The organism is Vibrio mexicanus (assembly GCF_001012815.1).
Taxonomy (GTDB): Bacteria; Pseudomonadota; Gammaproteobacteria; order Enterobacterales; family Vibrionaceae; genus Vibrio; species Vibrio mexicanus.
In genome coordinates this window covers 1-44,877 of the sequence record NZ_JYJP01000101.1, presented here as the reverse complement: position 1 = coordinate 44,877, position 44,877 = coordinate 1, and the positions used below count along the sequence as shown (strand labels likewise).

Genomic DNA, 44,877 nt, shown 5'->3' with positions numbered 1-44,877 from the left:
ATGACCATCATGATGACCACAAAGGCCACGACCACGACCACGACCATCATGACCACGATGGGCACGGTGAGTTTACAATCGAGTACCACTTCCACTGTGAGCAGCTTGATAAGCTAAACACTATTGACACTCAGTGGTTCACGCACTTCCCAAGCACTGAGACAGTGGATGTAAACCTACTAACTGACAAAGCACAAAGCGCAACGAAACTGAACAAAAACAGCACACGTATTTCGCTGTAATCGTCATTTCGTAGATTTAGGGTAAGTCGAATTGGCTTACCCTCCTTGTTTCTAGGAGCCCAAATAATGAGTAGCGTGAACACCACAGACCGCACTCCCGTAGTCAAAATTACGGACCTTTCTTTTCGCTGGCCAAACGCGAAAGAAGACATCTTACAGATCCCAAGCTTAGTGATTGAGCAAGGTGAACATATCTTTATAAAAGGGCCAAGTGGATGTGGTAAGTCAACTCTACTCGGGCTACTAACGGGCATTAATCAGGCTCAGTCAGGCAGCGTCGAGATCTTGGGTTGCGATATTAACGGGCTAAAGCCGAGTGAACGTGACAAGTTTAGGGCTGATAACATTGGCTATATTTTCCAGCAGTTCAACCTATTGCCTTACTTAAGCGTGGTTGAAAACGTGCTATTACCTTGTCAGTTTTCTGCGCTAAGAAAACAGCAACTGACGAGTTCACCCCAAGAGACAGCCGTTCAGCTCCTCGAACGCCTCCATCTGCCTTTGGAGTACTTATCTAAATCCGTGTCTGAACTGAGTATTGGTCAGCAGCAACGGGTTGCCGCAGCTCGCGCATTGATGGGCGCACCAAAGCTCATTATTGCCGATGAACCGACTTCCGCTTTAGATCATGATAACCGCACAGCTTTCATCGAACTTCTCATGGAGCAAGCCAATCAGCTCAACTCAACATTGGTATTTGTGAGTCACGATCCGACACTTGAAGCGCAGTTTGACCGCAGCATCAACCTCAAAGAGATTAACCTAGCAGGAGTTCCATCATGAAAGCTATCGTGACTCTGGCGTGGAAAAGCCTGTTAAACCGCAAAGCCACTGCACTGCTTACTGTGTTAACCGTAGCCATTTCGGTTATTTTGCTGATGGGTGTGGAGCGTATTCGTACTCAAGCTAAAGACAGCTTTGCCAATACTATTTCTGGCACGGACCTCATCGTCGGCGGCCGATCAGGGCAAGTTAACCTTCTGCTCTACTCTGTGTTCCGAATTGGTAATGCGACCAATAATATCGACTGGAAAAGCTATCAAGAATTCAGCCAACACTCTTCTGTTGACTGGGCTATTCCTATTTCACTCGGTGACTCTCATCGAGGCTTTCGCGTGATGGGTACCAACAGCAGCTACTTCGAACATTTTAAGTACGGTCAGCGACAGCCGCTGACATTCTCACAAGGAGAAGAGTTTGATGGATTATTCGAGGCAGTAATAGGTTCTGATGTCGCGAGATCATTAGGGTATGACATTGGCACTGAAATCATCATTGCTCACGGCATCAGTGATGTGGCATTCAGCCGACACGATAACCTGCCTTTCAAAATTGTTGGCATTCTCGCTCCAACAGGAACGCCTGTTGATAAGACCGTCCATGTTTCCTTAGAAGCCATTGAAGCGATTCACGTTGGATGGGAGTCTGGCGCTCAATTGGGTCCAACCCCAACACCAGAACAGTTACACGCGATGGACTTCCAACCCAAGCAAATCACCGCCATGATGATTGGCTTAAAATCGAAGATTCAAACCTTCGCCCTGCAAAGGCAGATTAACACCTATCCTAAGGAGCCGCTCAGCGCCATCATGCCCGGCGTTGCCCTTCATGAACTATGGGGAATGATGTCAGTAGCTGAACAAGCACTGATGGCGGTATCGGTTTTTGTTGTTGTCGCAGGGCTGTTGGGTATGTTGAGCAGTTTATTGACTAGCCTACAAGAACGCAGACGTGAAATGGCTATACTTAGAGCCATGGGAGCAAGACCAAAACATGTCTTTGCTCTGCTAATCAGCGAAGCCAGTGTGCTTACTTTTATCGGTATTGTCACAGGGGTTGCGGGATTGTACGGACTGCTAGCGATTGGCCAGCCAATCATTTCCCAGCAATACGGTATCAATATCGCGCTTTCTGCAATATCTGCTCACGAATGGATGCTATTAGGCTTTGTCCAACTCGCAGGAATTCTGATAGGCTTTATCCCGGCATTAAGGGCTTATCGTCAATCGCTTAGCGATGGGATGACGATACGAATCTGAGGAAACTATGAAAAAGTTATTGATCACTTTGACGCTAGGTTTACTAGCGTCACTACCGAGCATCGCGGATGATGTGTTAAAACTCGATTGGATTGATTTGGTACCAGAAAATGAACGCAATCTATTCGACGCGGTAGGGATGCCGGAGATAGACCACTCAGGCGGCCAAATGACGCAGTCAATGGTCGGTTCTGTAAGAACGGAGCTAAACGGCAGCCAAGTTAAGATACCTGGTTTTGTTATCCCGCTAGAAGGGGATGCTAACCAAGTGACTGAGTTCTTACTCGTGCCTTACTTTGGCGCGTGTATTCACGTTCCGCCGCCGCCACCGAACCAAATTATTTATGTAAAATTCCCTGATGGTGCGCCAATACAAGAGCTGTGGGATGTGGTTTATGTGATAGGTGAGCTGAAAACGGAAACCTTGAATCACGATCTTGCTCAAACAGGTTACTTGCTCCAAGGTACTAAGATCGAAGCTTACGACGACCTATAATTTAACAACCTTGTTACCTGTCAATCTTCTTGATCAGCTAATGTAGCTGGATAAATATGCTAGTAATGCGACGTAAACCAGCAGCAGAAGAGTGATTGACAGGTGCTTACTCCACTTATTATTTTTTATCTGCTTCATTTCACACCTCCACTTGTGGCAACAATTTTAACAACTTATTATCATTTGTGGTAGCGTAAATTTTGTAACTATCTCACACACTTTCTGTGGCGACCTGATTGATATCACGGTACATTTTAACTATCGGAGCTTGGTATGGTAGTTAAGGTATGGCAGAAGCAGGTAAGCCTGTTGTAATTGATCAAGAAACATCTTCTACAAAAACGGCACATGAAAAGAAATCCAGTTACATAAAAGACAGCGCTAGCCGTATCAAGACGATTGCGCAAACCTACGGACTTGACGCCTTGCTCCAGTCAGACGCCCCAGAAAAATCTGCGATAGAACGAGCATTGCTTAGGGAGAGGCGGCATAAAGAGCAACGACAGAAGAACCTCGAGCAAATTCTTAAACTCGCTCACCTATCTTGCAAAGATGAAACCGCCGGCGACCCAGACCAAGATTGGCTGTACCGTTTCTTTGAAATGGCGCAAGACATTCACAACTCTTCGATGCAAAGACTATGGGCTCAAGTGCTGAAGCGCGAAGTCACTAACCCGGGTTCAACATCGATGAAGGCGCTGAAAGTGCTGCAAGATATGACCCCAAAAGAGGCGCAAATTCTTCAAAGAGCCTCGGCGTTAGCGTGCAGTTATGGTGGTGATAGTTCTAAAAAATTACTGGTTGGCCTGAGAGCAAACAACGGAATCTTCAGTTTTGGCAAACGGCACACCACATCCAACCTTAATATCGGCAACTTTAAACTGCCCTATTCAAGCTTACTGGTACTGATTGAACTCGGCTTGTTGCATGCCACTGAGCTGGAATCTGGCGAAATAGAAGTTGAATCCCCACTGCCCCTCTCATACCAAGGACAAAACCTCTCGCTGCAAGTCATGAGCAAAGGGGTCACCTTAATGTACTACCGATTCAGTCCAACAGGGAATGAACTGTGCAAGCTGCTGGGCAACAAACCGAACATGCAGTACTACGATCAACTTGTGGCTCTTCTTAGTCAGAAGTTTACTGTCCACACAGATGCAACAGGCAGTATTCATCATACCGTCTAGTTCACTTAACCTTTCTCAATCAAGACAAAACTACAGCGGGTTAGGCTCTCTTCCTAACCCCGCAATAGGTATCCCTCGATCTACCCCAATCACGATTCACAGCGAAATATTGAGAACTCTATTGCATAAATAACACTCAATTACGCTACAGTTCTCACTTACTTCCTAACATTCACTTTCATTACATAAACTTTTGTTACATTGAACGGGAATATTACTCTTCACAACTGGAGCGAACAATGAAAGTTGCGGTATCCCCACTCTCTTTGGCCGTGCTAGGCGGAATGCTAGCGATGGCTGGGCCGGCAATGGCTGACACGATTAAACTGCGTATTATCGAGACGACAGACATCCATACCAACATTATGGACTATGACTACTATAAAGATGTCCCAACGAAACAGATTGGTTTGGCTCGAACCGCAACGCTAGTAAAACAAGCTCAAAATGAAGTCGTGAACAGTGTCCTCGTTGATAACGGAGACTTATTCAAGGCAGCCCGATGGGTGATTACATGGCGGCTAAAGGAGTCGCTCCCGGTGACATCCACCCGGTATACAAAGCAATGAACCAGCTGAATTACGATGTGGGTAACATTGGTAACCATGAATTTAACTATGGCTTAGAGTTTCTCGATAATTCAATTGCAGGCGCTAACTTCCCTTATATCAGCGCCAACGTTTTCGACAAAGAGACGGGTGATTACTACTTCAAGCCTTACTTAATCAAAACGCACACCTTCACCGATATTCATGGTAATGAGCAACAGGTTAAAGTCGGTTATATTGGTTTCGTTCCTCCACAAATCATGGTTTGGGATAAGAAAAACCTTGAAGGAAAAGTGACGGTACAAGACATCAAAGAGAGCGCAGAACAGCTCGTTCCAAAAATGAAAAAAGAGGGGGCGGATGTCATTGTTGCGATTCCTCACTCCGGCATCTCTACCGATCCTTATCGCACTGGCGCAGAGAACTCCACGTATTACTTGTCTGAAGTCGAAGGCATTGATGCGATTGCATTTGGCCACTCACATTCCGTGTTCCCTGGGCGTGGCTTTGACAACATTCAAGGTGTCGATAACCAAAAAGGTACCATCAATGGTGTGACAGCGGTAATGCCGGGTCGTTGGGGTAGCCATGTCGGCATCATGGACTTGATGTTGAAACAAGAGGGTGACAAATGGGTCGTTACGAGTGGCCAAGCAGAAGCTCGTCCAATCTATGACAAAACAAAAAAGACCTCATTAGCCGAAGCAGATCAAGGCATTGTCGATGCAGTGAAAGACGAACACAAAGGCACTCGAGAGTTCGTCAACCAACCGATCGGAAAAGCCAACGATGTGATGTATAGCTTCCTTGCTTTGGTTCAAGATGATCCAACCGTACAAATAGTTAACCTTGCCCAAAAGGATTATGTGGAGACCTTAATTCAAGGCGATCCCGATCTCGATGGCTTACCTGTCCTTTCAGCGGCAGCCCCATTTAAAGCAGGCGGACGCAAAAATGATCCTGCAAACTTCACCGAGGTAGAGTCAGGGCAGCTCACTTTCCGTAATGCCGCCGATTTATACCTCTACCCAAATACACTGGTGGCGTTAAAAGTAACAGGTGTCGAGGTTAAAGAGTGGCTTGAATGCAGCTCTGGTCAGTTCAATCAAATCGATCCAAACCTAGAATCACCTCAAAGTCTCATTAACTGGGATGACTTCAGAACCTACAACTTTGATGTTATTGATGGCGTTGAGTATCAAATCGATGTTACTCAACCAGCCAAGTACGATGGTGACTGTAAACTGGTTAATGAAGGTGCAGAACGTATCATTGGATTGACGTATCAAGCAAACCAATCGATCCAAGCCAAGAGTTTTTGATTGCGACAAACAACTATCGTGCGTTTAGCAACAAATTCCCAGGTACAGGGGCTGAGTACATTGCTTTTGAATCACCAGATGAGAACCGCACCGTTCTGTCTAACTATATTTCTCAAGTAAGCAGTGCAAAAGGGGAAGTGACACCAAGTGCTGATAACAACTGGAAATTTGCACCAATCAGCAGTGATAAAAAGTTAGATATCCGTTTCGAAACTTCGCCAACTGAGAAAGCCGCTGAGTTTATTAAGGCCAAAGGTCAGTATCCAATGAAGCGCGTCGATACAGACAGCGTTGGCTTTGGTATCTATCAGATCGACTTACAAAAGTAACAAACTCAAATGCTAAGTTAGGCCGAGCAGCAATGCTCGGCCTTTTTCGTCCGTATCTGATATAGTCAAGAAAACGATAATATCGAAGGCTTTATATGCAAATCACCTGGCAACTCCTCTCGTTTGAGCAATTAACCACTCAACACCTTTATGATGTCATGAAACTTCGAGTCGACGTTTTCGTTGTAGAGCAAAATTGTCCCTACCCAGAGCTCGATGATAAAGATCATCAATCGGGAGTCCATCACCTACTGGGCTTCCAAGATGGCAAACTGGTCGCTTATTCGCGTCTGTTACCCGCTGGCCTTAGCTATCCAAGCCCTAGCATTGGCAGAATCGTTACTCATAAAGACCATCGCAGTGGCGGCTTAGGGCATAAACTGTTGGACAAGTCTCTTCAGTATTGCCGTTCGTTTTGGCCGCGAGAAAACATAGAAATAGGTGCCCAAGAACACCTTGAAGTCTTCTACAATAACCATGGGTTCAAGCGTACGTCAGAGAGCTACCTTGAAGATGGTATCCCACACATCGATATGGTTTTTGACGGCACACTTTTAAACGGCACGAATGAGTAACCAAGGTGCAATAACAACCGCTATTTGCCTACTGGTATTCGGCAATTTAGCGGCGTCACTGTCCGATGTTGCCGTTAAATTATTAAACGGCGATGTGTCAGTATTCCAGTATGTTTTCTTGCGCCAGCTGCTTTCCGCCTGTGTACTTCTGCCACTGTGGTTACGTTTAAACAGAGCGCAGCGAGTGCTCACCAACCCTAAGACAACGTTACTCAGAGCACACCTTATTCTTGTTGGAAGTGGTTGCATGATGATAGCGGTAACCCATATTCCGCTCGCGACTGCGAATGCTATTTTTTATGCCGCGCCGCTGCTCATGCTTCCACTCTCAGTCCTCGTTTTAAAAGAGTCCCCAACCAGAAACAAGGTGCTATTGAGCTTTATCGGCTTCTTAGGTGTTCTTCTGGTCTTAAGACCGTCTCATTTCCATTGGGCTGCCCTATTTGCTTTAGGTACCGCAATGACACTGGCCATATTCAACATAATGGCAAGAAAGATCCCCAACGAGCAGCCAGTATTAACAACGCTGTTTTGGACAACACTCTTATCGCTCCCTGTGTCGGCTTTCGCTGCATTAGCCACATGGGAGACATTGAGCCTTAATCACCTTGCATTAATCCTAATGAGTGCAGTGCTTATACTGACCTACAATGGTCTCGCAGTAAGAGCTTATAAAATGGCTCAAGCTAATGACATAGCGATTGCTGAGTATTCTGGGTTGGTTTTTGTCGCCATCATTGGCTGGCTATTCTTTTCAGAAATACCAGATGCGATAACCGTATTGGGAATTATGATGATTGTTGGCCCATTGCTGCCGTATTATCAGTTGAAACAGCAATGGGTAAGAAAGAAGAATAAAAAGAAAGGACTACTTACTTCGACCAAAACCGCCGTCAGACAATCGGAAGAACATCACTGAACCGGCGCTCTTTTCAAGTTGGAGAATGTCTAAATCGCCGTTTGCCGCTAGCTTAAAGCGCACTAACTGCCCCTGCTTTATTCGGCTCAGTGGCTTATCATTTCCTTCAACTTTAACCAGTGCATTCAAATCAGACATTGGTAGGCCAATGTTGCGGAAAACCGCAGCGAGTGTGTCGCCCTGCTTAACCGTATACTCTTTCCAAGCTTCGGATTTAACTGCCGCTGCTTGAGCTGCTGGTTGCTCACTCAAACTTTGGGTATTTATGGTGATTTCAACACGCTGCCCGGAAGTTGGCTGAGTTTCCAATACTTCCGTTTTCTTCGGTGCTGGCAAGACGAGTAGAACAACTAGCGCCGGGACTAAAACCATCAGAGCCCGCTGGTGCAGTTTAGGTAAGCGAGACCAGAGCGATTTAACTTTAGCTGATAGATTTCTGACTACACTCGCATCTTTGAATTTGCTCCAATCCAATTTAACCCACTTTTGCTTAAACAAAGCGATGTAATCTGTTTGTTGTGGGCGCTTTTTCTTCCTGCGGTTCATTAATATCTGTCTCCTACAAGCAGTACAACTAGTATAAAAATGAACGAAGAGGGAGTATAGAGATTTTCGCCAAACTCCGTCATTGTTAGGTAAAAATCCGTAACTTTCGCCAAGGAGTAAGATAAGGGTCACATCGTGTTGCTTTTCACTTCGCTGAAACAGACAGCCATTTAATCAACCGCTCAGAACTGTTATGCTTTGGCCTTTCTATACTCGAAAAGAGAACTATTCATGTCTGAAGTACAATTTGAAACTGTAGAGCAAAAAGCAAGCTACGGCATTGGTCTACAAATGGGTCAGCAACTAGCAGGTTCTGGTCTTGAAGGTCTAAACGTTGACGCTATTGCTGCGGGTATCGCGACAGCTCTAACTGGCGACATGCCAGCAATCGAAGTTGATGAAATCAACAAAGCTCTACAAGAGCTACACACTCGTGCTGAATCAGTACGTCAAGAAGCAGCGAAAGCAGCAGCTGCAGACGGTGAAGCATTCCTTAAAGACAATGCTCTACGTCCAGAAGTAACAGTACTTGAGTCTGGCCTACAGTACGAAATCCTTACTGAAGGTACTGGTGAAATCCCAACTTCTGACAAGCAAGTTCGTGTACATTACCACGGCGAACTAACTGACGGCACTGTATTTGACAGCTCAGTATCTCGCGGTCAGCCTGCTGAGTTCCCAGTAACTGGCGTTATTAAAGGCTGGGTTGAAGCACTTCAACTAATGCCTGTTGGCTCTAAGTGGAAACTATACATTCCTCAAGATCTAGCATACGGTGAGCGTGGCGCAGGTGCTGCAATCCCTCCATTTGCTGCTCTTGTATTTGAAGTAGAGCTTCTAGACATTCTTTAATTTCTTCTGAAATTAAAGAAGAAAACGGCGACATGATATGTCGCCGTTTTTTTATTCTAAGAATCTACAGAGATTCAAATACAAAAAAGCCGAGCTAATGCTCGGCTTTTAAGTTCATACGAACTGATTACTCAGCAGCTGCTTCTTCAGCAACTTCTGGGCGATCTACAAGCTCAATGTAAGCCATTGGAGCTTTATCACCAGCACGGAAGCCGGCTTTTAGGATACGAGTGTAACCGCCTTGACGGGCAGCAAAACGTGGACCTAGTTCGTTAAATAGTTTTGCAACTACTTCGTTGTCACGAGTACGTGCAAATGCTAGACGACGGTTAGCAACACTGTCAGTCTTAGCTAGTGTAATCAACGGCTCAACGACGCGACGTAGCTCTTTTGCCTTAGGCAAAGTAGTCTTGATAACTTCATGACGTACTAGAGAGCTAGCCATGTTGCTGAACATCGCTTTGCGATGACTGCTGTTGCGGTTGAGTTGACGACCACTCTTACGATGGCGCATGACCTAATCCTTCTAACTAGTATCGATTAATCTTCAGCGATAGACGCTGGTGGCCAGTTTTCTAGGCGCATGCCAGAGAAAGACCACGTGATGCAAGTACGTCTTTAATCTCAGTAAGAGATTTTTTACCAAGGTTTGGCGTTTTAAGTAGCTCAACCTCAGTACGCTGTACAAGATCACCGATGTAGTGAATCGCTTCTGCTTTCAGACAGTTAGCAGAGCGAACTGTTAGTTCAAGATCGTCTACAGGACGCAGTAGGATCGGATCGAATTCTGGCTTCTCTTCCTTCTCCTCAGGTACACGTACATCACGAAGATCTACGAACGCATCCAGTTGCTCAGCAAGAATTGTTGCTGCACGACGGATTGCTTCCTCAGGTTCAAGAGTACCGTTCGTTTCCATATCGATAACAAGCTTGTCTAAGTCAGTACGCTGTTCTACACGAGCTGCTTCTACAGAGTAGGCAATTTTGTCTACTGGGCTGTATGTAGCATCTACTAGTAGACGACCGATTGGACGCTCATCTTCTTCAGTATGGATACGAGCTGAAGCTGGAACATAACCACGACCACGTTCTACTTTGATGCGCATTGCGATCTCAGCGTTGTCATCCGTTAGGTGACAAATAACGTGTTCTGGGTTAGCGATCTCTACATCACCATCATGGGTGATGTCACCTGCAACAACAGGGCCTGAGCCTGATTTGTTCAACGTAATAAACACTTCATCTTTGCCTTCGGCAACGCGAACAGCAAGACCTTTAAGGTTAAGTAGGATTTCAAGAATATCTTCTTGAACGCCTTCTTTCGTGCTGTATTCGTGTAATACGCCTTCAATCTCTACTTCAGTTACGGCACAACCCGGCATTGAAGATAGTAGAATACGGCGAAGTGCATTACCAAGAGTATGGCCAAAGCCACGCTCTAACGGCTCAAGAGTTACTTTTGCGTGTGTCGTATTGATTTGTTCGATATCAACAAGACGTGGCTTAAGAAATTCTGTTACAGAACCCTGCATTGTGTCCTCTCTTTAGTTTAAACCTTACTTAGAGTAAAGCTCGACGATCAATTGTTCGTTGATGTCAGCAGACAGGTCAGAACGCTCAGGCATACGCTTGAATGTACCTTCCATTTTGCCACCATCTACTTCAATCCAAGTTGGTTTTTCGCGTTGTTCAGCAACTTCTAGAGCTGCCTTGATGCGAGATTGCTTTTTAGCTTTCTCACGGATTGCAACAACGTCGTTAGCCGCAACTTTGAAAGAAGGAACGTTTACAACTTTACCGTTAACTACGATAGCTTTATGGCTAACTAGCTGACGTGCTTCTGCGCGAGTTGCGCCAAAGCCCATGCGGTAAACTACGTTATCAAGACGACCTTCAAGAAGCTGAAGCAGGTTCTCACCTGTGTTGCCTTTAAGACGTGCAGCTTCTTTGTAGTAGTTACGGAATTGTTTTTCTAGAACGCCGTAGATACGACGAACTTTTTGCTTCTCACGAAGCTGAACGCCATACTCAGATAGACGACCGCGACGAGCGCCGTGTACACCTGGTGCGTTATCAATTTTACACTTGGTATCGATCGCGCGTACACCAGACTTAAGGAATAAGTCAGTACCTTCGCGACGGCTAAGCTTCAGCTTAGGACCCAAATATCTTGCCATGATCTTTCTCCAGTAATCTAAAAAACGTTATACGCGACGTTTCTTAGGTGGACGACAACCGTTATGAGGGATTGGTGTAGCATCAACGATGTTTGTGATGCGGAAACCAGCAGCGTTCAGTGCGCGAACAGTAGATTCACGACCTGGACCTGGACCCTTAACCATAACTTCCAAGTTCTTTAGACCGTATTCTTTAGCCATTTCAGCACAACGCTCAGCAGCAACCTGTGCAGCGAACGGAGTAGACTTACGAGAACCACGGAAACCTGAACCACCTGCAGTAGCCCAAGCTAGAGCATTACCTTGACGGTCAGTGATGGTTACGATTGTGTTATTGAAAGAAGCATGGATGTGCGCAACGCCATCTGCAACTTGCTTGCGTACGCGCTTACGAGCGCGAGTTGGTTGTTTAGCCATTGTACTCTACCTTCCCGATTATTTCTTGATCGGCTTACGCGGACCCTTACGGGTGCGAGCATTGGTTTTAGTACGCTGTCCACGTAGTGGTAGACTGCGACGATGACGAAGACCACGGTAACAACCAAGGTCCATAAGACGCTTGATGTTCATTGATACTTCACGACGTAGATCACCTTCTACAGTGTATTTAGCTACACCATCACGCAGTTGATCGATCTGCTCTTCAGTTAGTTCACTGATCTTAACATCTTCAGCAATACCCACTTCAGCTAGGATAGCTTGAGAGCGAGTTTTACCGATGCCGTAGATTGCCGTTAGGGCGATTACAGCATGTTTTTGATCAGGAATGTTAATGCCTGCAATACGGGCCATTATTCACTCCTAGTGTTTCATAAAAGAATTATCCGCAGCAAAGCCCGTCGAGGATACGCTGCGGCATACTACTTCTTTTGCACGCAAAAGGTAGGCCGAGGAATATACGCGACACTACCTTATATTTCAAGTAAAAATTTCTGCTAATTAGCCTTGGCGTTGTTTATGCTTTGGCTCACTGCAAATCACGCGAACGACACCGTTACGCTTGATAACTTTACAGTTACGGCAGATTTTTTTAACGGAAGCACGAACTTTCATTGCTAAACTCCGTAAATGAAATCTTCAGACTACCGCCGGATTAACGGCCGTACCCTTTCAGATTTGCTTTTTTCAACACAGAATCATACTGTTGGGACATCAGATGAGTCTGTACCTGTGCCATAAAGTCCATGATTACAACTACTACGATAAGTAGTGATGTACCGCCGAAGTAGAAACGTACGTTCCACGCGACCATCATGAACTCGGGAATCAGACAGATAAAGGTAATGTATAACGCACCAGCTAAGGTTAAACGTGTCATTACTTTATCGATATATTTCGCTGTCTGCTCACCTGGGCGGATACCGGGTACGAATGCACCAGACTTCTTCAGGTTATCTGCTGTTTCGCGAGGGTTAAACACCAACGCAGTATAGAAGAAACAGAAGAAGATAATCGCTGCTGCATAAAGCATAACGTACAATGGCTGACCTGGGCTAAGAGCCAAAGACACATCAGTTAGCCAACCGAATGTGCTGCTCTCACCGTTCTGACCGAACCACTGAGCTAATGTTCCTGGGAACAAAATAATGCTTGATGCAAAGATTGCTGGAATAACACCTGCCATATTAATTTTAAGTGGCAAGTGAGTGCTTTGCGCAGCAAATACTTTTCGACCTTGTTGACGCTTCGCGTAGTTGACAACGATACGACGTTGACCACGCTCCATGAAAACAACAAAGTAGATAACTGCAAAAGCTAATACACCAATCAACAGCAGAAGAAGTACGTGCAATTCACCTTGACGCGCTTGCTCGATTGTTTGACCGATTGCCGATGGCAATCCAGCAACAATACCTGCAAAAATAAGTAATGAAATACCATTACCAATTCCACGCTCTGTAATTTGTTCACCTAACCACATTAGGAACATGGTGCCGGTTACTAAACTTACGGTAGCAAGTAGCGTAAACATGGTTTGGTTGATAACAACCAGATTGTCGACCATGTTTGGTAGGCCAGTTGCGATACCAATTGCTTGGAATGTTGCAAGTACAAGCGTGCCGTAGCGTGTATATTGGCTGATCTTACGACGGCCTGCTTCACCCTCTTTCTTGAGTTCAGCTAACGCTGGATGAACTACAGTTAGCAGTTGGACAACAATCGAAGCCGAAATATACGGCATGATGCCCAACGCTAATATAGATGCACGCTCAAGTGCACCACCGGAGAACATGTTAAACATTTCAACGATGGTGCCTTTTTGCTGTTCGAACAAATCGGCAAGTACAGCCGCGTCAATACCAGGCAGCGGTACGAAAGAACCCGCACGGAATACGAGAAGAGCCCCTAATACGAATAGAAGACGCGACTTCAACTCCGCCAATCCATTTTTCGCACTACTAAAATCTTGTCCTGGTTTTTTAGCCATCTGTACCTTTCCTACGAAGATTATTCTTCGATTTTACCGCCTGCAGCTTCGATTGCAGCTTTAGCGCCTTTAGTCACGCGTAGACCTTTAACAGTCACAGCTTTGCTTAGTTCACCAGAAAGAACAACTTTAACGAATTCGATGTTCTTAGTGATAACGTTAGCAGCTTTTAGGCTGTTTAGATCAACTACGTCACCTGTTACTTTCGCTAGCTCAGCTAGACGAACTTCAGCAGACACTAGGCTCTTACGAGAAGTGAAACCGAACTTAGGTAGACGTTGTTTCAGAGGCATTTGACCGCCTTCGAAACCTGGACGAACAGAGCCGCCAGAACGTGATTTTTGACCTTTGTGACCACGGCCACCAGTTTTACCTAGGCCTGAACCGATACCACGACCAAGACGTTTTTTAGGACGCTTAGAGCCAGCAGCCGGTGATAGAGTATTCAAACGCATTATGATTACTCCTCAACTTTAACCATGTAGTAAACCTTGTTGATCATGCCGCGTACTGCAGGCGTGTCTTCAAGTTCTACTGTGTGGTTGATTTTACGAAGGCCAAGACCTTTAAGACACAGTTTGTGCTTAGGTAGGCGACCAATTGAGCTTTTAGTTTGAGTTACTTTAATAGTTGCCATTGTGTTCTTACTCCGAAATAGATTCAACAGTTAGACCACGTTTAGCAGCAACCATTTCTGGTGACTTCATGCTACCTAGTGCATCGATCGTTGCACGAACGATGTTGATAGGGTTCGTAGAACCGTATGCTTTAGATAGTACGTTGTGTACACCAGCAACTTCTAGTACTGCACGCATCGCACCACCTGCGATAACACCAGTACCTTCAGCAGCAGGCTGCATGTAAACTTTAGAGCCCGAGTGGCGACCTTTCACCGGGTGGTGAAGAGTGCCTTCGTTTAGAGCGATCGTAGTCATGTTACGACGCGCTTTTTCCATTGCTTTTTGAATCGCAGCAGGTACTTCACGAGCTTTGCCGTAACCGAAACCTACGCGACCGTTACCGTCACCAACTACAGTTAGTGCAGTAAAGCTCATGATTCGACCACCTTTAACCGTCTTAGAAACACGGTTAACTGCGATTAGCTTTTCTTGCAAATCATTAGCTTGTTGTTGTTCTTTAGCCATCTTCCAACCCTACCTTAGAATTTCAGACCAGCTTCGCGAGCAGATTCTGCTAGCGCCGCTACTCGGCCATGGTATTGGAAACCAGAACGATCGAATGCAACAGCAGATACGCCTTTTTCAAGAGCGCGCTCAGCAACAGCTTTACCTACTGCTTTAGCTGCATCGATGTTACCAGTACTCTTAACTTGCTCACGGATCACTTTTTCTACCGTAGAAGCGGCTGCGATAACTTCAGAGCCGTTTGCTGCGATAATCTGAGCGTAAACGTGACGAGGAGTACGGTGTACTACTAGGCGAGTTGCACCCAGTTCTGCAATCTTACGACGTGCACGTGTAGCACGACGGATGCGAGATGCTTTCTTATCCATAGTGTTACCTTACTTCTTCTTAGCTTCTTTAGTACGCACGAGTTCATCGGCGTAACGAACACCTTTACCTTTGTAAGGCTCAGGCTCACGGTAAGAACGAATGTCAGCCGCAACTTGACCAACTAGCTGCTTATCACAACCAGTTACAACGATCTCAGTTTGGCTTGGGCATTCTGCTTTAACACCTTCAGGTAGAGCGTGCTCTACTGGGTGTGAGAAGCCAAGTGTTAGAGCTACAGAGTTGCCTTTCATAGCAGCACGGTAACCAACACCCTTAAGGGTTAGCTTCTTAGTGAAGCCTTCAGTAACACCAACAACCATGTTGTTAACTAGAGCGCGAGCTGTACCAGCTTGTGCCCATGCGTTAGCAACACCTTCTTTCGGACCGAAAGTTAGGTTGTTTTCTTCCTGTGCAACAACTACTGCGTCGTTAAGTACGCGAGTTAGAGCACCCTTAGGACCTTTTACAGCGACTTCTTGGCCGTTTAATTTCACCTCTACGCCAGCTGGAATAGCGACAGGTGCCTTAGCAACACGAGACATATTCTACTCCTATTACGCTACGTAAGCGATGATTTCACCACCAAGACCTGCTTTACGTGCAGCACGGTCAGACATTAGACCCTTGGAAGTGGACACTACAGCAATACCAAGACCGCCCATCACAGATGGTAGCGAGTCTTTGTTCTTGTAGACGCGCAGACCAGGACGTGAAACACGTTTGATTTGCTCAATTACAGGTTTAGCTTGGAAGTACTTAAGTGTAACTTCTAGCTCAGGTTTCGCTTCGCCTTCAACAGCGAAGTCAACGATGTAACCTTCAGCTTTTAGCAGTGCAGCAATTGCAACTTTAAGCTTTGAAGAAGGCATTTTAACAGCAACTTTGTTTGCTGCCTGACCGTTACGAATACGGGTCAGCATATCCGAAATCGGATCTTGCATGCTCATAAGATTTACTCCAAATGATTAAGTGGCAATTACCAGCTAGCCTTACGAAGTCCAGGAATCTCGCCTTTCATGCAAGCTTCGCGAACTTTGATACGGCTTAGACCGAACTTACGTAGGTAACCGTGTGGACGACCAGTTTGGTTACAACGGTTGCGCTGACGTGATGCACTTGAATCACGTGGAAGAGATTGCAGCTTAAGAACTGCATTCCAACGATCTTCTTCAGATGCGTTTACATCGCTGATGATAACTTTTAGCGCAGCACGCTTCTCAGCGAACTTAGCTACTAGTTTTGCACGCTTAGCTTCACGTGCTTTCATTGATTGTTTAGCCATAACAGTAACCCTTCACCTTACTTACGGAATGGGAAGTTAAAGGCAGCCAGCAGAGCACGGCCTTCCGCATCAGTACTAGCTGACGTCGTGATAGTAATATCAAGACCGCGTACACGATCGACTTTATCGTAGTCGATTTCCGGAAAGATGATTTGCTCGCGAACGCCCATGCTGTAGTTACCGCGACCGTCAAAAGACTTAGCGCTAACACCACGGAAATCACGTACACGTGGAAGAGCGATGTTGATTAGACGCTCAAGAAAATCCCACATACGTTCGCCACGTAAGGTTACTTTACAACCAATTGGGTAGCCTTCACGAATTTTGAAACCTGCAACAGATTTACGCGCTTTAGTGATAAGTGGCTTCTGACCAGAGATCGTTGCCATATCAGCTGCTGCGTTTTCTAGCAGTTTCTTATCGTTGATTGCTTCACCAACGCCCATGTTTAGGGTGATTTTTTCAATCCTAGGGACTTGCATGACGCTTGAGTAGCTGAACTCTTTGGTAAGCTCAGCGACTACAGACGACTTGTAGTAATCATGCAGTTTCGCCATAGTAGAACTCCAAATTACATTCTAAATTAGTTAGAAACGGTTTCGCCGTTAGACTTGAAGAAACGAACTTTCTTGCCATCTTCGAAACGGAAACCGATACGGTCTGCTTTACCAGTAGCCGCGTTGTAGATTGCAACGTTAGAAGCATCAATAGCTGCTTCTTGTTCAACGATGCCACCTTGTTGACCTAGAGCCGGTACAGGCTTTTGGTGCTTCTTAACAAGGTTGATACCTTCAACGATAACTTTACCAGTTGCTAGAACCTTAGTTACTTTACCTTTCTTGCCTTTATCTTTACCAGCAAGAACGATTACTTCGTCATCACGACGGATTTTAGCTGCCATCTTAGTGCTCCTTATAGTACTTCTGGAGCCAGTGATACAATCTTCATGAATTTCGCATTACGAAGTTCACGAGTCACTGGGCCAAAGATACGAGTGCCGACTGGTTGCTCAGTAGTGTCGTTCAACAATACACAAGCATTACGGTCGAAGCGAATGACAGAACCGTCTGGACGACGTACGCCTTTACGGGTGCGAACTACTACCGCCTTCAGTACATCACCTTTTTTAACTTTACCGCGTGGAATTGCTTCTTTAACAGTAACTTTGATGATGTCGCCGATGTGTGCGTAACGACGGTGTGAGCCACCCAGAACCTTAATACACATTACCTTGCGCGCGCCAGAGTTATCTGCAGCGTCAAGTGTACTTTGCATTTGGATCATTGTTAGTGCTCCGCTAAATATTAAAACTAGACCCTCTCGGGTCGGGCTGCCTCTTTAAAAGGGACGCGAATTGTACCACCCTTTTTTGTGATTGGGTAGACAAAAAACAAGCGGCCCCAAAAAAAATTTGGAGCCGCTTGATTATCTAGGAAAAAGTCGAAATTAACCTTTCGCTTTTTCTAGAACTTTTACCAAAGTCCAAGACTTAGTCTTAGACAGTGGACGACACTCTGCGATTTCAACTTTGTCGCCTAGGCCACATTCGTTGTTCTCGTCATGTGCGTGTACTTTAGTCGTGCGCTTTACGAATTTACCGTAAATTGGGTGTTTAACCATGCGCTCGATAGAAACAACGATAGACTTGTCCATCTTGTCGCTAATAACACGACCTTGTTGAGTACGTTTTTGTTCGCTCATTATGCGCCTGCCTTCTCAGTCAAAACAGTTTTCACACGTGCGATATCACGGCGTACAGCTTTCAGAGTATGAGTTTGCTGTAGCTGACCAGTTGCAGCTTGCATGCGCAAGTTGAACTGTTCGCGTAGCAAATTCAATAGCTCAGCGTTAAGCTCTTCAACGCTTTTTTCGCGTAGATCTTGTGCTTTCATCACATCACCTGCTTAGTTACAAATGTAGTCTTGAATGGCAGTTTACGTGCCGCTAGGCGGAACGCTTCACGAGCCAATTCTTCAGGTACACCGTCCATTTCGTACATAACCTTACCAGGTTGGATTTGGGCTACCCAGTACTCAACGTTACCTTTACCCTTACCTTGACGAACTTCTAGTGGTTTTTCTGTGATTGGTTTGTCTGGGAACACACGGATCCAGATTTTACCTTGACGCTTAACGTGACGTGTCATAGCACGACGAGCTGCTTCGATCTGACGAGCAGTTAGGCGACCACGGCCAACTGCTTTAAGACCGAAAGTACCGAAACTTACGTCAGTACCTTTCGCTAGACCACGGTTACGACCAGTTTGAACCTTACGGAATTTAGTACGTTTAGGTTGTAGCATCTGTCGACTCCTTACTTACGGCCTTTACGCTGCTTCTTAGGCTTGTCGCCTTTTGGCTCTACAGCGTTAGCTGCTGGCATACCGCCTAGGATCTCACCTTTGAAGATCCAAGTCTTAATGCCGATCACACCGTATTGAGTGTGAGCCGAAGAAGTTGCGTAATCAATGTCAGCACGTAGAGTGTGTAGAGGTACACGACCTTCACGGTACCACTCAGAACGTGCAATTTCAGCGCCGCCTAGACGACCGCTTACTTCTACTTTGATGCCTTTAGCACCTAGACGCATTGCGTTTTGTACCGCGCGCTTCATAGCACGACGGAACATAACACGACGCTCTAGTTGAGACGCGATGCTGTCACCAACTAGCTGAGCATCAAGCTCAGGCTTGCGTACTTCAGCGATGTTGATTTGAGCTGGAACACCTGCAATTTTAGCTACAGCTGCGCGTAGTTTCTCAACATCTTCACCTTTCTTGCCGATTACAACGCCTGGACGAGCAGTGTGAATAGTCACACGGATGCTCTTAGCAGGACGCTCGATAACGATGCGTGAAAGAGATGCTTTTTGTAGTTCCTTAGTTAGGAACTGACGTACCTTGAAGTCGCCGTCTAGGTTGTCAGCGAAATCTTTGGTGTTAGCAAACCATGTAGCATTCCAAGCTTAACGATGCCAAGACGAATACCATTAGGATGTACTTTTTGACCCATTGCTTACTCTCCTAGTCTTAAGCGTCTGCTACAACAACAGTGATGTGGCATGAACGCTTCAAGATACGATCCGCACGACCTTTAGCACGAGGCATAATACGCTTCATGATAGGGCCTTCATCTACGAAGATTTTAGCGACTGATAGATCGTCGATATCTGCACCTTCGTTATGCTCAGCGTTCGCGATTGCTGATTCAAGAACTTTCTTAACTAGTTCAGCAGCTTTTTTGTTGCTGAAAGTTAGGATTTCTAGAGCTTGATCAACGTTCTTGCCACGGATTTGATCCGCTACAAGGCGAGCTTTCTGTGGAGAAATGCGAGCAAAGTTATGTTTAGCTAAAGCTTCCATTATCTACTCCCTATTTCTTCTTAGCTTTCTTATCCGCAGCGTGGCCGCGGTAAGTACGAGTTGGTGCGAATTCGCCCAGTTTGTGACCGATCATTTCTTCAGTTACAAATACTGGTACGTGCTGACGACCATTATGGACAGCGATGGTCAAACCGATCATCGTAGGGATGATCATTGAACGACGGGACCAAGTCTTAATAGGCTTTTTGTCTCCGCTTTCCACCGCTTTCTCTACCTTCTTCAGCAAGTGTAGGTCAATAAATGGACCTTTCTTGAGAGAACGTGGCATGGCGATTCCTCTTTATATAGATTACTTGTTACGACGACGTACGATGTACTTGTCTGTGCGCTTGTTCTTACGAGTCTTAAAGCCTTTAGTAGGCTGACCCCAAGGAGATACTGGGTGACGACCACCAGAAGTACGGCCTTCACCACCACCGTGTGGGTGGTCAACTGGGTTCATTACTACACCACGTACGGTTGGACGTACGCCGCGCCAGCGTGAAGCACCAGCTTTACCTAGTTCACGTAGCATGTGCTCAGCGTTGCCTACTTCACCGATTGTTGCACGGCCTTCAGACAATACTTTGCGCATCTCGCCAGAACGTAGACGGATAGTTACGTATGCACCGTCGCGAGCAACGATTTGAGCATAAGCACCAGCCGAACGAGCTAGCTGTGCACCTTTACCAGGCTTAAGTTCAACACAGTGTACAGTAGAACCTACTGGGATGTTGCGCATCGGCAGAGTGTTACCTGCTTTGATTGGCGCATCTACACCAGATTGAATCTGGTCACCTGCTTGAACACCTTTAGGTGCGATGATGTAACGACGTTCGCCGTCTGCGTACAGAACTAGTGCGATATTTGCGCTACGGTTTGGATCGTATTCTAGACGCTCAACTTTCGCTGGGATACCGTCTTTAGTACGTTTGAAGTCAATTACACGGTAGTGGTGCTTGTGACCACCGCCGATGTGACGTACTGTGATACGACCGTTGTTGTTACGACCACCGTTCTTAGAGTTTTTCTCTAGAAGTGGTGCGTATGGCTTGCCCTTGTGTAGGTCAGCGTTAACAACTTTAACGACGTGACGACGACCAGGGGAAGTCGGCTTACATTTAACAATAGCCATTTTTAACTACTCCTGTTATTCCGCGCCGCCAACAAAGTCAAGATCTTGACCTTCTTTCAAAGTAACGTACGCTTTCTTAACGTCGCTGCGGCGACCTTGGCGTAGACCTTGACGTTTGGTCTTACCCTTAGTGATAAGAGTATTTACAGACTTAACTTCAACTTCAAATAGCTTTTCTACAGCTGCTTTGATCTCTTTTTTAGTTGCATCTTTAGCTACTTTGAAAACGATAGTGTTCGCTTTCTCAGCTGCCATAGTTGCTTTTTCAGAGATGTGCGGAGCACGTAGAACTTTTAGGATACGCTCTTCAGTGATCATGCTAGCATCTCCTCAACTTGCTTAACTGCTTCTGCAGTAATTACAACTTTGTCGAACGCGATTAGTGAAACTGGGTCGATACCAGCTACGTCACGAGCGTCAACTTTGTATAGGTTACGAGCTGCTAGGAATAGATTCTCATCTACTTCGCTAGTCACGATTAGCGCGTCTGTAAGCTCAAGCTCTTTAAGCTTAGCTACAAGTTCTTTTGTTTTTGGTGCTTCTACTGAGAAGTTATCAACAACGATTAGACGCTCTTGACGAACAAGCTCAGAAAGAATGCTCTTCATAGCACCGCGGTACATTTTCTTGTTTACTTTTTGGCTGTGATCTTGTGGTTTCGCAGCAAAAGTAACACCACCTGTACGCCAGATTGGGCTACGAATTGTACCAGCACGAGCACGGCCAGTACCTTTTTGACGCCATGGCTTAGCACCACCGCCAGAAACTTCTGAACGTGTCTTTTGAGCACGAGTACCTTGACGAGCACCTGCTGCATAAGCAACAACTACTTGGTGTACAAGAGCTTCGTTAAACTCACGTCCGAAAGTAGCTTCGGAAACAGTTAGTGCATCAGCACCTTTAACCATTAGTTCCATTACTTACTCCTGAGACGTTATGCTTTAACAGCTGGTTTAACGATCACGTTACCGCCAGTTGCGCCTGGGACTGCACCTTTAATAAGAAGCAGATTGCGCTCAGCGTCAACACGTACGATCTCTAGGTTTTGAGTCGTTACACGCTCAGCACCCATGTGACCTGCCATTTTCTTGCCTTTAAACACGCGACCTGGAGTTTGACATTGGCCAATTGAACCCGGTGCACGGTGAGACAAAGAGTTACCGTGAGTCATATCTTGAGTAGAGAAGTTCCAACGCTTAACAGCGCCTTGGAAGCCTTTACCTTTAGATGTACCAGTAACGTCTACTTTTTTAGTTTCGTTGAATAGTTCAACAGTTAGCTCAGCGCCAACTTCGAACTCTTCGCCGTTTTCTAAACGGAATTCCCAAAGACCGCGACCAGCTTCTACACCTGCTTTCGCAAAGTGACCAGCTTCTGGTTTAGTTACACGGTTAGCTTTCTTAGCACCAGTAGTTACCTGGATTGCTGCGTAGCCGTCAGCTTCAAGTGTACGCACTTGAGAAACACGGTTCGCTTCAACCTCAACAACAGTTACTGGGATAGAAACGCCTTCTTCAGTAAATACGCGGGTCATACCCACTTTACGTCCGACTAGACCAATCATTATTCTAATCTCCCTTAACCTAGGCTGATTTGTACATCAACGCCAGCAGCAAGATCTAGACGCATTAGAGCGTCAACAGTTTTGTCTGTTGGCTCAACGATGTCGATCAAACGCTTGTGAGTACGAATTTCGTACTGGTCACGTGCATCTTTGTTGACGTGTGGAGAGATAAGAACAGTGAAACGCTCTTTACGAGTAGGTAGTGGGATAGGACCACGAACCTGTGCGCCAGTACGCTTAGCTGTTTCAACGATTTCCGCAGTTGAAGCGTCGATTAGTTTGTAATCGAAAGCTTTAAGGCGGATACGAATACGTTGGTTCTGCATGAGACAGAGCTCCAATTATTAAAAATTACACAAACAATATCGCCACTCAAACTCGCTAAAGCGAGAGAATGCCGATTGATTTATGTGAAACCGTAACATCCAAGATTAGGACGTATTGTCAGTTAATTTTCGATTAACTATCCCTACATGCCAAAGTCACCTTTGGGGATAGTTTTTCCGAAGAAAAGATAGCTAATTGTATTAACCGCGAACATAAGCTGAGTTTACATTACCTCACTTTCCCAAAGAAAAGCTCGCTCCTCGATGCTCATTGGTTCACAACTGGCTTAACCAGTGCGCTGCATTATACAGATCACAATTTTACTTGCAAGGGGTGTTTGAAAATTAAACGGAAAAGGAAAATTGAGATGCGAGATGCGAGATGCGAGATGCGAGATGCGAGATGCGAGATGCGAGAATAATAAGAGGCTGATGCAAACATCAACCCTCATCATATTCTAAAGAGGCGTAGTTAAGCGAGGCGCTGTCTCACTGCTTCAAACAGGCAAATACCTGAAGCAACGGATACGTTTAAGCTTGAAACCGAACCTGCCATTGGAATTTTAATTAAGTCATCGCAAGTCTCACGCGTTAGGCGACGCATGCCATCTCCCTCCGCACCCATCACGATAGCCAATGGGCCAGTTAACTTCGCTTGATAAATATCATGCTTGGCTTCACCTGCTGTACCTACAAACCAAACGCCTTGTTCCTGAAGGGCACGCATCGTACGCGCTAAGTTCGTCACTCTCACGAGCGGCACTGTCTCGGCAGCGCCACAAGCAACTTTGCTTACTGTAGCCGTCATAGGGGCAGACTTATCTTTGGGTACAATCACGGCTGCAACACCAGCGGCATCGGCATTACGTAAGCAAGCGCCCAAGTTATGCGGATCCGTTACACCATCAAGTACAAGCAATAGTGGTTGTTCGTGCTTTGCCAATATTGTATCTAGGTCGTTTTCATTCAGTGGCTTTGCCGGTTTAACGCGAGCAATCACCCCTTGATGATTGGCCCCTTTGGCCTTGTCATCTAATGCTTTACGTCCCATCTGCTGGATAGAAATACCAAACGCTTGCAGTTCATTTAGGATTGGCATTAGTCGGTCATCTTGACGGCCTTTTAGTACAAACGCTTCGACAAAACGCTCTGGTTCTTTTTGCTAGCACGGCTTTGATTGCGTGTATGCCGTAAATAAACTCGTTACTCATCAATAAACCTATTGGGTCAAATTCTTAGTTGTGGCTATAAAGCGGGCAAGTTGTTGCCCTACTCTCGCACTGCGTTAGTGGTTAGGGCTGAGTTTTACGCCTCGCTTTCTTGGGCTTAGCTCCCGGCTTTTTCTTTCTAGCCTTCGTCACTTTCGGCTTCTTAGCCGGACCTTTTGCACCTGAAATTTCAGGTCGCTTAGTTGGTTCGACTTCTGGGCTAGCTTTTCGCCCCTTGCCTTTTGTCGCAGCGCGTTTTTTATCTTTCGCTTTTCGCTTAGCTTCTGCCGCGCGTTTTTTGGCAGTTTTTCCTTGGCCGCGTAGCTTACGACTTGTTTCGACTAATTCAAAGTCAATTTGCTTATCATTTAAATTAACCGATAGTACCTTCACTTTTACAGCGTCGCCCAAACGGTAGATATTGCCAAAGCTTTCGCCAATTAGGCGCTGACCAATTGGGTCATACTGATAGTAATCATTAGCGAGATTTGAGATATGAACTAAACCATCAATATGTAAATCGGTTAAACGAACAAAGAAACCGAAACTTGTCACATTGGCAATCACACCTTCCAGTTCTTCACCCACATGATCTTGCATGTATTCACACTTCAACCAGTCGGCTACTTCACGGGTAGCATCATCGGCGCGGCGTTCGGTCATAGAACATTGTTCGCCGAACACATCCATATCATCGAACGAATAATGATAGCCGCCTGTTGGTGTCCAACGATCTTTATTGGTGCCAGCTTCTTTAGCTATCAAGTATTTGATCGCACGATGAAGCAGTAGGTCTGGGTAACGTCGAATCGGCGAGGTAAAGTGCGCATAACGTTTTAATGCAAGGCCAAAGTGGCCCGCGTTGTCAGCGTTATAAACCGCCTGTTTCAATGAGCGAAGCAGCATGGTCTGAATAAGTTCTTTATCCTGACGCTCTGAAATTTTATGAACGAGCTCAGCATAGTCTGTCGGCGATGGTTCAAGCCCGCCTTTTAGCTCGAGTCCTAGTTCACCGAGAAAATCGCGGAAACCTTGAAGCTTGAGTTCACCCGGTGATTCATGCACACGATACAACGACGGCTCTTTTGCTTTTTCTACCAAAGAGGCCGAAGCGATGTTCGCCAGAATCATACACTCTTCAATGATCTTATGAGCATCGTTGCGAATGACAGGCTCGATACGATCAATTTTACGTTCAGCATTAAAGATGAACTTAGTTTCAATGGTCTCAAACTCAATCGCGCCGCGGTTATCACGAGCTTGTTTGAGGACTTTGTACATCTTATGCAATTCTTCTAAGTGAGGTACGAGCGCGTCGTAACGTGAACGCAGTTCCTCATCACCATCGAGAATTGAACCCACTTTGCTATAGGTTAAGCGTGCATGGGAGTTCATTACCGCTTCATAATGCTTGTATCCAGAAAGCTTGCCGGTTGCAGAGATGGTCATCTCACACACCATACACAAGCGGTCGACTTGTGGATTCAATGAACACAAGCCGTTAGATAAAACTTCAGGTAGCATAGGTACAACTTGAGATGGGAAGTAAACCGAGTTACCCCGCTCTACCGCTTCTTTATCAAGTGCGGAATCTGGGCGCACGTAATAGCTAACATCGGCAATCGCTACCCATAGACGCCAGCCACCACTTTTCTTCGCTTCACAGTAAACCGCATCGTCAAAGTCACGAGCGTCTTCACCATCGATGGTCACCAATGGTAAATCACGCAAATCAACGCGCCCTACTTTCGCCTCTTCAGGTACTTCTTCGGTCAAGCCTTCAACTTGCTTTTCAACTGCTTTTGGCCACTCATGAGGAATTTGATGGGTACGAATAGCGATCTGCGTTTCCATGCCTGGCGCCATGTTCTCACCCAGTACCTCAACCACTTGACCCGCCATGCCTTTCGAACGAGCTCCACGATCGGTAATTTCAATCACCACCACGTTACCCATTCTCGCACCGGCACGATGCTCATTCGGGATCAAGATATCGTGACTGATTCGAGAATCGTCTGGCACCACATAGGAATACCCGTACTCCATGAAGAAGCGGCCAACAATTTGCGTATTTCGCTCTTCCAGTACGCGAACTAGGCGGCATTCACGTCGGCCACGTTTGCTGTTCTCAGTCGGTTGAACCAATACGTAGTCGCCATGGATTAGGTTACGCATTTGGTGATGAGGCAAAACTACATCGTTATCTTTACCCGTGCTGCCATCAGGACGAACCCAACCATGCCCATCTTTGTGGCCAATAACGGTACCTTTTATCAATTCGAGCTTTTCTGGCAACGCGTAGCATTGACGACGCGTAAACACGAGTTGCCCATCGCGCTCCATAGCACGAAGACGGCGGCGTAAACCTTCATATTGATCTTCCCCTTTCAGCTCAAGCGCATCAAACAAATCGTTACGATTCATCGGCACCGCCGCTTGTTCTAAAAAGTCGAGAATGAACTCACGGCTAGGCACCGGATTCTCATAATTTTGGGATTCACGTTCAGCGAAGGGATCGCTAGAAAGATCATTTGGACGGTTATCTGACATAAGCAGCCTGTTTTGCAAGGAGGGTATATAGCTAGTATATCCGACTCTCTCGCTAAGCTACAGAAATGCTTTTAGATTGGGCAGTTACGGGCGGGTTAGAAGGATCAATAAATCGGAGTTATCCGCCAACAACTCTTGAATCGTGCAAGTATCAAGTTCTGCCAAGAAAGCGAGTTTGGCTTTGGCAAGTTTGTCTTTCAAACGGCAGGCAGGCGTAATGTGGCAAAACTCTACAGAGCAGTTAACCAAGTCGAGAGGCTCAATGTCTCTTACCACTGAGCCCACTGTAATCGTCGCGGCCGGTTTGAGTAGTCGAATCCCACCATTCTTGCCACGAATTGTCTGTACGTAACCAAGCTGCCCCAAACGGTTGATCACTTTAACCATATGGTTGCGGGAAACCCCAAACAGTTCAGTCACTTCTGTAATGTTGGTTAACTCATCTTCTGGCAAAGAAGCGAGAAAGATAAGTGTTCTTAACGCGTAATCGGTAAAACTGGTTAACTGCATATCGGGATTCTTCTCAGGGACGCACTGGTAAAAAGTTTAAATCTTTTCTTGCTCTAAAGATACATTTGAGATACAACTTAAAACATGCATTATAAATACAACTTTAAATAGGAAACAATTATGCTCAGCTCAAAAACAATTGATACGGTGAAAGCAACCGCGCCTTTACTTGCGCAAACTGGCCCTAAGCTAACCGAGCATTTTTATACCCGCTTGTTTACTCATCACCCCGAGCTCAAAGACGTGTTCAACATGAGCCATCAAAGAGAAAGCCAGCAATCTTCAGGCGCTCAACGTGAAGCATTATTTAATGCAATCTGCGCTTATGCGGGAAACATAGATAATTTAGAGGCTTTGCTTCCTGCGGTAGAAAAGATTGCACAAAAGCACTCAAGCTTTTTAATAACAGCGGAACAATATGCCGTTGTTGGAGAGCACCTGCTTGCGACCATAGATGAACTCTTTTCTCCGGGGCAAGAAGTTCTCGATGCTTGGGGAGAGGCTTATGGCCTTCTAGCTAATATTTTCATTCAACGTGAAGAGAGCATTTATCAAAATAGTGAGGCGCTAGACGGTGGTTGGCGTGGTTTAAGAGAGTTTGAACTGATTGAAAAAACAAAAGAGAGCGCGTCGATTACTAGCTTTGTGTTTAAACCAACAGACGCACAAAGCGTAGCGAGTTTTAAACCCGGCCAATACATCGGTATCTACATCAACGACGATAGCTTCGAGAATCAAGAGATACGTCAGTACAGTCTATCGTCAGCGCCTAAAACTGATACTTATCGCATTTCGGTTAAACGCGAAGAAGGCGGTACAGTCTCTAACTACTTACACAATCAACTGACTGTTGGCGATAAAGTGAAGCTAGCACCACCAGCGGGTGACTTTTTCATGGACGTTGATAAGAAAACGCCTGTTGCTTTGATTTCTGCAGGCGTTGGACTGACTCCGACACTTTCGATGCTAGAGACACTCACTCATCATGAAGCGGGTATTCATTGGATACATGCCACTGACAATGGTCAGCAACATGCGTTTCAATCTAATGTGAAAGCATTAGCTGAAAGCAACTCAAACATCAGTATCAATACTTGGTATAAATCACCATTAGATGATGACCAACCGGCTGAAGATTATCAGTTCAGTGGTTTACTTGATTTAAGCAAGATCGCTCATCAAATCGATTCAAATCTAACTCAAGCCTATATCTGTGGACCAGTAGGCTTCATGCAACTTGCCGCAAAACAGCTCATAGAACTGGGTTTTGCAGAAGAACAGATCCATTACGAGTGCTTCGGCCCGCACAAAGTGCTTTAGGTTGACACGTAGTGTTCGTGAATTTTGAGGGGCATTAAAAAACGCAGCCAATTGGCTGCGTTTTTTTACATTAGTTGCCCAGTAATGAACTGGTTACCAGAAAGTGTCGCGTCGCTTAGCTCTTGCAATAACATTTTCTGGCATTCGCATTTCCAAGCCCTGCCTGAGTATCGAAATGCGTTTATGAGTGCGTTGATCTGCGGTGACTGAATTGTAGAGCCAGCGATAAGCATCTTCATAATCCAGTGGGCTGCCATAATCGCGCAGTAAGAGTTCGGCCAAATGGATACGTGCGTTTATGTTACCCATTGCTGCCGCTTCCCGTAAATATGGGATCGCCCTTTCTTTGTCTTCTTGAACAAAGGTTCCACGCGAGTAGTAACGCCCTAACTGTTCCAGGGCCGTTGGCAAGCCTTGATGCGCCGCGTTCTCCATGTAATAGAGGCCAAGTTCGACATCTTGGTCTACGCAAACGCCCCACGCCAGCATGTCTCCGTAAAGAAACTCATAAGATGGCAGGCTAATGCGAGTTGCACGCGCGACAATATCCTCAACGAGCTGACACTTGTCTGCCTTGACTCGTTCGAGATGTTTATTCTGTTCAATCAGTTTTATCAGTTCAGCTTCAGTGTATATCGGCACTGGCTCACCAATATCTGCCACATTTGCGTGACTCAAAGACGAGCTCAGGGCAACGACTAACGAAGCTGCTACCATTCGTAGCTTCATAAACGCACTCTGTATCTATTCCGATCGCTCACTCTCTTTTACCTATAGATTAATCTTAGGCCAGAAAGCTCGGTTTGAATTTTATATCGGCAATAAATGAAAACTCTTTAGGCAATATTTGCCGCAATTAGGCAATAGTTTGCCACAGCCCCCTAAGTTGGCGAGAAAACAGGCGATCCAGATGCATGAGTTAATACGGAACCTAGTTCTAATACATTGTTTAATAATAAAAAAGCCGACCCTAAGGTCGGCTTTTTCTATGTTCAATACACTCTTGCTAAGTAAATAGCAATTAAGCGCTGTATGGATGAACCTTGATGATCGTTTCGTTACGATCTGGGCCAGTTGAAATGATATCAATTGGCACACCTGTTAGCTCTTCGATACGTTTGATGTAGTCAAGAGCAGCTTGTGGAAGCGCGTCGATTGACTTAGCACCAAATGTTGTCTCAGACCAACCTGGCATTGTTTCGTAAATTGGCGTCGCTTCTTCGAAAGATTCAGCAGCATTGGAGAAACTTCAAGAACAGTACCGTCAGCCATCTTGTAACCAGTACAGATCTTGATCTCTTTAAGACCATCAAGAACGTCTAGTTTAGTCAGACAGATACCGGTTAGAGAGTTGATTTGGATTGCGCGGCGCATTGCCACTGCATCGAACCAACCAGTACGGCGTAGACGACCTGTTGTTGCGCCAAACTCGTGGCCAACATCACCAAGGTGCTTACCAACTGGGTCTTGCTTGTCTTGACCGTCGTATAGTTCAGTCGGGAATGGACCAGAACCAACACGAGTACAGTACGCCTTAGTAATACCAAGGATGTAACCGATGTGACGAGGACCGAAACCAGAACCTGCAGCAACACCACCAGCAGTCGTGTTAGATGACGTTACGTATGGGTAAGTACCGTGGTCGATATCTAGTAGTGTACCTTGAGCACCTTCGAACATGATTTTGTCGCCGCGCTTACGTGCTGCGTCTAGTTCGTCAGTTACGTCCATAACCATTGAAGTTAGTAGATCTGCGTAACCCATGCATTGCTCAAGTACTTCATCAAAGCTTACTGTTTCAGCTTTGTAGAAGTGCTCTAGTTGGAAGTTATGGAATTCCATGACTTCTTTTAGCTTCTCAGCGAACATCTCTTTATCAAAAAGATCGCCAACACGAAGACCGCGACGAGCCACTTTATCTTCGTAAGCTGGACCGATACCACGACCCGTTGTACCGATAGCTTTCGCGCCACGAGCGATTTCACGCGCGTTGTCGATAGCGATGTGGTAAGGAAGAATTAGAGGACAAGCTTCAGAAACGAAAAGACGCTCGCGTACTGGGATACCGCGCTCTTCTAGAGGCTTCATTTCTTTAAGAAGTGCTTCAGGCGAGAGTACAACGCCGTTACCGATAACACATTTTACGTTATCGCGTAGGATGCCTGATGGAATTAAGTGAAGAACGGTTTTTTCACCGTCAATTACAAGAGTGTGACCTGCGTTGTGACCGCCTTGGTAGCGTACCACGTACTTTGCATCTTCAGTTAAAAGGTCAACAATTTTACCTTTACCTTCGTCACCCCATTGGGTGCCCAGAACGACTACGTTATTTCCCATCTTTCCAGTATCTGTTGCTAGTTAAAAATGGATTCTAGCACTGAATCACATTTCGTGCAGTCATTTTTTAATCATAATAATGCAATCAAGTATTAACTCATTGATGAGTCGTGAAATAGCAGCATTTAATTCGAGATTTAGTCATCTACGTAGATTTTGATCGACATGATCCCATCAGGATCGATACAAGCTCGATACATTCCTGAACTATTCATGGCAAAATGCACAGCACCATTTTGATCCATCGCGATCAAGCCTCCCTCGCCTCCCATCGCTTTAAGATCGCCTTGTATTACCTGCTCACTTGCTTGCGAAACGCTCTCGCCTAAATAGCGCATTCGAGCCGCCACATCGCCCGCCACGGTTTTACGAATAAAGTACTCCCCCATCCCGGTGGCCGACACTGCAACATTGCCATTTTCGGCGTAGGTGCCGCAGCCAATCAACGCAGAATCTCCGACACGACCGTACTTCTTGTTGGTGATACCACCTGTGCTCGTCGCCGCCGCTAGGTTACCTTGCTGATCTAACGCCACCGCCCCCACAGTGCCAAACTTCTTATCATCTGGATATTGAGGAGACTCTTCCTCGTAGCTTGCTTCCGACAACGCAAACAAGCCTTTATCTTTCATTGATTGAAGCTGGTCATAACGTCTATCTGTCACGAAGTAGTCTTGCTCTGTGTATGCGTGACCGTTTTCAAAGGCAAACTCTTCAGCCCCTTCCCCAATCAATAAAACGTGATCGCTCTTGGTCATTACATCTCTCGCTAATGCAATGGGGTTTTTGATATGCCTGACTCCCGCAATCGCCCCGGCATCACACTGCTTGCCATGCATCACAGACGCATCCATTTCAACGATCTCTCTATGAGTTAACACTGAACCTCTACCGGCATTAAAGTGTGGACAGTCTTCCATCACTTTGACTGCTTCTACTACGGCATCCAGCGCATCCCCACCTTTGGACAGGACTTGATGTCCTGCTCGGACCGATTTCTCTAAAGCGTCCAGAATTTCTTGTCTCAACGTGTCGTCCATTTGCGAACGTAAGATAGTACCAGCGCCGCCGTGGATGGCGATTGAGAAAGGTTGGCTCATAGAAACTCCTAGGTGAGGCGACTTCACTTAAATAAACAAGAAGGCAGATAATAAAAAAGCGTAAGTTGAATCCTCAACTTACGCTTTCAAATGGGATTATTCAATCGTGCTCGTGAGAGCTAACTGAAATTAGTGAGAGCCGCAACCGCCGCCACCACAACATTCGTGGTCATCCGCTTTCTCTTCACCACCGCAGCAACCTTCTTCTTTGTCACCGCCGCCACAGCAGCCGCCACCTTGGTGGATGTGACCGTGCTCGATTTCATCAGCTGTTGCTTCACGAGTTGCAACAACTTCTACTTCGAACGTCAGTGTTTGGCCAGCAAGCATGTGGTTACCGTCAACGACTACGTCGTCACCGTCTACTTCTGTTACTTCAACCGGGATTGGGCCTTGGTCTGTGTCAGCCATGAAACGCATGCCAACTTCGATCGTTTCAACGCCTTGGAATACGTTCGCAGGAACACGCTGAACTAGCGCATCGTTGTGCTCGCCGTATGCATCTTCAGGAGCCACAGTTACAGTGAACTTATCACCTGCTACTTTGCCTTCAAGTTCTTTTTCTAGACCCGTGATCAGGTTGTTGTGACCGTGAAGGTAGTCAAGCGGTGCATCCGTTGTTGATTGGTCAACCACAACGCCATCTTCAGTTATTACTTGATAAGCTAGGCTAGCAACAACGTTTTTTTCAATTTTCATAACAGCTCCAAGGCGGTTTAGTAAGACTATTGCTCGCTTGTTCACAGTAACAAGACAAGCTCAATTCCCGATATTATGGGGATCAAATAATGAAACTCAATCAATCAGGCTTAAAAATACCAATCATTTCTTGCCAGAGTGTTCACTTTTATCTACAGATTGTGGCTGCCTTTGCTCTGTATGGCCACAATCCACACACTCAACAATCTCAATTGAATTCTCAACCCACCAGCGAAGGGAATCTTGCTGGTTGCACTTAGGGCAGCTTGCGCCTGCTATAAAACGTTTCTTAATCTTCACTTATCACTCCTACTGTCCGCCTAGTAGCTCTTTCACTAAGCGACTACTCCCAGTAATTTTTTGACTGGCGATCGTTATCCATCTCGCGGCCAAAAATTTCTTCCAACTCTTTACGCGCTTCTTTCGCTCGCAATGCCAACTGCTTGTCATCGCTGTGTTGCGGCATTAACTCTTTGAGCATGGCGTCATCGAGCTTCTTAAAATGCGCTTCGGCACGTTTTGCTTGATAAGGATGCATTCCCAACTCAACCAAAGCCTGCCGGCCCAAATCCAAAGCGCCCAAAAAGGTCTCACGTGAGTAGTTTGCTACACCATGATTCATTAATTGATACGCTTCTACCCGGCTACGTGCCCTCGCCAAAATACGCAGCGATGGGAAATGTTGCTTACACAAGTCGACGGTTTTGACGATCTCTTCAGGAGAGTCGGTACACAACACAATAGCTTCAGCGGTTTCCGCTCCAGCCGCTCGTAATAGATCAAGCTGAGTCGCATCACCATAAAACACCTTGTAGCCAAACTTTCTTAGCAAGTTTATTTGGCTGGCATCGCTCTCTAAGACCGTCACTTTGATCTTATTAGCGTACATCAAACGTCCGACAATTTGCCCAAAGCGCCCAAACCCCGCGATGATAATACGCGGTTCCTTGTTTACTACGTCTGGTGAGAGAACTGGTTCATCACTATTGAGTTTTTTTGCAAACCAGCGTGTCTGCGCCATCAAGAGCAGCGGAGTCGTCACCATAGATAAACTCACTACCACGAGCAAAAAGCCAGACTCTTCTGCAGTCAGTAAACCCTGAGCACTCGCGGCGGTAAAAATAACAAACGCAAACTCACCACCTTGGCTCAAAATCGCGGCCATTTTGCTGCGAGATTTCGCACGAGCACCAGAAAAGCGTGCCAACAAATAAAGGATCCAACCTTTAATCACCACTAAGGCAACTACGGCAGTAATCACCTCTAACGGGGAGTACGCCAACAAACCTAAGTTGACCGCCATGCCGACTGCGATAAAGAAAAGCCCAAGCAATAGCCCTTTGAAAGGTTCAATGGCGATTTCTAGTTCATGACGATATTCACTCTCGGCAAGCAGTACACCTGCTAGGAAGGTGCCGAGTGCCATAGAAAGACCAAGCTCTTTCATGAGAAAGGCAATACCAACGACGACAAGCAGCGCAGTAACGGTAAATAACTCACGTACTCCACTCATCACGACATAACGAAACAGAGGGCGCAACAAGAAGTGACCGCCAACAGCTAGTCCTGTAATGCCCAATAGCATCCATGCGGCATCTAACCAGTTACCCGCTGTATTACCAGCCAGTATTGGCAACATAGCCAGCATAGGGATAACCGCGATATCTTGAAACAGCAGCACCGCAAACCCAGACTGACCGGTTTCACCTCCTGCAAGCCCCTGCTCCTCTATCACTCTGAGTGCAATGGCTGTGGATGAGAGTGCTAGACCCATACCGATCACGATACTGGTTTGCCAACTGGTTCCCAGTAGCATCGCTATCGCAGCCAATACCAGCGTGGTTAACAGAACTTGAGCGCCACCAAGCCCTAAAATCGGCCCTCGCATTTGCCATAGTTTTTTGGGGTTCAGTTCTAAGCCAATCAAAAACAGCAGCAATACGACCCCAAACTCAGCAAAATGCAAAATCGCTTCAACATCACTGATCAGGCCAAGCCCCCATGGCCCTATCGCAACACCTGCAATCAAATACCCTAATACAGAGCCTAGCCCCAAGCGCTGAGCAAGCGGTACAGCAACAACGGCTGCGGTTAAGAAAATAACACTGCTTTGTAGAAAATCACTCTCAAGCGCCATCTTGACCTCCTTGTTCGGAAGTCACAGACTGCCCACTACTGTCGGCAACAATGGCATCAGGATGAGGCGTATTGGCAACATAGGGTGTTAACAGCCACTGGCGGTATTGCTCAGCGTGTTGATATCTGTCCATATCGCTGACATTGCGCGACCAATACAGAACGAGCGGCTCTACCCACTGCATCTTGCACAGTGCTGCGGTAAGCTCAAACGGCTGAAGAATCTGCTCAAGTGGGTATTTGTTGTAACCCGAGGCACCAAACGCATCTTGATTACCTCCCGTGGTAATCACACTGCGCCACACCTTCCCTTCCAATCGGCTCTTTTCGCCAAAAGCAAAGCTTTTGTTAACCACTCGATCAAACCACTCTTTGAGTAAAGCTGGGCATGAATACATATAGAGAGGGTGTTGAAAGATGATGATGTCATGTTCAAGCAAACGTCGATGCTCGGCATTCACATCAATAAAGAAGTCTGGGTAGACGGCATAGAGATCATGGACAGTCACATGGGAGAGCGATTCGATCTTCTTGATCATCACTTGGTTAGCAATAGAGGTTCTCGACTCAGGATGAGCATAGATCACTAAGATCTTGGGCAAAGTCGTTTCTGATGCAGCTGTATCAATCATTCCGTAATTATAGTCCTAGCAGCGACAAGTCGTTCTTATGATACAAATTTGATGCGTTATCAAATTGTTATTGTTTTTAGCATCATACCCCAATTTCTATAATGATCGACATTTATCCTTAATCCCCCTACTATTCCCTTCGTCACAAGTCACGCATACAAACGAAAGCATTATGATCACCTTCTCTGATATCCAACTCCTTCGTGGTGGAAAGCCTCTGCTAGAGCAAGCATCAGCCACCATTCATCCAGGCGACAAAGTCGGTTTGGTCGGCAAAAATGGCTGTGGTAAATCCACTCTATTTGCGCTGCTAAAAGACGAACTGTCCATTGATGCTGGCTCATTCAGTCAGCCGAGCCATTGGGAACTCGCATGGGTAGCGCAGGAGACGCCAGCTTTAGACAGAGCGGCATTGGATTATGTGATCGATGGTGACAGAGAGTTTCGCGGCTTAGAGGAGCAACTTGCTAAAGCAGAACAGGCAGATAATGGCACTTTGGTGGCTGAGATACATGGCAAAATTGAAACCATTGGCGGATACACGATTCGCGCCCGTGCGGCTGAGCTACTTGATGGCTTGGGCTTTAGCCAAGAGCAGATGAGCTGGAACCTGACTCAATTCTCAGGTGGTTGGCGTATGCGCCTTAACCTCGCTCAAGCGCTGCTATGCCGTTCCGACTTACTGCTACTTGATGAGCCGACCAACCACTTGGATTTGGATGCTGTGATGTGGCTTGAGAAGTGGCTACAGAACTATCCTGGCACATTGATCTTGATCTCGCACGACCGTGACTTCTTAGATCCTATCGTAAACCGCATTGTGCACATCGAAAACCAGCGTATGAATGAATACACGGGTAACTACTCTTCATTTGAAGATCAACGTGCTCAAAAGCTCATTCTTCAACAGGCCATGTACCAGAAGCAGCAAAAGCAGATGTCGCATATGCAAAGCTACATCGACCGCTTCCGTTACAAAGCATCAAAAGCACGCCAAGCGCAAAGCCGCATTAAAGCGCTTGAGAAGATGGAAAAAGTACTTCCTGCGCAGTTCGACAACCCATTTAGTTTTGAGTTTCGCGAGCCTGCAGCTCTACCAAATCCAATCATGATGATGGATGAAGTTTCCGCAGGCTACGATGACAACCTTATCTTAGAGAAGATTCGTCTAAATCTGGTACCCGGCAGTCGCATTGGTCTGCTCGGACGCAATGGTGCGGGTAAATCAACGCTGATTAAACTTCTGTCTGGTGAGCTAAAACCGCAAGGTGGCGATCTTACATACTCTCAAGGCGTTAAGATTGGTTACTTCGCTCAGCATCAGCTCGAAACCCTGCATCCAGAAGAGACGCCACTGCAACACATGATGCAGATAGCGCCTGAAAAGAACGAACTGGAGCTGCGTAACTACTTAGGCAGTTTTGGCTTTCAAGGCGACAAAGCGCTAGAGAAAGTAGCTCCGTTTTCAGGTGGTGAAAAAGCCCGCTTGGTATTGGCGCTGATTGTTTGGCAAAAACCAAACCTACTGCTACTCGATGAACCGACCAACCACTTGGATCTCGATATGCGTCAGGCACTGACTTTGGCGCTTCAGACATTTGAAGGCGCGATGGTGATTGTCTCGCACGACCGATACCTACTCAGAGCAACCACAGACGACCTGTATCTTGTCCATGACCGTCAAGTCGCGCCTTTCGATGGTGACCTAACCGACTACTACAAGTGGCTCACCGAGCAGCAAAAAGTCGAGAAACGCGAAGCACTTTCTCTGCAGCCAGAGAAATCGAGCACCAATAGCGCGGCGGCTAAGAAAGATCAGAAGCGCCGTGAAGCAGAGTTTCGCAAACAGACCGCACCGATCCGTAAACAGCTAGCCAAGCTGGAAGCAAAAATGGACAAGCTCGGTGCCGATTTGGAACAAGCTGAACAAGAATTATCAGACACTTCCCTTTATGAAGCTGAAAATAAAGCTAAACTTAACCAAGTACTCGCGCTTCAAGCTAGCAGTAAATCCGCTTTAGAAGAAGTTGAAATGGAGTGGATGGAACAGCAAGAAGTTCTTGAGCAAATGGAGCAAGAGTTCAACGCCTAACACCTCTGCAGCAGACCCAATAGCAGCTAACTCTTTGTTTATAAGAATGATGTTTATACAAATGAGTTTTTAAATGGATGAGTGACTAGGATAGATGAGTAATAAGCACGTAGAGATTTCACTGACACTTGAACGATTGTGGCAATTTAGCCTGCAATACTACTCTGTGCGGGAAGTGAAGGACGCGTGCTTATACATCCAGAATCAGTATCACGGTAACGTCAATCTACTACTGCTTTTAAAGTGGCTCGATGAGCAACAAGTCAGCTTTGCCGACCAAGAGTGGCACCACTTAGAATCTTGCTTAGGAAAATCCGAAGCTCTTCTACACAGCTTCCGCGAGCTAAGAAAGAAACTTAAAAGCCATCTGGCCGACACACTTTACCGAGAAGCGCTACAATTTGAGCTACAGCTTGAAAAGCAGCAGCAAGCGGATTTGGTCGACTGCATAAACTCTATGGCACTTCACCACAATACCGATGAGCCTCTTACGTTACGCTACTGCCGACAGCTAGGGGCCGAAGACGCCTATCAATCCTTTGCCGACCCAGCCCCTAACCAAGCTTGCTAGATCCTGTTGACCTAGATTTGGAGCCTTCAACACTATGACTCATTTCGTTGCCGCTACGGGGCTAAAAAATCCCCATCTTCAGACGCTAATGCCTAGGATCATTCGCAAGAAGGCCCTTTTTGAACCAATTTGGCAACGTTTGGATACCCCTGATAGCGACTTCTTAGACCTAGCTTGGAGTGAAGATTGGCAAACCGATGAAGCAAAGAAAAAACCACTATTCATTCTTTTCCATGGCTTGGAAGGCTGCTTTTACAGCCCGTATGCTAACGGCCTGATGGACGCCTTTGCTAAAGACGGCTGGCTTGCGGTCATGATGCATTTTCGCGGCTGCAGTGGCACGCCTAATAACTTGCTCGCGCCTATCATTCGGGGGAAGTTGAGGATGCGCGCTATTTTCTAGAGCACATTCATCAACAGTTTCCACAGCAGAAAAAAGTCTCGGTCGGTATCTCGCTTGGCGGCAATATGCTCGTCAATTACCTAGCTCAGTACAATGATGATCCGCTTATCGATGCGGCGACTATAGTTTCTGCTCCACTCGACTTAGGTGCATGCTCAGCTCGAATCGAACAGGGGTTCTCCAAGCTGTACAAGAACTACTTACTTTCATCATTAAAGTCGAGTGCATTGCAAAAGCATCACTTGATCAAAGGTGAGCTAGGGCTGTCCTATCAAAGCATCAAGCGTGTGACTAAGCTATATGAGTTTGATGATTTAATTACTGCGCCTTTGCATGGATTTAAAGACGCTGAAGATTACTACCAGCAGTGCTCGGGCATCCACCGCTTAAAAGAAATTAAGCTGCCGACACAAATCATCCACGCAAAAGATGACCCATTCATGACGGATGAAGTCATTCCCAAATTTGTTTTACCCGATAACATTGACTATCGCCTATTCGAACAAGGTGGGCACGTTGGCTTTGTGACAGGCAGCGCCCTTAAGCCGCGCTTTTGGCTAGAGCACGCCTTACCCGCGTATTATGAAAGCCTGATTGCATCGGCTTAACCTTTCCCTTTTCATCGACATCATAAAATCAAGAGGTATTTATGATCATTCCTTGGCAACAGTTGGAAGCGGATACGCTCGACAACTTGATTAAAGAGTTCGTTCTGCGCGAAGGCACCGATTACGGTGACCACGAGGTGTCACTTGACCAAAAAATCGATCAAGTGAAGACACAACTTGCCAACGGCGAAGCCGTGATTGTGTTCTCGGAGCTGCACGAAACGGTCGACATCCAGCTCAAACGTCACCTTTAGGATTGTGAGCCAAGCCGCCATTGACGCTGTCTCACAAAGTAGACCTTTCGGCCGTAAGTGTTATAGTGGCTTTTCAACAGAAAATGGAATCAGCCTTTGTTCATTCAATGTCATCATTGAACAGCAATCGCTGAAATTTTAACGAGACAAGGTTTGTCATGTCAGCAAAACATCCCATCATTGCCGTAACGGGTTCTTCAGGCGCAGGGACATCCACCACATCCGAAGCATTCCGCAAGATGTTCAATATGATGGACATTAAACCCGCTTGGGTTGAAGGGGACAGCTTTCACCGATTTACTCGCCCTGAGATGGACGTAGAAATTCGTAAAGCTCGAGAGCAAGGTAAGCACATCAGTTACTTTGGTCCGCAAGCCAATGATTTCCCGGCACTTGCAGAGTTCTTCCGTAAGTACGGCCAAGATGGCATTGGTCAGGTTCGACGCTACCTACATACATTTGATGAGGCGGTGCCTTACAATCAAATGCCAGGTACGTTTACTCCTTGGCAAGATCTGCCAGAAGATACCGATATCCTGTTCTATGAAGGCCTGCATGGTGGTGTCGTTGATGGCGATGTCAACGTCGCGCAACACGTCGATCTACTGATTGGCATGGTGCCGATTGTGAACCTTGAATGGATTCAAAAGTTTGTTCGAGATACCCGTGATCGTGGGCACTCTCGAGAGGCCGTAATGGACTCCATTGTTCGTTCTATGGACGACTATCTTAATTACATCACGCCACAGTTTTCACGTACTCATATCAACTTTCAACGTGTTCCCACCGTGGACACTTCCAACCCGCTTAACGCGAAGGGCATTCCCAGTTTGGATGAGAGTTTTGTGGTTATTAGGCTGCGTGGAATTAAGAATGTCGACTTCCCGTATCTGTTGGCCATGATTGATGGTTCGTTCATGTCACGCCATAACACGCTTGTTGTACCTGGTGGTAAAATGAGCTTTGCGATGGAGCTGATAGTACGTCCAATCATGCAACAATTAATCGAAACAGGAAAAATCGGCTAAAACTCGTACCTCGGTCACGATTACTTTTCATACCGTGATCATGTGCACACTTTTGCGTACAAATTTCGAGCATGTACCCGATTAAAATCAAGAAATCGTATTCGAAAAAGGATACTATTTCTTACCGAAACACAAGATAGCTTGCAGCATTTTTAAAGTGCTCTTATCCTGAGTAATTTATTACTAGGCATCGCGCCTTTTCTGACGCGACTTAAAATGGAAAGCGACAAGCGTACCCTGCAGAGGAAGTGAGATATTATGGTTCTAGGTAAACCTCAAACCGATCCAACATTAGAGTGGTTTCTTTCACACTGTCATATTCATAAGTACCCTTCAAAGAGCACGCTAATTCACGCTGGTGAAAAAGCAGAAACGTTGTACTACATCGTTAAAGGCTCAGTTGCAGTACTAATCAAGGATGAAGAAGGTAAAGAGATGATTCTCTCTTACCTAAACCAAGGTGACTTTATTGGCGAGCTGGGTCTTTTCGAAGAAGACCAAGAGCGTACAGCATGGGTTCGTGCTAAGTCTCCTTGCGAAGTCGCTGAAATTTCTTTCAAGAAATTCCGTCAACTTATCCAAGTAAACCCAGATATTCTAATGCGCCTTTCTGCGCAAATGGCAAGCCGCCTACAAGTGACTAGCCAAAAAGTAGGTGACCTAGCGTTCTTGGATGTAACAGGTCGTATCGCTCAAACGCTACTAAACCTAGCTAAGCAACCAGATGCGATGACTCACCCAGACGGCATGCAAATCAAGATCACTCGTCAAGAGATCGGTCAGATTGTTGGCTGTTCACGTGAAACTGTTGGCCGTATCTTGAAGATGCTAGAAGAGCAGAACCTAATTTCTGCACACGGTAAGACAATTGTTGTTTACGGTACTCGTTAATTAACGAAACCGAAGACTCGAGTCTATAAAATTTGAAAGCCACCCTGTGAAAACTGGGTGGCTTTTTTCTTTATCGAGATACGATTACGTATTTGTACTCTCAAAAATCTTATCGGCTGACGCAGCTACGAAGCCGGTATATAAATCACCGCTTGCCGTCGGGTAACGCTTGGCGAACTCATAAAAGCCACCAGGTACAGTGTACTCACCATCGCTAAACTCTACTTTCACTTTATCTGCCATGGTGGAAGACTGTTCTAGCAACACATCAGGGCTTCCTTTCACTTCACCGCCTGACTCATTAATGGTGTAATCCGCCGTTCTCAAATGCGCATTCACCTCTTTTACTTCTTCAAAGCGATTCAGTTGATTAACACTTACCGTGAAATGATTCGCGCCATAACCGTGGGCTGCCAACCATGCCGCGTATTCACTCTCTTCTGATAGTGTCTGGAAATCGGAGTAGCTTAAGTCCCAAAGGCGACCGCCGTAGAGAAACTCATGACCTTTTAGCTTACTATGATCCAATTGCTCTACTAGCTGCGCAACTACCGCTTGTAACTCAGGAGAACACTCTTCGATCTTGAGCTCACTGATGAATACTTTTGGCTGATTTGGATCTGGATGTTCATAGTGCTTCGCCACCAATTTCTTCTTCTCAAACAGGTAGTCTCCGCACTCCTTATAGCCCACATCCAGAAAAGGCTTCGCCAAAGTTTCGATACCCAAAGGTGAAACATTGAAAGTGCGCAACGCAATGTGGTCATTAATCAGTTCTGCATCCTCACGGAGCAGTTCGTGGATATGATTAGCAGAAGGACACAAGCGTTGAATATAGTCATTCCAAAGCGATTGAAAGAGAACATCTGGCGTCATAACGCCTCCTTGTTAGATTATTGGATTAAGCGGCACGTCTCTAGGGCTGTGGAAAAAAGGCCATCTAATTGCAGTAATCAGATGGCCCTCAACCGTGACGTGACTTTAGTATTAAACCTTTTAACGGCTCTTATCGTTTTTTATAAAGTGACACCCGGGCTTAGTGTCTCGGGTAGGAAAGTCTCCTCCCCTTCCATTGAAGCCATAGGGTAAGCACAATAATCAGCAGCGTAGTAAGCGCTAGGACGCAAGTTACCTGACGCACCAGGGCCACCAAATGGCGCATCACCACTGGCACCGGTAAGCTGGCGATTGCGGTTCACAATACCGGCTCGAATGTGGTCAACAAAGTACTCCCACTCGGTATCATCGGTAGACACTAGCCCTGCTGACAAACCAAATCGCGTGTCATTGGCCAACTCAACCGCTTGCTCAATACCTTGGTAGCGAACCACCTGAAGTAGTGGGCCAAAGTATTCTTCGTCTGGTAACTCAGCGATGTTAGTCACATCGATAATACCCGGAGTCACAAACGCAGCACTCTTCGCTTGCGCTTCGACTAGACTCTCTCCACCTAAGTTTTGCAGGTTAGCTTGAGCCGATAGGATAAATTCTGCAGCGGCTTTCGAAATTTGCGGCCCCATGAAAGGTGCCGGTTCGGCAAACGGTTCATCAACGCGAATGTTTTTGGTCGCTTCAACTAGCTTAACGATTAGTTCATCGCCGCGTTCGCCGCTTGGCACATACAGTCGACGAGCACAGGTACAGCGCTGCCCTGCACTAATGAATGCCGATTGGATAATCGTATAAACCGTAGCGTCAATGTCACCGAATTGCTCCGAGATCACCATTGGGTTATTACCGCCCATCTCGAGTGCTAGCATCTTATCCGGCTGACCCGCAAACTGCTTGTGAAGAACATGGCCGGTATTTGCGCTCCCCGTAAACAGCACGCCATCAATACCTTTCGATTGCGCTAAAGCAACACCTGTCTCTTTAGCGCCCTGAACAAGGTTAATCACGCCTTTTGGCAAACCCACTTCTTGCCAAAGTTTCATGGCGAATTCACCCGTCCATGGTGTTTGTTCAGAAGGCTTAAATACCACAGTGTTACCTGCAAGTAGAGCGGGAACAATATGGCCATTGGGTAAGTGACCAGGGAAATTGTACGGGCCAAATACCGCCATCACACCCAATGGGCGATGGCGCAGTACAATCTTATTACCTGCTGCTTCACGTTCTGCGCTGCCAGTTCTGTCGTGGTAGGCTCGAATCGAGATAGCAATTTTGCCTGCCATTGCAGCCGCTTCTGTGCGCGTTTCCCAAATCGGTTTACCCGTCTCTTTCGCAATGATTTCTGCAATCTGTTCGCTGTTCTCTTTTACTTTTTCCGCAAACGCCAACACGATAGCTTCGCGCTCTTCAAATGAACGCTTCTTCCAGCTCACAAACGCTTCGCGGGCTGCTTTCACCGCAGCATCGACTTGCGATGGTGTTGCGCTATCTCCGCGCCAAATCACTTCATCGTTGTATGGACTGACCGATGTCATCGCATCGCCCTGACCTGCAAGCCACTCTCCTGCAATCCACTGGGTCATACTACTTTCCTTCCATTGTTGGGAATACTTCCGTTATAAGTTTTCTTTAATAAGGAAGTATTTACTGAGGCAACATGCGAACAAAGTCGCCTTCGCTGACTTCGAGTGCTTTCGCCACGTCCGGCGCCAAAATGACGCTTTCGCTCGCTTGGTCATATGCGCCTTTTGCCGCGGTCGCTCTAAAATGCTCAAATGACGTATTAGCAATCAGGTAGTCTTGCGAACTGGCATGCTCTGACACTCGCACTTTAGCTCGAATCGAGTGACGCACCGATTCGATGTTTCTGCGGTCACACTCAACGGTTGGGCCTGCATCGAAAATGTCGACGTAGTTGCGGCAAGTGAAGCCTTCTCGTTCAAGCAGTTTAAGAGCAGGCTTGGTGTTGTCGTGTACCTTACCGATGACCGCTTGCGCTTCTTTGCTCAGCAAGTTGATATAAATCGGTAGCTTCGGCATTAAATCAGCAATGAAGCCTTTCTTACCAATACCCGTTAGGTAATCCGCCATCGTGAAGTCGATAGAGAAAAAGTGCTCTTGCAGCCACTGCCAGAATGGTGAGTTACCTTCATCGTCTGAAACGCCACGCATCTCAGCAAAGATCGTGTCAGAAAAACGATGCGGGTGCTCAGCCATCATTAGGAAACGACATTTCGACATCAAGCGGCCGTTTAAGCCACCACGAAAACTTGGCCTCAAGAACAAGGTGCAGATTTCGCTGCAACCGGTGTAGTTGTTACCAAACGTCAGCAGTTTCACCACATTGTTCACACCTAACTTAGGTGAAGAGTGAACCACGGTACTGATGTGGTAAGAGTAAAAAGGTACATCCCAGCCAATCGAGGCTTCAATACCAGTACAACCAGCTACTTCGCCTGTTTCACTGTCGAAGCCAACCATCAGATAGCCTTCATCACCAGGCTCGGTGACTTCCGGCTTGGAAAAGCTGTATTCAGAATGTTGAATGCGGTTGGTAAGAAGCTCTTCATTTACAGGAAGAGAGGTAAATCCATGACCAGACTCTACGGCACACGTGTGCAAAGACTCGTAATCTGACATGGCAATAGGGCGGACAACTAACATCACTGCTCCCTCCAGATGTCGTTATTGCCACTAGATATCGTGCCCACTTTTAGAGGTAAAAATATGGGCACTTTCGACTAGAAGCGTTTAAGTCATTAGCGCTGACTAAAAGGGTTTGTTGAACTTTCGCGGTCAATTTTT

General features: G+C 46.3%; 51 protein-coding genes and 7 pseudogenes. 16 read left to right on the top strand and 42 right to left on the bottom strand.

The window, feature by feature from the left end:
* The 8 genes and pseudogenes from UA76_RS14910 to UA76_RS14875 form a co-directional block, all read left to right on the top strand.
* Positions 1-242 (top strand): ZrgA family zinc uptake protein (locus tag UA76_RS14910; protein ID WP_047047698.1); only part of this gene is annotated, 242 nt, incomplete at its 5' end.
* A gap of 66 nt (positions 243-308) precedes the next feature.
* Positions 309-1,025: an ABC transporter ATP-binding protein gene (locus tag UA76_RS14905; protein WP_047047695.1), complete on the top strand. Its 717-nt coding sequence runs from the start codon at positions 309-311 to the stop codon at positions 1,023-1,025.
* Complete coding sequence (locus tag UA76_RS14900; protein ID WP_047047693.1) at positions 1,022-2,281, top strand: ABC transporter permease; 1,260 nt, start codon at positions 1,022-1,024, stop codon at positions 2,279-2,281. The genes UA76_RS14905 and UA76_RS14900 overlap by 4 nt, the downstream gene beginning before the upstream one ends.
* A 7-nt stretch (positions 2,282-2,288) precedes the next feature.
* Positions 2,289-2,777 (top strand): DUF3299 domain-containing protein, encoded by a 489-nt coding sequence (locus UA76_RS14895; RefSeq protein ID WP_047047690.1) that lies wholly within the window; start codon positions 2,289-2,291, stop codon positions 2,775-2,777.
* Positions 2,778-3,064: 287 nt separating this feature from the next.
* Positions 3,065-3,964, top strand: a complete 900-nt coding sequence (locus tag UA76_RS14890) for a TIGR03899 family protein (protein ID WP_047047687.1) — start codon at positions 3,065-3,067, stop codon at positions 3,962-3,964.
* A gap of 239 nt (positions 3,965-4,203) precedes the next feature.
* Positions 4,204-6,163: pseudogene (locus UA76_RS14885) on the top strand (bifunctional 2',3'-cyclic-nucleotide 2'-phosphodiesterase/3'-nucleotidase).
* A 95-nt stretch (positions 6,164-6,258) separates the two neighbouring features.
* Complete coding sequence (locus tag UA76_RS14880) at positions 6,259-6,738, top strand: GNAT family N-acetyltransferase (RefSeq protein WP_047047686.1); 480 nt, start codon at positions 6,259-6,261, stop codon at positions 6,736-6,738.
* The gene (locus UA76_RS14875; RefSeq protein ID WP_047047683.1) at positions 6,731-7,657 is read left to right on the top strand and encodes a DMT family transporter; all 927 of its coding nucleotides are present in this window, start codon (positions 6,731-6,733) and stop codon (positions 7,655-7,657) included. The genes UA76_RS14880 and UA76_RS14875 overlap by 8 nt, the downstream gene beginning before the upstream one ends.
* Here the strand turns inward: UA76_RS14875 and UA76_RS14870 are convergent.
* Positions 7,607-8,203 carry a LysM-like peptidoglycan-binding domain-containing protein gene (locus UA76_RS14870; protein ID WP_047047681.1) on the bottom strand — a complete coding sequence of 199 codons (597 nt, stop codon included), beginning with the start codon at positions 8,201-8,203 and terminating at the stop codon, positions 7,607-7,609. The genes UA76_RS14875 and UA76_RS14870 overlap by 51 nt on opposite strands.
* Positions 8,204-8,434: 231 nt before the next feature.
* Between UA76_RS14870 and UA76_RS14865 the strand changes: the two genes are divergently transcribed.
* On the top strand, positions 8,435-9,055 hold the full coding sequence (locus UA76_RS14865; RefSeq protein ID WP_047047679.1) for a BamJ family beta-barrel-assembly machinery protein: 621 nt from the start codon (positions 8,435-8,437) through the stop codon (positions 9,053-9,055).
* A gap of 127 nt (positions 9,056-9,182) precedes the next feature.
* Here the strand turns inward: UA76_RS14865 and rplQ are convergent, their stop codons facing one another.
* From rplQ to nsrR, 31 genes and pseudogenes are all read right to left on the bottom strand, one after another.
* Positions 9,183-9,569, bottom strand: coding sequence for a 50S ribosomal protein L17 (rplQ, locus tag UA76_RS14860; protein ID WP_004398447.1), 387 nt, complete (start codon positions 9,567-9,569; stop codon positions 9,183-9,185).
* Between the two features lie 26 nt (positions 9,570-9,595).
* Positions 9,596-10,587: pseudogene (locus tag UA76_RS14855) on the bottom strand (DNA-directed RNA polymerase subunit alpha).
* Between the two features lie 24 nt (positions 10,588-10,611).
* On the bottom strand, positions 10,612-11,232 hold the full coding sequence (gene rpsD, locus UA76_RS14850) for a 30S ribosomal protein S4 (protein WP_047047676.1): 621 nt from the start codon (positions 11,230-11,232) through the stop codon (positions 10,612-10,614).
* 27 nt (positions 11,233-11,259) lie between these two features.
* On the bottom strand, positions 11,260-11,649 hold the full coding sequence (gene rpsK / locus UA76_RS14845; protein ID WP_001118870.1) for a 30S ribosomal protein S11: 390 nt from the start codon (positions 11,647-11,649) through the stop codon (positions 11,260-11,262).
* A gap of 18 nt (positions 11,650-11,667) precedes the next feature.
* A complete protein-coding gene (rpsM, locus tag UA76_RS14840) occupies positions 11,668-12,024 on the bottom strand; it encodes a 30S ribosomal protein S13 (protein ID WP_005450559.1) in 357 nt (118 codons plus the stop codon).
* 147 nt (positions 12,025-12,171) lie between these two features.
* Entirely contained in the window at positions 12,172-12,285 is a 114-nt protein-coding gene (gene rpmJ, locus UA76_RS14835; RefSeq protein ID WP_000868186.1) for a 50S ribosomal protein L36, read from the bottom strand.
* A gap of 40 nt (positions 12,286-12,325) precedes the next feature.
* Positions 12,326-13,660 carry a preprotein translocase subunit SecY gene (secY, locus tag UA76_RS14830; protein ID WP_047047666.1) on the bottom strand — a complete coding sequence of 445 codons (1,335 nt, stop codon included), beginning with the start codon at positions 13,658-13,660 and terminating at the stop codon, positions 12,326-12,328.
* A 20-nt stretch (positions 13,661-13,680) separates the two neighbouring features.
* Positions 13,681-14,115, bottom strand: a complete 435-nt coding sequence (gene rplO, locus UA76_RS14825; RefSeq protein ID WP_047047663.1) for a 50S ribosomal protein L15 — start codon at positions 14,113-14,115, stop codon at positions 13,681-13,683.
* Positions 14,116-14,120: 5 nt separating this feature from the next.
* The gene (rpmD, locus tag UA76_RS14820; protein ID WP_047047661.1) at positions 14,121-14,297 is read right to left on the bottom strand and encodes a 50S ribosomal protein L30; all 177 of its coding nucleotides are present in this window, start codon (positions 14,295-14,297) and stop codon (positions 14,121-14,123) included.
* A gap of 7 nt (positions 14,298-14,304) precedes the next feature.
* Entirely contained in the window at positions 14,305-14,805 is a 501-nt protein-coding gene (rpsE, locus tag UA76_RS14815) for a 30S ribosomal protein S5 (protein WP_047047658.1), read from the bottom strand.
* A gap of 14 nt (positions 14,806-14,819) precedes the next feature.
* A complete protein-coding gene (gene rplR / locus UA76_RS14810) occupies positions 14,820-15,173 on the bottom strand; it encodes a 50S ribosomal protein L18 (protein WP_047047654.1) in 354 nt (117 codons plus the stop codon).
* A gap of 9 nt (positions 15,174-15,182) precedes the next feature.
* Positions 15,183-15,716: a 50S ribosomal protein L6 gene (gene rplF / locus UA76_RS14805; RefSeq protein WP_047047652.1), complete on the bottom strand. Its 534-nt coding sequence runs from the start codon at positions 15,714-15,716 to the stop codon at positions 15,183-15,185.
* A 12-nt stretch (positions 15,717-15,728) separates the two neighbouring features.
* The gene (gene rpsH / locus UA76_RS14800) at positions 15,729-16,121 is read right to left on the bottom strand and encodes a 30S ribosomal protein S8 (RefSeq protein ID WP_047047650.1); all 393 of its coding nucleotides are present in this window, start codon (positions 16,119-16,121) and stop codon (positions 15,729-15,731) included.
* Positions 16,122-16,150: 29 nt separating this feature from the next.
* Complete coding sequence (rpsN, locus tag UA76_RS14795; RefSeq protein ID WP_047047646.1) at positions 16,151-16,456, bottom strand: 30S ribosomal protein S14; 306 nt, start codon at positions 16,454-16,456, stop codon at positions 16,151-16,153.
* A 17-nt stretch (positions 16,457-16,473) separates the two neighbouring features.
* A complete protein-coding gene (gene rplE / locus UA76_RS14790) occupies positions 16,474-17,013 on the bottom strand; it encodes a 50S ribosomal protein L5 (RefSeq protein WP_047047643.1) in 540 nt (179 codons plus the stop codon).
* A gap of 26 nt (positions 17,014-17,039) precedes the next feature.
* A complete protein-coding gene (gene rplX, locus UA76_RS14785) occupies positions 17,040-17,357 on the bottom strand; it encodes a 50S ribosomal protein L24 (protein WP_047047641.1) in 318 nt (105 codons plus the stop codon).
* Between the two features lie 11 nt (positions 17,358-17,368).
* A complete protein-coding gene (gene rplN / locus UA76_RS14780; protein WP_006075569.1) occupies positions 17,369-17,740 on the bottom strand; it encodes a 50S ribosomal protein L14 in 372 nt (123 codons plus the stop codon).
* 162 nt (positions 17,741-17,902) lie between these two features.
* On the bottom strand, positions 17,903-18,157 hold the full coding sequence (gene rpsQ, locus UA76_RS14775) for a 30S ribosomal protein S17 (protein ID WP_047047637.1): 255 nt from the start codon (positions 18,155-18,157) through the stop codon (positions 17,903-17,905).
* Complete coding sequence (gene rpmC / locus UA76_RS14770) at positions 18,157-18,348, bottom strand: 50S ribosomal protein L29 (RefSeq protein ID WP_004410456.1); 192 nt, start codon at positions 18,346-18,348, stop codon at positions 18,157-18,159. The genes rpsQ and rpmC overlap by 1 nt, the downstream gene beginning before the upstream one ends.
* On the bottom strand, positions 18,348-18,758 hold the full coding sequence (gene rplP / locus UA76_RS14765) for a 50S ribosomal protein L16 (protein WP_006075723.1): 411 nt from the start codon (positions 18,756-18,758) through the stop codon (positions 18,348-18,350). Before rplP ends, rpmC begins: the two co-directional genes overlap by 1 nt.
* 11 nt (positions 18,759-18,769) lie before the next feature.
* Positions 18,770-19,467: pseudogene (gene rpsC / locus UA76_RS14760) on the bottom strand (30S ribosomal protein S3).
* Between the two features lie 17 nt (positions 19,468-19,484).
* Complete coding sequence (gene rplV / locus UA76_RS14755; RefSeq protein ID WP_047047629.1) at positions 19,485-19,817, bottom strand: 50S ribosomal protein L22; 333 nt, start codon at positions 19,815-19,817, stop codon at positions 19,485-19,487.
* Between the two features lie 10 nt (positions 19,818-19,827).
* Complete coding sequence (gene rpsS, locus UA76_RS14750) at positions 19,828-20,106, bottom strand: 30S ribosomal protein S19 (protein WP_004736729.1); 279 nt, start codon at positions 20,104-20,106, stop codon at positions 19,828-19,830.
* Positions 20,107-20,127: 21 nt separating this feature from the next.
* Positions 20,128-20,952, bottom strand: coding sequence for a 50S ribosomal protein L2 (rplB, locus tag UA76_RS14745; RefSeq protein ID WP_047047621.1), 825 nt, complete (start codon positions 20,950-20,952; stop codon positions 20,128-20,130).
* A gap of 15 nt (positions 20,953-20,967) precedes the next feature.
* A complete protein-coding gene (rplW, locus tag UA76_RS14740; RefSeq protein ID WP_004398471.1) occupies positions 20,968-21,270 on the bottom strand; it encodes a 50S ribosomal protein L23 in 303 nt (100 codons plus the stop codon).
* A complete protein-coding gene (gene rplD / locus UA76_RS14735) occupies positions 21,267-21,869 on the bottom strand; it encodes a 50S ribosomal protein L4 (protein ID WP_047047613.1) in 603 nt (200 codons plus the stop codon). Before rplD ends, rplW begins: the two co-directional genes overlap by 4 nt.
* Positions 21,870-21,886: 17 nt before the next feature.
* The gene (rplC, locus tag UA76_RS14730; RefSeq protein WP_047047609.1) at positions 21,887-22,516 is read right to left on the bottom strand and encodes a 50S ribosomal protein L3; all 630 of its coding nucleotides are present in this window, start codon (positions 22,514-22,516) and stop codon (positions 21,887-21,889) included.
* A gap of 14 nt (positions 22,517-22,530) precedes the next feature.
* Complete coding sequence (rpsJ, locus tag UA76_RS14725) at positions 22,531-22,842, bottom strand: 30S ribosomal protein S10 (RefSeq protein WP_001181007.1); 312 nt, start codon at positions 22,840-22,842, stop codon at positions 22,531-22,533.
* 472 nt (positions 22,843-23,314) lie between these two features.
* Positions 23,315-24,053 (bottom strand): annotated as a pseudogene (gene rlmB / locus UA76_RS14720) (23S rRNA (guanosine(2251)-2'-O)-methyltransferase RlmB).
* An 81-nt stretch (positions 24,054-24,134) separates the two neighbouring features.
* The gene (gene rnr / locus UA76_RS14715; protein WP_047047604.1) at positions 24,135-26,600 is read right to left on the bottom strand and encodes a ribonuclease R; all 2,466 of its coding nucleotides are present in this window, start codon (positions 26,598-26,600) and stop codon (positions 24,135-24,137) included.
* A gap of 84 nt (positions 26,601-26,684) precedes the next feature.
* Complete coding sequence (gene nsrR, locus UA76_RS14710) at positions 26,685-27,110, bottom strand: nitric oxide-sensing transcriptional repressor NsrR (RefSeq protein ID WP_047047601.1); 426 nt, start codon at positions 27,108-27,110, stop codon at positions 26,685-26,687.
* 120 nt (positions 27,111-27,230) lie between these two features.
* Here nsrR and hmpA point away from each other — a divergent pair, with 120 nt between their 5' ends.
* Positions 27,231-28,430 (top strand): NO-inducible flavohemoprotein, encoded by a 1,200-nt coding sequence (hmpA, locus tag UA76_RS14705; protein ID WP_047047598.1) that lies wholly within the window; start codon positions 27,231-27,233, stop codon positions 28,428-28,430.
* A 93-nt stretch (positions 28,431-28,523) separates the two neighbouring features.
* On the opposite strand, the gene motX is transcribed toward hmpA, so the two are convergent.
* The 7 genes and pseudogenes from motX to kefG all read right to left on the bottom strand — a co-directional run bounded on the left by motX (position 28,524) and on the right by kefG (position 35,334).
* The gene (gene motX / locus UA76_RS14700) at positions 28,524-29,159 is read right to left on the bottom strand and encodes a flagellar protein MotX (RefSeq protein WP_047047596.1); all 636 of its coding nucleotides are present in this window, start codon (positions 29,157-29,159) and stop codon (positions 28,524-28,526) included.
* 292 nt (positions 29,160-29,451) lie between these two features.
* Positions 29,452-30,767 (bottom strand): annotated as a pseudogene (locus tag UA76_RS14695) (adenylosuccinate synthase).
* A 137-nt stretch (positions 30,768-30,904) separates the two neighbouring features.
* Positions 30,905-31,867, bottom strand: a complete 963-nt coding sequence (locus UA76_RS14690; protein ID WP_047047593.1) for an isoaspartyl peptidase/L-asparaginase family protein — start codon at positions 31,865-31,867, stop codon at positions 30,905-30,907.
* 129 nt (positions 31,868-31,996) lie between these two features.
* Complete coding sequence (gene slyD, locus UA76_RS14685) at positions 31,997-32,566, bottom strand: peptidylprolyl isomerase (RefSeq protein ID WP_047047589.1); 570 nt, start codon at positions 32,564-32,566, stop codon at positions 31,997-31,999.
* Between the two features lie 100 nt (positions 32,567-32,666).
* A pseudogene (locus tag UA76_RS14680) lies at positions 32,667-32,866 on the bottom strand (YheV family putative zinc ribbon protein).
* 43 nt (positions 32,867-32,909) lie between these two features.
* Positions 32,910-34,703, bottom strand: coding sequence for a glutathione-regulated potassium-efflux system protein KefB (kefB, locus tag UA76_RS14675; RefSeq protein WP_047047586.1), 1,794 nt, complete (start codon positions 34,701-34,703; stop codon positions 32,910-32,912).
* Positions 34,693-35,334: a glutathione-regulated potassium-efflux system ancillary protein KefG gene (kefG, locus tag UA76_RS14670; RefSeq protein WP_075202583.1), complete on the bottom strand. Its 642-nt coding sequence runs from the start codon at positions 35,332-35,334 to the stop codon at positions 34,693-34,695. Before kefG ends, kefB begins: the two co-directional genes overlap by 11 nt.
* Before the next feature lie 172 nt (positions 35,335-35,506).
* Here kefG and UA76_RS14665 point away from each other — a divergent pair, with 172 nt between their 5' ends.
* From UA76_RS14665 to crp, 6 genes and pseudogenes are all read left to right on the top strand, one after another.
* Complete coding sequence (locus UA76_RS14665) at positions 35,507-37,426, top strand: ABC transporter ATP-binding protein (RefSeq protein ID WP_047047583.1); 1,920 nt, start codon at positions 35,507-35,509, stop codon at positions 37,424-37,426.
* Between the two features lie 94 nt (positions 37,427-37,520).
* Positions 37,521-37,997: a TIGR02444 family protein gene (locus UA76_RS14660; RefSeq protein ID WP_047047580.1), complete on the top strand. Its 477-nt coding sequence runs from the start codon at positions 37,521-37,523 to the stop codon at positions 37,995-37,997.
* A 34-nt stretch (positions 37,998-38,031) separates the two neighbouring features.
* Positions 38,032-39,008, top strand: a pseudogene (locus tag UA76_RS14655) (hydrolase).
* A 41-nt stretch (positions 39,009-39,049) separates the two neighbouring features.
* Complete coding sequence (locus UA76_RS14650; protein WP_047047577.1) at positions 39,050-39,262, top strand: YheU family protein; 213 nt, start codon at positions 39,050-39,052, stop codon at positions 39,260-39,262.
* 158 nt (positions 39,263-39,420) lie between these two features.
* Positions 39,421-40,290 (top strand): phosphoribulokinase, encoded by an 870-nt coding sequence (locus UA76_RS14645; RefSeq protein WP_047047575.1) that lies wholly within the window; start codon positions 39,421-39,423, stop codon positions 40,288-40,290.
* 258 nt (positions 40,291-40,548) lie between these two features.
* Positions 40,549-41,181: a cAMP-activated global transcriptional regulator CRP gene (gene crp / locus UA76_RS14640; protein ID WP_004410522.1), complete on the top strand. Its 633-nt coding sequence runs from the start codon at positions 40,549-40,551 to the stop codon at positions 41,179-41,181.
* A gap of 84 nt (positions 41,182-41,265) precedes the next feature.
* Here the strand turns inward: crp and UA76_RS14635 are convergent, their stop codons facing one another.
* The 3 genes from UA76_RS14635 to astA all read right to left on the bottom strand — a co-directional run bounded on the left by UA76_RS14635 (position 41,266) and on the right by astA (position 44,736).
* Complete coding sequence (locus tag UA76_RS14635) at positions 41,266-42,057, bottom strand: DUF1338 domain-containing protein (RefSeq protein ID WP_047047569.1); 792 nt, start codon at positions 42,055-42,057, stop codon at positions 41,266-41,268.
* Positions 42,058-42,197: 140 nt separating this feature from the next.
* Entirely contained in the window at positions 42,198-43,655 is a 1,458-nt protein-coding gene (gene astD, locus UA76_RS14630) for a succinylglutamate-semialdehyde dehydrogenase (protein ID WP_047047566.1), read from the bottom strand.
* A 61-nt stretch (positions 43,656-43,716) separates the two neighbouring features.
* The gene (astA, locus tag UA76_RS14625; protein WP_047047563.1) at positions 43,717-44,736 is read right to left on the bottom strand and encodes an arginine N-succinyltransferase; all 1,020 of its coding nucleotides are present in this window, start codon (positions 44,734-44,736) and stop codon (positions 43,717-43,719) included.
* Positions 44,737-44,877 lie beyond the last annotated feature (141 nt).

Bases quoted from the DNA above. Each gene is read 5' to 3' on its own strand.
- UA76_RS14905 (WP_047047695.1), top strand. From the start codon at position 309: ATGAGTAGCGTGAACACCACAGACCGCACTCCCGTAGTCAAAATTACG.
- UA76_RS14900 (WP_047047693.1), top strand. From the start codon at position 1,022: ATGAAAGCTATCGTGACTCTGGCGTGGAAAAGCCTGTTAAACCGCAAA.
- UA76_RS14895 (WP_047047690.1), top strand. From the start codon at position 2,289: ATGAAAAAGTTATTGATCACTTTGACGCTAGGTTTACTAGCGTCACTA.
- UA76_RS14890 (WP_047047687.1), top strand. From the start codon at position 3,065: ATGGCAGAAGCAGGTAAGCCTGTTGTAATTGATCAAGAAACATCTTCT.
- UA76_RS14880 (WP_047047686.1), top strand. From the start codon at position 6,259: ATGCAAATCACCTGGCAACTCCTCTCGTTTGAGCAATTAACCACTCAA.
- UA76_RS14875 (WP_047047683.1), top strand. From the start codon at position 6,731: ATGAGTAACCAAGGTGCAATAACAACCGCTATTTGCCTACTGGTATTC.
- UA76_RS14870 (WP_047047681.1), bottom strand. From the start codon at position 8,203: ATGAACCGCAGGAAGAAAAAGCGCCCACAACAAACAGATTACATCGCT.
- UA76_RS14865 (WP_047047679.1), top strand. From the start codon at position 8,435: ATGTCTGAAGTACAATTTGAAACTGTAGAGCAAAAAGCAAGCTACGGC.
- rplQ (WP_004398447.1), bottom strand. From the start codon at position 9,569: ATGCGCCATCGTAAGAGTGGTCGTCAACTCAACCGCAACAGCAGTCAT.
- rpsD (WP_047047676.1), bottom strand. From the start codon at position 11,232: ATGGCAAGATATTTGGGTCCTAAGCTGAAGCTTAGCCGTCGCGAAGGT.
- rpsK (WP_001118870.1), bottom strand. From the start codon at position 11,649: ATGGCTAAACAACCAACTCGCGCTCGTAAGCGCGTACGCAAGCAAGTT.
- rpsM (WP_005450559.1), bottom strand. From the start codon at position 12,024: ATGGCCCGTATTGCAGGCATTAACATTCCTGATCAAAAACATGCTGTA.
- rpmJ (WP_000868186.1), bottom strand. From the start codon at position 12,285: ATGAAAGTTCGTGCTTCCGTTAAAAAAATCTGCCGTAACTGTAAAGTT.
- secY (WP_047047666.1), bottom strand. From the start codon at position 13,660: ATGGCTAAAAAACCAGGACAAGATTTTAGTAGTGCGAAAAATGGATTG.
- rplO (WP_047047663.1), bottom strand. From the start codon at position 14,115: ATGCGTTTGAATACTCTATCACCGGCTGCTGGCTCTAAGCGTCCTAAA.
- rpmD (WP_047047661.1), bottom strand. From the start codon at position 14,297: ATGGCAACTATTAAAGTAACTCAAACTAAAAGCTCAATTGGTCGCCTA.
- rpsE (WP_047047658.1), bottom strand. From the start codon at position 14,805: ATGGCTAAAGAACAACAACAAGCTAATGATTTGCAAGAAAAGCTAATC.
- rplR (WP_047047654.1), bottom strand. From the start codon at position 15,173: ATGGATAAGAAAGCATCTCGCATCCGTCGTGCTACACGTGCACGTCGT.
- rplF (WP_047047652.1), bottom strand. From the start codon at position 15,716: ATGTCTCGTGTTGCTAAGGCACCTGTCGCTATTCCAGCTGGCGTAGAG.
- rpsH (WP_047047650.1), bottom strand. From the start codon at position 16,121: ATGAGCATGCAAGATCCGATTTCGGATATGCTGACCCGTATTCGTAAC.
- rpsN (WP_047047646.1), bottom strand. From the start codon at position 16,456: ATGGCTAAACAATCAATGAAAGCACGTGAAGCTAAGCGTGCAAAACTA.
- rplE (WP_047047643.1), bottom strand. From the start codon at position 17,013: ATGGCGAAACTGCATGATTACTACAAGTCGTCTGTAGTCGCTGAGCTT.
- rplX (WP_047047641.1), bottom strand. From the start codon at position 17,357: ATGGCAGCTAAAATCCGTCGTGATGACGAAGTAATCGTTCTTGCTGGT.
- rplN (WP_006075569.1), bottom strand. From the start codon at position 17,740: ATGATCCAAATGCAAAGTACACTTGACGCTGCAGATAACTCTGGCGCG.
- rpsQ (WP_047047637.1), bottom strand. From the start codon at position 18,157: ATGAGCGAACAAAAACGTACTCAACAAGGTCGTGTTATTAGCGACAAG.
- rpmC (WP_004410456.1), bottom strand. From the start codon at position 18,348: ATGAAAGCACAAGATCTACGCGAAAAAAGCGTTGAAGAGCTTAACGCT.
- rplP (WP_006075723.1), bottom strand. From the start codon at position 18,758: ATGCTACAACCTAAACGTACTAAATTCCGTAAGGTTCAAACTGGTCGT.
- rplV (WP_047047629.1), bottom strand. From the start codon at position 19,817: ATGGAAGCTTTAGCTAAACATAACTTTGCTCGCATTTCTCCACAGAAA.
- rpsS (WP_004736729.1), bottom strand. From the start codon at position 20,106: ATGCCACGTTCTCTCAAGAAAGGTCCATTTATTGACCTACACTTGCTG.
- rplB (WP_047047621.1), bottom strand. From the start codon at position 20,952: ATGGCTATTGTTAAATGTAAGCCGACTTCCCCTGGTCGTCGTCACGTC.
- rplW (WP_004398471.1), bottom strand. From the start codon at position 21,270: ATGATCACTGAAGAGCGTATCCTAAAAGTTCTACGTGCTCCGCACATC.
- rplD (WP_047047613.1), bottom strand. From the start codon at position 21,869: ATGGAACTAATGGTTAAAGGTGCTGATGCACTAACTGTTTCCGAAGCT.
- rplC (WP_047047609.1), bottom strand. From the start codon at position 22,516: ATGATTGGTCTAGTCGGACGTAAAGTGGGTATGACCCGCGTATTTACT.
- rpsJ (WP_001181007.1), bottom strand. From the start codon at position 22,842: ATGCAGAACCAACGTATTCGTATCCGCCTTAAAGCTTTCGATTACAAA.
- rnr (WP_047047604.1), bottom strand. From the start codon at position 26,600: ATGTCAGATAACCGTCCAAATGATCTTTCTAGCGATCCCTTCGCTGAA.
- nsrR (WP_047047601.1), bottom strand. From the start codon at position 27,110: ATGCAGTTAACCAGTTTTACCGATTACGCGTTAAGAACACTTATCTTT.
- hmpA (WP_047047598.1), top strand. From the start codon at position 27,231: ATGCTCAGCTCAAAAACAATTGATACGGTGAAAGCAACCGCGCCTTTA.
- motX (WP_047047596.1), bottom strand. From the start codon at position 29,159: ATGAAGCTACGAATGGTAGCAGCTTCGTTAGTCGTTGCCCTGAGCTCG.
- UA76_RS14690 (WP_047047593.1), bottom strand. From the start codon at position 31,867: ATGAGCCAACCTTTCTCAATCGCCATCCACGGCGGCGCTGGTACTATC.
- slyD (WP_047047589.1), bottom strand. From the start codon at position 32,566: ATGAAAATTGAAAAAAACGTTGTTGCTAGCCTAGCTTATCAAGTAATA.
- kefB (WP_047047586.1), bottom strand. From the start codon at position 34,703: ATGGCGCTTGAGAGTGATTTTCTACAAAGCAGTGTTATTTTCTTAACC.
- kefG (WP_075202583.1), bottom strand. From the start codon at position 35,334: ATGATTGATACAGCTGCATCAGAAACGACTTTGCCCAAGATCTTAGTG.
- UA76_RS14665 (WP_047047583.1), top strand. From the start codon at position 35,507: ATGATCACCTTCTCTGATATCCAACTCCTTCGTGGTGGAAAGCCTCTG.
- UA76_RS14660 (WP_047047580.1), top strand. From the start codon at position 37,521: ATGAGTAATAAGCACGTAGAGATTTCACTGACACTTGAACGATTGTGG.
- UA76_RS14650 (WP_047047577.1), top strand. From the start codon at position 39,050: ATGATCATTCCTTGGCAACAGTTGGAAGCGGATACGCTCGACAACTTG.
- UA76_RS14645 (WP_047047575.1), top strand. From the start codon at position 39,421: ATGTCAGCAAAACATCCCATCATTGCCGTAACGGGTTCTTCAGGCGCA.
- crp (WP_004410522.1), top strand. From the start codon at position 40,549: ATGGTTCTAGGTAAACCTCAAACCGATCCAACATTAGAGTGGTTTCTT.
- UA76_RS14635 (WP_047047569.1), bottom strand. From the start codon at position 42,057: ATGACGCCAGATGTTCTCTTTCAATCGCTTTGGAATGACTATATTCAA.
- astD (WP_047047566.1), bottom strand. From the start codon at position 43,655: ATGACCCAGTGGATTGCAGGAGAGTGGCTTGCAGGTCAGGGCGATGCG.
- astA (WP_047047563.1), bottom strand. From the start codon at position 44,736: ATGTTAGTTGTCCGCCCTATTGCCATGTCAGATTACGAGTCTTTGCAC.